This is a genomic window from Bradyrhizobium sp. BRP56 (assembly GCF_020194035.1).
Lineage (GTDB): Bacteria > Pseudomonadota > Alphaproteobacteria > Rhizobiales > Xanthobacteraceae > Bradyrhizobium > Bradyrhizobium australafricanum.
On record NZ_JADYVV010000013.1, the window covers coordinates 107501 to 150790 of the forward strand.

The 43290-nt window shown below is 63.9% G+C and carries 35 protein-coding genes, 2 tRNA genes, 2 rRNA genes and 1 riboswitch (1 of these 40 running past the window's edge); of the genes, 20 read left to right on the forward strand and 19 right to left on the reverse strand.

Translation table 11 applies throughout. The features are described 5' to 3' along the window. The 4 genes from I6F38_RS12170 to I6F38_RS12185 all read right to left on the reverse strand — a co-directional run. A 23S ribosomal RNA gene (locus I6F38_RS12170) occupies nt 1-898 on the reverse strand (it extends 1948 nt beyond the left edge of the window). Nucleotides 899-1290: 392 nt separating this feature from the next. Continuing rightward, a tRNA-Ala gene (locus I6F38_RS12175) sits at nt 1291-1366 on the reverse strand. A 111-nt stretch (nt 1367-1477) separates the two neighbouring features. Then, a tRNA-Ile gene (locus I6F38_RS12180) sits at nt 1478-1554 on the reverse strand. A 211-nt stretch (nt 1555-1765) separates the two neighbouring features. Continuing rightward, nucleotides 1766-3254 (reverse strand): 16S ribosomal RNA (locus I6F38_RS12185). Together the 16S and 23S rRNA genes with 2 tRNA genes alongside form the textbook arrangement of a ribosomal RNA operon. 1003 nt (nt 3255-4257) lie before the next feature. On the opposite strand from I6F38_RS12185, the gene I6F38_RS12190 reads away from it, so the two are divergent. From I6F38_RS12190 to I6F38_RS12200, 3 genes are all read left to right on the forward strand, one after another. Beyond that, on the forward strand, nt 4258-6321 hold the full coding sequence (locus I6F38_RS12190; protein ID WP_225160476.1) for a M23 family metallopeptidase: 2064 nt from the start codon (nt 4258-4260) through the stop codon (nt 6319-6321). 104 nt (nt 6322-6425) lie between these two features. Further along, nucleotides 6426-6788: an SPW repeat protein gene (locus tag I6F38_RS12195; protein WP_225160477.1), complete on the forward strand. Its 363-nt coding sequence runs from the start codon at nt 6426-6428 to the stop codon at nt 6786-6788. A gap of 94 nt (nt 6789-6882) precedes the next feature. Continuing rightward, nucleotides 6883-7149 carry a hypothetical protein gene (locus tag I6F38_RS12200; RefSeq protein ID WP_038385289.1) on the forward strand — a complete coding sequence of 89 codons (267 nt, stop codon included), beginning with the start codon at nt 6883-6885 and terminating at the stop codon, nt 7147-7149. Between the two features lie 53 nt (nt 7150-7202). Here I6F38_RS12200 and clpB read toward each other — a convergent pair whose 3' ends face one another. Beyond that, nucleotides 7203-9854, reverse strand: a complete 2652-nt coding sequence (gene clpB, locus I6F38_RS12205) for an ATP-dependent chaperone ClpB (protein ID WP_225160478.1) — start codon at nt 9852-9854, stop codon at nt 7203-7205. A 299-nt stretch (nt 9855-10153) separates the two neighbouring features. Next, nucleotides 10154-10717, reverse strand: a complete 564-nt coding sequence (locus I6F38_RS12210) for an XRE family transcriptional regulator (RefSeq protein ID WP_225160479.1) — start codon at nt 10715-10717, stop codon at nt 10154-10156. Between the two features lie 57 nt (nt 10718-10774). Here I6F38_RS12210 and I6F38_RS12215 point away from each other — a divergent pair, with 57 nt between their 5' ends. Continuing rightward, complete coding sequence (locus tag I6F38_RS12215; RefSeq protein WP_225160480.1) at nt 10775-11290, forward strand: GNAT family N-acetyltransferase; 516 nt, start codon at nt 10775-10777, stop codon at nt 11288-11290. A 55-nt stretch (nt 11291-11345) separates the two neighbouring features. Further along, a complete protein-coding gene (locus tag I6F38_RS12220) occupies nt 11346-12137 on the forward strand; it encodes an MOSC domain-containing protein (RefSeq protein WP_225160481.1) in 792 nt (263 codons plus the stop codon). A 42-nt stretch (nt 12138-12179) separates the two neighbouring features. On the opposite strand, the gene I6F38_RS12225 is transcribed toward I6F38_RS12220, so the two are convergent. Beyond that, nucleotides 12180-12845, reverse strand: a complete 666-nt coding sequence (locus I6F38_RS12225) for a TIGR02594 family protein (RefSeq protein ID WP_225160482.1) — start codon at nt 12843-12845, stop codon at nt 12180-12182. A 243-nt stretch (nt 12846-13088) separates the two neighbouring features. Between I6F38_RS12225 and I6F38_RS12230 the strand changes: the two genes are divergently transcribed. Beyond that, complete coding sequence (locus I6F38_RS12230) at nt 13089-13955, forward strand: alpha/beta hydrolase (RefSeq protein ID WP_225160483.1); 867 nt, start codon at nt 13089-13091, stop codon at nt 13953-13955. A 228-nt stretch (nt 13956-14183) separates the two neighbouring features. Next, nucleotides 14184-15572 (forward strand): hypothetical protein, encoded by a 1389-nt coding sequence (locus I6F38_RS12235; protein ID WP_225160484.1) that lies wholly within the window; start codon nt 14184-14186, stop codon nt 15570-15572. A 67-nt stretch (nt 15573-15639) separates the two neighbouring features. Here I6F38_RS12235 and I6F38_RS12240 read toward each other — a convergent pair whose 3' ends face one another. The 3 genes from I6F38_RS12240 to I6F38_RS12250 form a co-directional block, all read right to left on the reverse strand. Then, nucleotides 15640-18519 carry a G8 domain-containing protein gene (locus I6F38_RS12240; protein WP_225160485.1) on the reverse strand — a complete coding sequence of 960 codons (2880 nt, stop codon included), beginning with the start codon at nt 18517-18519 and terminating at the stop codon, nt 15640-15642. Between the two features lie 179 nt (nt 18520-18698). Next, nucleotides 18699-19388 (reverse strand): methionine biosynthesis protein MetW, encoded by a 690-nt coding sequence (gene metW, locus I6F38_RS12245; RefSeq protein WP_225160486.1) that lies wholly within the window; start codon nt 19386-19388, stop codon nt 18699-18701. Then, a complete protein-coding gene (locus I6F38_RS12250; protein ID WP_225160487.1) occupies nt 19385-20590 on the reverse strand; it encodes a homoserine O-acetyltransferase in 1206 nt (401 codons plus the stop codon). The genes metW and I6F38_RS12250 overlap by 4 nt, the downstream gene beginning before the upstream one ends. A gap of 84 nt (nt 20591-20674) precedes the next feature. Next, a riboswitch (SAM riboswitch) is annotated at nt 20675-20754 on the reverse strand. A gap of 174 nt (nt 20755-20928) precedes the next feature. On the opposite strand from I6F38_RS12250, the gene I6F38_RS12255 reads away from it, so the two are divergent. The 5 genes from I6F38_RS12255 (at nt 20929) to I6F38_RS12275 (ending at nt 25534) form a co-directional block, all read left to right on the forward strand. Next, the gene (locus I6F38_RS12255) at nt 20929-21777 is read left to right on the forward strand and encodes a chorismate mutase (protein ID WP_225160488.1); all 849 of its coding nucleotides are present in this window, start codon (nt 20929-20931) and stop codon (nt 21775-21777) included. A 99-nt stretch (nt 21778-21876) separates the two neighbouring features. Further along, entirely contained in the window at nt 21877-22974 is a 1098-nt protein-coding gene (gene hisC / locus I6F38_RS12260) for a histidinol-phosphate transaminase (RefSeq protein WP_028341890.1), read from the forward strand. 4 nt (nt 22975-22978) lie between these two features. Then, a complete protein-coding gene (locus I6F38_RS12265) occupies nt 22979-23911 on the forward strand; it encodes a prephenate/arogenate dehydrogenase family protein (RefSeq protein ID WP_225160489.1) in 933 nt (310 codons plus the stop codon). 90 nt (nt 23912-24001) lie between these two features. Then, complete coding sequence (locus I6F38_RS12270; RefSeq protein ID WP_225160490.1) at nt 24002-24436, forward strand: VOC family protein; 435 nt, start codon at nt 24002-24004, stop codon at nt 24434-24436. A 246-nt stretch (nt 24437-24682) separates the two neighbouring features. Continuing rightward, nucleotides 24683-25534: a hypothetical protein gene (locus I6F38_RS12275; protein ID WP_225160491.1), complete on the forward strand. Its 852-nt coding sequence runs from the start codon at nt 24683-24685 to the stop codon at nt 25532-25534. Nucleotides 25535-25569: 35 nt separating this feature from the next. On the opposite strand, the gene I6F38_RS12280 is transcribed toward I6F38_RS12275, so the two are convergent. From I6F38_RS12280 to I6F38_RS12290, 3 genes are all read right to left on the reverse strand, one after another. Beyond that, nucleotides 25570-26559: a tripartite tricarboxylate transporter substrate binding protein gene (locus I6F38_RS12280; protein ID WP_225160492.1), complete on the reverse strand. Its 990-nt coding sequence runs from the start codon at nt 26557-26559 to the stop codon at nt 25570-25572. A gap of 96 nt (nt 26560-26655) precedes the next feature. After that, a complete protein-coding gene (locus I6F38_RS12285) occupies nt 26656-26841 on the reverse strand; it encodes a hypothetical protein (RefSeq protein ID WP_225160493.1) in 186 nt (61 codons plus the stop codon). A 78-nt stretch (nt 26842-26919) separates the two neighbouring features. Beyond that, the gene (locus I6F38_RS12290) at nt 26920-28488 is read right to left on the reverse strand and encodes a hypothetical protein (protein ID WP_225160494.1); all 1569 of its coding nucleotides are present in this window, start codon (nt 28486-28488) and stop codon (nt 26920-26922) included. A gap of 254 nt (nt 28489-28742) precedes the next feature. Between I6F38_RS12290 and I6F38_RS12295 the strand changes: the two genes are divergently transcribed. Continuing rightward, nucleotides 28743-29060: an antibiotic biosynthesis monooxygenase gene (locus I6F38_RS12295; protein WP_225160495.1), complete on the forward strand. Its 318-nt coding sequence runs from the start codon at nt 28743-28745 to the stop codon at nt 29058-29060. 41 nt (nt 29061-29101) lie between these two features. Here the strand turns inward: I6F38_RS12295 and I6F38_RS12300 are convergent, their stop codons facing one another. After that, nucleotides 29102-30289, reverse strand: a complete 1188-nt coding sequence (locus I6F38_RS12300; protein ID WP_225160496.1) for a DUF2125 domain-containing protein — start codon at nt 30287-30289, stop codon at nt 29102-29104. A gap of 153 nt (nt 30290-30442) precedes the next feature. Here I6F38_RS12300 and I6F38_RS12305 point away from each other — a divergent pair, with 153 nt between their 5' ends. Next, complete coding sequence (locus I6F38_RS12305; RefSeq protein ID WP_225160497.1) at nt 30443-31039, forward strand: gamma-glutamylcyclotransferase; 597 nt, start codon at nt 30443-30445, stop codon at nt 31037-31039. Between the two features lie 17 nt (nt 31040-31056). Here the strand turns inward: I6F38_RS12305 and I6F38_RS12310 are convergent, their stop codons facing one another. Beyond that, nucleotides 31057-31350: a hypothetical protein gene (locus I6F38_RS12310; protein WP_225160498.1), complete on the reverse strand. Its 294-nt coding sequence runs from the start codon at nt 31348-31350 to the stop codon at nt 31057-31059. Between the two features lie 5 nt (nt 31351-31355). Here I6F38_RS12310 and I6F38_RS12315 point away from each other — a divergent pair, with 5 nt between their 5' ends. From I6F38_RS12315 to I6F38_RS12330, 4 genes are all read left to right on the forward strand, one after another. Continuing rightward, nucleotides 31356-34658, forward strand: a complete 3303-nt coding sequence (locus I6F38_RS12315) for an efflux RND transporter permease subunit (protein WP_225160499.1) — start codon at nt 31356-31358, stop codon at nt 34656-34658. Nucleotides 34659-34716: 58 nt separating this feature from the next. Next, nucleotides 34717-35187 carry a TlpA disulfide reductase family protein gene (locus I6F38_RS12320; RefSeq protein ID WP_225160500.1) on the forward strand — a complete coding sequence of 157 codons (471 nt, stop codon included), beginning with the start codon at nt 34717-34719 and terminating at the stop codon, nt 35185-35187. 107 nt (nt 35188-35294) lie between these two features. Continuing rightward, nucleotides 35295-36776, forward strand: coding sequence for an aldehyde dehydrogenase (locus tag I6F38_RS12325; protein ID WP_225160501.1), 1482 nt, complete (start codon nt 35295-35297; stop codon nt 36774-36776). 162 nt (nt 36777-36938) lie between these two features. Further along, entirely contained in the window at nt 36939-38162 is a 1224-nt protein-coding gene (locus I6F38_RS12330) for an ABC transporter substrate-binding protein (RefSeq protein WP_225160502.1), read from the forward strand. A 196-nt stretch (nt 38163-38358) separates the two neighbouring features. Here the strand turns inward: I6F38_RS12330 and I6F38_RS12335 are convergent, their stop codons facing one another. From I6F38_RS12335 to ftsE, 4 genes are all read right to left on the reverse strand, one after another. After that, on the reverse strand, nt 38359-39120 hold the full coding sequence (locus I6F38_RS12335; protein ID WP_225160503.1) for a lysophospholipid acyltransferase family protein: 762 nt from the start codon (nt 39118-39120) through the stop codon (nt 38359-38361). Nucleotides 39121-39133: 13 nt separating this feature from the next. Then, a complete protein-coding gene (locus I6F38_RS12340) occupies nt 39134-39844 on the reverse strand; it encodes a YdcF family protein (protein WP_092080555.1) in 711 nt (236 codons plus the stop codon). Between the two features lie 169 nt (nt 39845-40013). Then, the gene (locus I6F38_RS12345; protein WP_057017877.1) at nt 40014-40985 is read right to left on the reverse strand and encodes an ABC transporter permease; all 972 of its coding nucleotides are present in this window, start codon (nt 40983-40985) and stop codon (nt 40014-40016) included. Beyond that, nucleotides 40978-41637, reverse strand: a complete 660-nt coding sequence (gene ftsE / locus I6F38_RS12350) for a cell division ATP-binding protein FtsE (protein WP_076865300.1) — start codon at nt 41635-41637, stop codon at nt 40978-40980. The genes I6F38_RS12345 and ftsE overlap by 8 nt, the downstream gene beginning before the upstream one ends. A gap of 181 nt (nt 41638-41818) precedes the next feature. Between ftsE and I6F38_RS12355 the strand changes: the two genes are divergently transcribed. Further along, entirely contained in the window at nt 41819-42682 is an 864-nt protein-coding gene (locus tag I6F38_RS12355) for an MJ0042-type zinc finger domain-containing protein (RefSeq protein WP_225160504.1), read from the forward strand. Nucleotides 42683-42719: 37 nt separating this feature from the next. Next, on the forward strand, nt 42720-43097 hold the full coding sequence (locus I6F38_RS12360) for a response regulator (protein ID WP_225160505.1): 378 nt from the start codon (nt 42720-42722) through the stop codon (nt 43095-43097). The last annotated feature ends 193 nt before the right edge of the window (nt 43098-43290 follow it).

Genomic DNA, 43290 nt, shown 5'->3' on the forward strand with positions numbered 1-43290 from the left:
CGGAGAACCAGCTATTTCCCAGTTTGATTGGCCTTTCACCCCTAACCACAAGTCATCGGAGCCTTTTTCAACAGGCACCCGTTCGGTCCTCCAGTGAGTGTTACCTCACCTTCAACCTGCTCATGGCTAGATCACTAGGTTTCGGGTCTAATACAACGAACTTGACGCCCTATTCAGACTCGCTTTCGCTACGCCTTCGCCTATCGGCTTAAGCTTGCTCGTTAAATTAAGTCGCTGGCCCATAATACAAAAGGTACGACGTCACCCAGAACGTATCTTGGGCTCCGTCTGTTTGTAGGTGTCCGGTTTCAGGTCTATTTCACTCCCCTCGTCGGGGTGCTTTTCACCTTTCCCTCACGGTACTGGTTCACTATCGGTCGCTGAGGAGTACTTAGGCTTGGAGGGTGGTCCCCCCGTGTTCAGACAGGATTACACGTGTCCCGCCTTACTCGTGGATACATCATCGCATTACTCGTACGGGGCTATCACCCTCTGAGGCCCTGCTTTCCTGACAGGTTCCGATTGTCTTTGATGTATCACTGGCCTGGTCCGCGTTCGCTCGCCACTACTAACGGAGTCTCGATTGATGTCCTTTCCTCCAGGTACTTAGATGTTTCAGTTCCCTGGGTTTGCTTAAAACCTCCTATTTTATTCGGAAGTCTCATACCTTCTCTTGATAACCGGAAATCCAAAACCTCGCAGTCTGATTTCTCGCATTTCTGGTCGAACCCCAACACACAAGGTCTTGGAGTTCCGGCTATCGAAGGTGGGTTTCCCCATTCGGAAATCCGCGGATCAAAGCTTCTTCGCAGCTCCCCACGGCTTATCGCAGCGTAGCACGTCCTTCATCGCCTCTCAGCGCCAAGGCATCCACCGAACACCCTTAAGGCACTTGATTGCTCTCATTATCAATGTCCACACACTCGGCAGAATGTTATCTGCACAACTGCCATTGAAGGCACGCATCCTCGATGAATGCGATTGCGCAGCCGGACATTGACTAGAAAGACCAGCTTGCTTCGTAAGATCGGCCCGATAGCGAGGCGGTCAAGCTTCGCTAAAAGGGATCATTTACAACCCGCATCCAATCTTGCGATTGAAAGCGAGCGCCGAAATGATCCCGGAGATAATGAATGGCTCAGGCGAATTGCTTCGCTTGATCCAAACTCGGATCGATCTCCTCTTTACGATGTCAGAAAACACGCACGTCACCGTCCATCCGGACCAATGAGTGCGAAGTGATGTTTCGCGGACGATATTGACGAGGCTTACTCAAGCTTCAATTCCATCTGGTGGAGCCAGACGGGATCGAACCGACGACCTCATGCTTGCAAAGCACGCGCTCTCCCAGCTGAGCTATGGCCCCGTACCAGAAGACGAAGCGCATTGTTGATACCCGCTCGCCTTCGCCAAGGCTGCGGCGCAGCAGCCTTCATCTTGAAGGGCCCGCCTAGCCGAAGCAGCGAAGCGCGAAGGCTGGTGGGCCTGGGAAGACTTGAACTTCCGACCTCACGCTTATCAAGCGCGCGCTCTAACCAACTGAGCTACAAGCCCCTAACACGAGAGACAAGCCGGCGCGCACTCGACATCAAGCCGGTGCATCGCACAGCGCTCAGCCCCTGGCGCGTGTTCGTCCGCGAAGAAAGAGAAACGAAGACGGCGAAATCCCGCCAATGGAGCTCAACAATCCTGAAACTGTTGGCCCCTGAATGTTTCTAAAACGATCCGATAGATAGCGTGAGCTGATCTGAAGGATCATCCTTAGAAAGGAGGTGATCCAGCCGCAGGTTCCCCTACGGCTACCTTGTTACGACTTCACCCCAGTCGCTGACCCTACCGTGGCCGGCTGCCCCCTTTCGGTTAGCGCACCGTCTTCAGGTAAAACCAACTCCCATGGTGTGACGGGCGGTGTGTACAAGGCCCGGGAACGTATTCACCGTGGCGTGCTGATCCACGATTACTAGCGATTCCAACTTCATGGGCTCGAGTTGCAGAGCCCAATCCGAACTGAGACGGCTTTTTGAGATTTGCGAAGGGTCGCCCCTTAGCATCCCATTGTCACCGCCATTGTAGCACGTGTGTAGCCCAGCCCGTAAGGGCCATGAGGACTTGACGTCATCCCCACCTTCCTCGCGGCTTATCACCGGCAGTCTCCTTAGAGTGCTCAACTAAATGGTAGCAACTAAGGACGGGGGTTGCGCTCGTTGCGGGACTTAACCCAACATCTCACGACACGAGCTGACGACAGCCATGCAGCACCTGTCTCCGGTCCAGCCGAACTGAAGAACTCCGTCTCTGGAGTCCGCGACCGGGATGTCAAGGGCTGGTAAGGTTCTGCGCGTTGCGTCGAATTAAACCACATGCTCCACCGCTTGTGCGGGCCCCCGTCAATTCCTTTGAGTTTTAATCTTGCGACCGTACTCCCCAGGCGGAATGCTTAAAGCGTTAGCTGCGCCACTAGTGAGTAAACCCACTAACGGCTGGCATTCATCGTTTACGGCGTGGACTACCAGGGTATCTAATCCTGTTTGCTCCCCACGCTTTCGTGCCTCAGCGTCAGTATCGGGCCAGTGAGCCGCCTTCGCCACTGGTGTTCTTGCGAATATCTACGAATTTCACCTCTACACTCGCAGTTCCACTCACCTCTCCCGAACTCAAGATCTTCAGTATCAAAGGCAGTTCTGGAGTTGAGCTCCAGGATTTCACCCCTGACTTAAAGACCCGCCTACGCACCCTTTACGCCCAGTGATTCCGAGCAACGCTAGCCCCCTTCGTATTACCGCGGCTGCTGGCACGAAGTTAGCCGGGGCTTATTCTTGCGGTACCGTCATTATCTTCCCGCACAAAAGAGCTTTACAACCCTAGGGCCTTCATCACTCACGCGGCATGGCTGGATCAGGCTTGCGCCCATTGTCCAATATTCCCCACTGCTGCCTCCCGTAGGAGTTTGGGCCGTGTCTCAGTCCCAATGTGGCTGATCATCCTCTCAGACCAGCTACTGATCGTCGCCTTGGTGAGCCATTACCTCACCAACTAGCTAATCAGACGCGGGCCGATCTTTCGGCGATAAATCTTTCCCCGTAAGGGCTTATCCGGTATTAGCTGAAGTTTCCCTCAGTTGTTCCGAACCAAAAGGTACGTTCCCACGCGTTACTCACCCGTCTGCCGCTGACATATTGCTATGCCCGCTCGACTTGCATGTGTTAAGCCTGCCGCCAGCGTTCGCTCTGAGCCAGGATCAAACTCTCAAGTTGGACTTGAAACCTTGAACCGGCTGATCACAACGTTTGACGAGGTCCCACCATTCTTCGTCGACCGAAGTCAACGAGCCGCCCGCGATTCACATCGTTGGCAGCGATGGTGTAACCTTTAAAACGTGTACCGCCGAAGTCTTTCGTCCACTCTCAGAAGTCAAAAGCCGAAGCTTTCAAGTATCCGAGAGACGCAAGGACTCCGCCGTCCACGTTTCTCTTTCTTCATCTTCACTTGTCAAACAGCCCGGGATCCGATGACCCCACACCCTTAGAGGGTGGTTCTACCCTTCACCGGCCGACGGTGAACTTCAACCGATTTATGTCGGCTGTTGTGTCACTCATCGAAGTGAGGAGCATCAGTGGCGCGTTCGCTCGCCTTGGTCAGTGACCCGGCGGCGCCGCGCTCAGTGGTTGGTTTATAGTCCGCACCCCTCGGGATTGTCAACGGCCATTGTCAACAAATCGTCGCACGCCCAAATCGCTTGTGCAGTGCGAAGAAATTCTCGTGCTTTCCGTGGCTTAGGTCAGAGGTAAAAATTCGTCACCCAGCCCTCGTGGCAAAAAACTTTAAAAAAAGTTCGTCGCCGGGGGGCCCGTGAGGCCCTCCAAAACGGGTTCCAACCGCCCCGGGCCGGGCGGCGCGCATCGACCTGCTTTCAGGGAAGCTTTTCCACCTCAAATGCCGCACTTGAGCCACAATCCTGCGACGTTCTGGCTATAACGAATGCATTGAACCGCTCGTAACCTGTGGGGGCTGGGGCGGTTTTTCTGGGGGACCAGGCGATTTTCTCCAAAAATCCGTCGCCTCTTCCCTTCGCGGCCGAGCAACATCGAGAGATCTGCACATTGACGTTCGAGATCGCGGCTAGCTAATGGCCATCGGCTCCTCGAATTCGATGCGTGTGGCTCGCCACACTGCCGAGATTCCTCTTCCGGGGATCAAGGTGGGGACGAGGACGAGCTGAGGTCGATCGCAGTTGCTGGAATTTGGGGGGATATCGGGTTGAGCCAACGGGCGTCACGCGGAAGCGGCATTGGGCGCGAGACCGGGATGATCGATCTCGGTCACGAACCGCCGCTTTCAGTCGACGGCACCGAGGCCGCGGTGATCGACCGCCGCCGTGTCTCCGTTCAATGGTTCAGCGGCACCATTCTGACTGGACTATGTGGCGCGGCCCTGATCGGCGGCGCCGTTTTTGCGTCGCTCGACGGCGAGATGACCTTCGCCAAGGTGCCGGAGCGCGTTGAAGGCGCGCTCCGCGGCGCGTTCACCGGCAACGATCGCGTCGTCAGCCTGCACAAGGGCGACCGCCTGCCGCCGCCCAGCGAATCCTCCGCCTCCCGCAGCCTGGTGCGCGTGTCGACCGTGACCCGCGTCGGCAATCGCGACGTGATGCGGGTGCGGCCCTTCATCCGAATTTCCGGCAATCTCTCGATGACCACGAGCGACCTGTCGGCAAAAATCCCTGCGTTCAACGCGCAGCGTCTGCTGACCGATGTCGGCTCCGACACGCCGGCGGCGGCCGAGGATCCGAATGCCGCGGCCGAGCCCGACGCCGAGGTCTCGTTCGTCACCAAGGATCTCGGCTCGGTGCTGCCGAAGGCCAAGCTCGCCGCCGTCGTCGCGCTCGACGACGTGCTGATGCGGGTCCGCGACGCCGCCAATTGGCGCGGCTCCGGCGGCTCGGTGCGCTACGCTTCACTCGCCAATGCCGCGGCTGACGCGAGCGGCGCCGGCCCCGACATGAGGATGGCCTACGCCACCGAGGGCAACACCTCCGATCCCTATGCCGGCTTCGAGACCCGCGTGGTGCCGGAAAACGTCACCCTGCTGCCGAAGACCAAAGAGCAGGTCACCGGCGGCAATCCGGTCGGCGAACGGGTTCACGTCGTCAGGAAGGGCGACAGCATCACCTCGATCCTGCGCGATCAGGGCGCGACGCCCGACGAGGCGAAGGCGATCGCCGCAACGCTCGGTCCGCGCGGCCGCGAGGGCGGCCTGAAGGAAGGCCAGAAGGTACGAATCCTGATGGCGCCGGCGGCGCCCGGACCGAATGTCAGGCTGCAGCCCTATCGCGTGATCGTCGCCAACGAATCCGTCATCGAAGCCGTCGCTGCGCTGTCCGATCTCGGCAAATACGTCGCCGTCGACGTGCAGAGCATGAACACTGTCACCGAGACCGCCGACAATTCCAGCGACGATGACGAGGATGATGGCAGCGGCGTACGGCTCTACCAGAGCATTTACGAGACCGCGCTGCGCAACAAGGTGCCGCCGACCGTCATCGAAGACATGGTCAAGATCTACTCCTATGACGTCGATTTCCAGCGCAAGGTCCAGCCCGGCGACTCGTTCGACGTGTTCTTTGCCGGCGAGGACGAGGGCGTCACCAGCACCGAAAAGACCGAAGTGCTCTACGCCGCGCTGACCGTGGGCGGCGAGACCAAGAAATACTACCGATTCCAGAGCTCGGACGACGGCCTCGTCGACTACTATGACGAGACCGGCAAGAGCGCAAAGAAGTTCCTGGTACGCAAGCCGGTCAACAACGCGATCATGCGTTCGGGCTTCGGCGGCCGCCGCCACCCGATCCTCGGCTATGTGAAGATGCACACCGGCGTCGACTGGGCTACCGCCTACGGCACGCCGATCTTCGCTTCCGGCAACGGCGTGCTCGAGAAGGTCGGATACGAGGGCGGTTACGGCAAATATATCCGCATGAAGCATGCCAATGGCTACGAGACGGCCTACGGCCACATGTCGGCCTTCGCCAAGGGCATGGAGATCGGCAAGAAGGTGCGGCAGGGCCAGGTGATCGGCTTCGTCGGCTCGACCGGCCAGTCGACCGGCCCGCACGTCCACTACGAAATCCTGGTCAACGGCCGATTCGTCGACCCGATGCGCGTGAAGCTGCCGCGCGGCCGTTCGCTGGAAGGCCCGATGCTGGCGAACTTCGAGAAGGAGCGCGACCGGATCGAGGCCCAGATGTCCAGCCGCGGCAGTTCGCGAATCGTCTCGGACGCCACCAGTTCCACGTCGCAGACGCGCTCCACCACCAACCGCTGATGATGCGATAGGGCGCCAGTTCCATCAGATTTCGCCTGTGAGATGGGAACCCGAACGGCGACCATCCAGTTGATTCGTCAGTGAAACCTCCAACGGAGGGTGTCATGGAGAACTGGACGAACGCAAAACTGTGCGATGTCGCTAACCTGATCCTCGGCGCGCTTCTCTTCCTATCGCCGTGGCTGTTCAAGTTCGACGCCGGAACGGTTTCCACCAACGCCTACATCGTCGGCCTCGCGATGGCGGTCCTTGCGATCGCCGCGCTCGCGGCATTCGCGGTCTGGGAGGAGTGGCTGAACCTCATCGTCGGGCTTTGGGCGCTGGTCTCGCCCTGGGTCCTGGGTTTCCAGGGAATGACCACCGCGACGACCGTGCACGTGGTGATCGGCATCGCTGTCGCGGTCCTTGCGGCGATCGAGCTCTGGGCGATGTCCCAGCATCCGCCTCGGCTCACGACGCACAGCTGAGGCCTTGAACTGATCCATCCCTACCCGCTGGCGCGGATCGCCGGCGGGGGGGGTCTGGTTGCGCTCAACGAAGATATGCACAAGGATTTGCACCATGACCCAGCTCACCCGCGACGATGTGCTGAAGGCCGTCGGCCACACCGACGACGTCACGATTGCCAGGATCATTGCGTCGGGAGCAACCATCACCGAGCTTGCCGAGGCGCAGGCCTGGCTCGCCAATGACGAACCGCTGATCAATGCCGGCAGGCCGCTGGCCACTGGCCGTGCCCGCGAACTGGTCGATATCCTTTCCGAGCTCGAGTCCGCCGAGGACGACGAGCCCGCCAGCCCTTCGCCGCCGATCGTCCCGCAGGAGTGATTCGCAAATGAATCCTCCCCGCGACCTGCGGGGAGGATTCTGGTGTTGCGCCGTCAGTTCAGCTTGCGCTTCGAGACCGGGGCCTCGAACTGCACGATCTCGGCGGTTTTGGGCACCTGACCGTTGAAGGTCAGCACGTTGCCCTTCTCCGAGATCGCGACATGATCGCCGTCCTTGACCTCGCCGGCGAGGATCATCTCGGCCAGCGGATCCTGCACGCTGCGCTGGATCACCCGCTTCAGCGGGCGGGCGCCGTAAGCCGGATCCCAGCCCTTCTCGGCAAGCCAGTCCCGCGCCTTGGCGTCCAGCGTGAGCTCGATCTTGCGATCCTCGAGCAGCTTGGTCAGCCGCGCGAACTGGATCTCGACGATACGGCCCATCTCGCTCTTCTGCAGGCGGTGGAACAGGATGATCTCGTCGATGCGGTTCAGGAATTCCGGCCTGAAATGCGCCCGCACGACGCCCATCACCTGATCGCGGACCGCCGCGGTGTCCTCGCCTTCCGGCTGATTCACCAGGAACTCCGAACCGAGATTCGAGGTCATGATGATCAGCGTGTTGCGGAAGTCGACGGTGCGGCCCTGACCATCGGTCAGGCGGCCGTCGTCGAGCACCTGCAACAGCACGTTGAAGACGTCGGGATGCGCCTTCTCGATCTCGTCGAACAGCACCACCTGATAAGGCCGCCGCCGCACCGCTTCGGTCAGGGCACCGCCCTCATCATAGCCGACATAGCCGGGAGGCGCGCCGATCAGCCGCGAGACCGAGTGCTTCTCCATGTACTCGGACATGTCGAGGCGGACCATCGCGGTCTCGTCGTTGAACAGGTCAGCGGCGAGCGCCTTGGTCAGCTCGGTCTTGCCGACGCCGGTGGGGCCCAAGAACATGAACGAGCCGGTCGGCCGGTTCGGATCCTGCAGGCCCGCGCGGGAACGGCGCACGGCGGTTGCCACCGCACGCACGGCTTCAGCCTGGCCGACGACGCGCTTGGCGAGACTGTCCTCCATTTTCAGGAGCTTGTCCTTTTCGCCCTCGAGCATCTTGTCGACCGGCACGCCGGTCCAGCGCGAGACGACCTGCGCGATGTGGTTGGCGGTGACCGCCTCCTCCATCATCTCGCCGCCGTTCGGCCTGCTGTTCGCTTGCGCCTCGATGTCGGCGAGCTTCTTTTCCAGCTCGGGAATCCGGCCATAGGCCAGTTCGCCCGCCTTCTGGAATTCGCCGCGACGCTGCGCATTGGCCAACTCGACGCGGAGCGCATCGAGCTCGCTCTTCAGCTTCTGGGCATTGGAGAGCTTGTTCTTCTCCGCGCTCCAGCGCGCCGTCAGCGCCGTCGATCGCTCCTCGAGCCCTGCGAGCTCCTTCTCCAGGGTCTGCAAGCGGCTCTTGGAGCCGGCATCGTTCTCCTTCTTCAGCGCCTCCTGCTCGATCTTCAGCCGGATGATGTCGCGATCGAGCGAATCGAGCTCTTCCGGCTTCGAATCGACCTGCATTTTCAGCCGCGCCGCCGCCTCGTCCATCAGGTCGATGGCCTTGTCGGGCAGGAAGCGGTCGGTGATGTAGCGGTTCGACAGCGTGGTCGCGGCCACCAGCGCGGAATCGGTGATGCGCACGCCGTGATGCTGCTCGTACTTGTCCTTCAGGCCGCGCAGGATCGAGATGGTGTCCTCGACCGTCGGCTCGCTGACATAGATCGGCTGGAACCGGCGGGCCAGCGCCGCATCCTTCTCGACATGCTTGCGGTACTCGTCGAGCGTGGTCGCGCCGATACAGTGCAGCTCACCGCGCGCGAGCGCAGGCTTCAACAGGTTGGACGCGTCCATCGCGCCGTCGGTCTTGCCGGCGCCGATCAGCGTATGCATCTCGTCGATGAACAGGATGATGCCGCCCTCGGCGGTCGAGACCTCCTGCAGCACCGACTTCAGCCGCTCCTCGAACTCGCCGCGATATTTCGCGCCGGCGATCAGGGCACCCATGTCGAGCGACAGCAGCTTCTTGTCCTTCAGGCTCTCCGGCACGTCGCCGTTGAGGATGCGCAGCGCCAGGCCCTCGACGATCGCGGTCTTGCCGACGCCGGGCTCACCGATCAGGACGGGATTGTTCTTGGTCCGTCGCGACAGCACCTGGATGGTGCGGCGGATCTCCTCGTCGCGGCCGATCACCGGGTCGAGCTTGCCGTCGCGTGCCGCCTGGGTCAGGTCGCGGGCATATTTCTTCAGCGCGTCGTAAGCGTTCTCGGCGGTCGCACTGTCGGCGGTGCGGCCCTTGCGCAGCGCTTCGATCGCCGCATTCAGGTTCTGCGCCGTCACGCCGCCCTTGTTCAGGATCGAGGCCGCCTCGCTGCCCTTCTCGAGCGTGAGCCCGAGCAGCAGCCGCTCGACGGTGACAAAACTGTCGCCGGCCTTGTCGGCGGCCTTTTCCGCCGCATCGAAGGCACGCGCCAGTTCCGGCGACAGGTAGACCTGCCCGGCACCATTGCCCGAGACCTTCGGCAGCTTGTTCAGCGCCTCTTCGGTCGCTTTCAGGATTGCTCTGGAATTGCCGCCCGCACGGTCGATCAGACCGCCGGCGAGTCCCTCATTGTCGTCCAGCAGCACCTTCAACAGATGCAGCGGCGAGAACTGCTGGTGACCGTCGCGCATTGCGAGCGACTGGGCAGACTGGATGAATCCGCGCGCGCGCTCGGTGTACTTCTCAATGTTCATTCGTTTTCCCTCGGCCTGCCATCGTCACCCGGGGCGCGATCAGCAAAAGTGGGTACCGGTTTTGCGTCCGATCGCGCCCAAACTTTAAGTTTGCGCGTGGTCTTGTCGCGAAACCGCACACACTTTCGCGGACCACGCGCGAAGGCATGACAACGGCATCTTCATTGGGTTTCCGCGGGCCGCGTTGACGTTCCTCAACCAGCCTCTGGTCGTCGCCATCATTTTTCAGGCTTGCCGCAGATGTGGGCACTTGGTTCCAAAACGGAAGAGCCACAGTCTGCGATTTCGCCCGATGAAGCTCAGCGCCGCACGATGGCGACAAGGTACCGGCAAGGCTGAGCGGTTTCGTTACGAAAGACGATGTCCGACGGCGGACCGAGCTCGACGCGGTCGCCCGCAGCGAGCTCGTGGCGCTCCGCTCCTTCCATCAAGGTGAGGCGGCCGCTGATTACCCAGACCACCTGGCGGACCAGGTGATAGGCGCTGGCGGGGAAGCCGGCCTCCTGCCTCGCAGGCAGATCGATCTCCACCAGCTCCAGCGGATTGGCCGGATGCAGGAACACCTGCCGTCGCAGATAGGCCGCCTTCGGATCGCGCCACACCGGCTGATCCTTGGCCCGCTGCAGGCGGGAATTGTGTGAGGCAACCTCGAATAGCGCGGCCATGGTCAGACCGTAGGCCGTGGCGATCCGCGAGAGCGTCGCCGCCGTCGGGCTTGCCTCCGCCCGCTCGATCTTGCTGAGCATGGCCTTGGACACGCCGGCCCGCCCGGAGAGGTCCGCCAGCGACCAGCCGCGGCCCTCCCGTTCGGCGCGAACCCGCCGCCCGAGAGCCTCATCGGCCTTGTCCTCTATAATTGACATATTGTCTTATATAGTAGACGATGGGGTCCATTCAAGAGGCCCGTCAAGGAACCACCGATGATTATCCGCCCCGCCACCGAGCAGGACATCCCGGCCATTACCGCGATCTTCAACGAGGCGGTCGCCAACTCGAACGCGATCTGGACGGAGAAGCAGGATTCCGAGGCCGAGAGGCTGGCCTGGATGACGGCGCGGCAGGCTCTGGGCTATCCCGTGCTGGTGGCCGTCGAGGGGACGACGGTGCTCGGCTACGGCACATTCGGCGACTTCCGGGCCTTCCCGGGTTACCGCTACAGCGTCGAGCACAGCGTCTATATCCATGCCGATCATCGCGGCCGCGGCCTCGGCCGGATCATCGTCGACGAGCTGATCGCCGCGGCCACCGCGCTCGGCAAGCACGTCATGATCGCCGGCATCGACGGCGGCAATCCCGCCTCGCGGCGGCTGCACGCGCAGGCCGGCTTCGTCGAGGTCGCCCGGATGCCGGAGGTCGGACGCAAGTTCGGCCGCTGGCTCGATCTCGTGTTCATGCAGCGCCTGCTGGACGCTCCTGGAGCGGCGCGCGCCGACTAGTACCTTCCCGCGGCCGGCAGTTCTCCTCGCACGCCAAACAGGCTAGAGCGGGCGAATGGACAATGCGCACGCTTCCTCCGCCCAGATCACCGGCATCTATCGCTACCCCGTCAAGGGCCTCACGCCCGAGTCGCTGCCGCACGCAGAGCTCAAGATCGGTGAGACGCTCCGCTCCGATCGCCGCTATGCGATCGAGAACGGCCCGAGCGGCTTCGATCCCTCGGCGCCGAAATGGCTGCCGAAGCCGCATTTCCTGATGCTGCAGCGGGACGAGTGGCTGGCGCCGCTGCGCGCCCATTTCGACGATGACAGCCACGTGCTGACGCTGCGTCGGGATGGCGCGATGGTGGCCCAGGGCGACCTCGAGACCGCGGAAGGCCGCGCGGCGATCGAACGCTATTTCGCTGACCGTCATACCGGCCAGATCAAGGGCCCGCCCAAGGTGCTGGTCAGCCCCGGGCACAGCTTCTCCGACGTGCCGCGCAAGGTGGTCTCGATCATCAATCTGGCCAGCCTGCGGGCGATCGAGCAGATGGTGCAGGCGCCGGTGCATCCGCTGCGCTTCCGCGCCAACCTCTATGTCGAGGGCTGGCCGGCCTGGCATGAAGCCAGCCTGCTCGACCAGACCATTGCGATCGGCAGCGCCCGGGCCAGGGTGGTGAAGCGCATCACCCGCTGCGCCGCGGTCAATGTCGATCCCGATACCGGCGCGCGCGACCTCTCGGTGCCGAACACGCTGATGCAGCGCTTCGGCAATAATGAATGCGGCATCTACGCCGAGATCATCAGCGATGGCGGCGCCGCCGTCGGCGACACGATTGCCGCTGAGGGACCTGTAGCGTCGTAGGCCGGGCAAGGCGCGTGCGCGCCCTGCCCCGCTTTCGAGCGATCAGTTGGTCGGCATCACATAGGCGTAGATCCGGCCGCGCGAGACCCGCGTCTCGCGGACGCGGTGGCCGCTGTTGCCCGAGATCATGGTCGGATTGCCCTTGGCATCGACGCCGGTAATGATGCCGACATGACCGCCGCCACGGCGGCTCATCACGGCGATGGCGCCGACCTGCGGTCCCGAAACGCGCGTGCCGTATTTGGCGAACGAGCTCGCCATGTCGGAGCCGGTGCCGCGATGGCCGGTGTGCTGCAGCACCATGTTCATGAAGCGTGCGCACCACAGGCTGGAGCGGTCGGTCGGATTGCCGCCGAGATAGCGGCGCGCCTCGGCCACGATGCCGGACGAGCCGAAGCCGCCTGCCGCGCTGACGCCGCCGGTGTTGGGCACGGGGTCAGCGCTGCCGGGCAACGGCGCTGCGTTGGTTTCGACGATCCCGCCCGGTTGCGCGAGTGCGCGGCGCTCGGCGCGCGACAGCCGCGCTGTGTGCCGATAGTGATGACGGGCGTAGTGACGCGCGTGATGACCGGCATGGGCCGAATGCGCGTGACGTGAATGATGCGGACGGGCGGATGCCGGAGCGGCGGAGATCACGGCGAGAGTGAGCAAACACAGAGCCAGCGCCAAAACACGAAGCGACCGGCGACACGCAAGCAACTGAACCATACTTCACTAGATCCTCTGTAACGCCCCCCAATTCCCCGTCGCGTTCCCAAGGAAACACTCAAGGGAACACGGCGGTGGTTTTGAAAATCGGGATGGCGCGAGGAAGATTTCATGCGGCGTTGCGGGAACAATTTCTGGGTCATTCCGCGATGATTCGATGACGAGAAAGGAACCGGAACTGCCGCATTGCAGCCTTGAAAATTAACTGCAAATCTGGTGGCGGCCAACGAGAGGAGAATTTCAATGCCCTACGCCACGACGAAAGATCATGTCCGCCTCCATTTCGAAGAGGCCGGCAGTGGCAGCCCGATCATCTTCCTGCACGAGTTCGCCGCCGATCACACCAATTGGGAGCCGCAGATGCGCTACTTCGCGCGCGGCCACCGCTGCATCGCCTATTCGGCGCGCGGTTACACGCCCTCCGACGTGCCGCCGAGCGCCAACGTCTACACCTACCAGCACTTCTATACCGACGCGCTCGCGGTGCTCGACCATCTCGACATCGCCAAAGCGCATTTCGTCGGGCTCTCGATGGGCTCCTATTCGTCGTTGCAGGTCGCCCTCAACGCGCCGGAGCGCGCGCTGTCAATGACGCTGGCCGCGGTCGGCTCCGGCTCCAGCCTCGAGCATCTCGATGCCTTCCGCGCGCAGTGCCGTGCCAATGCCGAGCAATATGAGAGCATCGGCGCGGTCGAGGTCGCCAAGGTGACGCGCGAGGCGCCGAGCCGGATCCCGTTCCTGGTCAAGGACCCGCGCGGCCACGCCGATTTCTATGCCGCGCTCGCCCGCCACGACGCCAGAGGCTCCGCCAACACGATGCGCAGCTTCCAGGGCGGCAGGCCCTCGATCTACACCATGACCGACGCCATCAAGCGCGCCGCGACGCCGGCGCTGATCCTGTGCGGCGACGAGGACGACAATTGCATCGCGCCCAGCATGTTCCTGAAGCAGCATCTGCCGGCCGCCGGGCTTTCCTTCTTCCCGAAGTCGGGTCACGTGCTCAACCTCGAAGAGCCGGCGCTGTTCAACGAGATGGTCGAGCGCTTCATCGCGCTGGTCGAGGCCGGCCGTTGGCCGGTACGCGATCCGCGGTCGCTGGTGGCAGGGTGATTGTCCCGTGTCGTCGCGGTCGCGGGGTGCAGGACGCAGCAGAGCCTGCGCGGTAAAGGCAGACAGCGCGCGCAGTCTGCGTCCGGAATATGGGCAAAGGAAATCCATCAACGTTCCGATGCCACCGGGCGAACTATGAGAGCAGGTTACCTTCTTCTGCTCTGCGTTATTTCTATCGGGCTTGCGGTCGTCTCCAGGACGGTTTGCGCGGAAGGCTTCGTTGAGGAAATGAAACTGGAAGCCGCGGGCGCCGCAGCGAACACGTCCTATCTCCTGGATGGGAAGCCACAGCCTTCGATCCCGATCGGCTGGGCCGTAATGAGCCCAATGATCGTCGTCATCGGCGACGATCAGTACGCGCCCATTTTCGCGCCTTGCGATCCTGCCAATCCAGGCCTGTACTGCGTCGAAATCGTGAGAAACGGCGCGAGGTTCGCGCAACCGCTCGATATGGGGCACGCCTTCGCGCCGGACGGCTTTCAGGCCGAGCTCGCCTATCATCCTCCGCTGTTGTTTACCGACGGAACCAGGCTGCTGGTCGCTTACTGGGTCCGCGCCAAGGATCACCGTTCCATCATCCAACTGCTTTCGCTCGATCCAAAAGCCTCCGCTCCCGCCCCATGGACCCTATTATCGAGGCTCGAGAACCCCGGTGACGAGCTTCTGAGCTATCTCGGAGGAGCGATGGGGCCCGCCGGCGAAATCGTGATCGCTGGATACGGGACCGGTGGACCTGCGCGGAGCCACCGGCTCGAACTCACCAGGATAGTTCCGCCCTACACTGGCCCGTGGATGCCGAAACAGCTCATCGCCGAATATCCCTCTCCAGCCTACGCGCCGGAATATCCTCATGTCGCCATCCGTGACGATGGCAGCATCAGCATTTTGACCGTGCTCGCCAACTACACGCCATGTCCGGAGAATCAGGTCACGTATTCGGTCTACAAGAACGTCATCGCCTTCGAGGGCCGTTATGGCGAGCCTTTCGTCGCGCGGTGGAGCGACGCTACGGCCGACACCGTGGCCGATCCGGCGAATCACGGCGACAGCTGCCTCTATGGAGCGAACCGTTATCCGTTGGCGCATTTTTGGGACAAGCAATCGCACGCTATCTATTCGATCGTCCGCAGCGCCAATCTCGATGGAGTCGACGCCACGAACAGGGTGGGATCGAACGCCCGCTTTTCACGGACATTCAAGCTCTATCGCGACGGCACCCTGGTCGTGCCCGACCTTGCGCCCTACTTCGCGCAATATTTTGTCGACCCGGAGCATCCCTGCTACCGGCCAGAAAGCGCCTGTCATATCCATGCCATGACGATGACCCGTCTCGATAATGGAGAATTCGTCATCTTCGCCAACGCCCGCGACGATGACGCCGCGTTGACCTACTCAAAGATCGGCGTGATCTGGTCGAAGGATCTCCAGACCTTCTGCGAGCCGGTCTATCTGTCGACCTCCTACGGTCCCGGATACAGCATATTCGTCGCGCAACCCGACAAGAATGGCATGCATTCGGTGCGCAAGCTTGAGTTTCTCAACGCCGGCAACACGTATAATCCGGTGCACCTCAACTACAATCAGCGTATGACCTTCTGGCGCTATTCCCTCGAATAGCACCGGCGCGATTTTGCAGACACGCAGCAATCAACAAGGGCGCGAGCAATTCGCGCACGCGCCGCTATCATTCGCCGCTTGTCGCCTGAGCGAACGTCGCGCGGATGTCTCTTTCCATCTCCTGTTCGAAATTGCACTTCCCGCAGTACTGCGCCTGCTTGTAGAACTCGTAGTTCCTTCCGCGCCTGACCGCCTGTTTTGTCACGGTGAGCGACAACGGCAGCGATGTCATGTCCCCCGCCGGATCGGGAAACTTCACATCGAGCGCGATATGGCCTTGCCCGTCGGGCCGCAATACCGGGAAATCTTGGATGAACGCCATCGTGGTGATGCGGTTGCCGACCATATCGGCGACGATTCCCTCCAGCCGATAGCCATAGCGCACGTCGTCAGGGTGAATTTCCAGCTTGCGAAGCAAAGGATGCACGATCAGCTTTGGGCTGGTCTTCTTGACGAAGACAAAGTTGGGCTGCTCGGAACCGGGGGCGAACATCCAGCGGCTTTTTGCGACCTGGTCCTCCGTGTTGACGATATGCTGTCCGGCCAAAGGATAGAGCTCGTTCGAGGGATTTTGCGCAAACTCCATTTCCTTCGACGTCGGCGTCAGATTGTCCGCATCGACCAAGGCCATTGTCGCATTGCTGCGCGGAAGTGGCTTCGCATCGGCCGGCGCCAGCTGGCCGCCGAACGCGACGCCAAACCGCGCCTTGATTTCCCCGCTGGTCAGCCCCTTGAGATCGGTTGGCCCGCTATTCGCAAAGGGGACAAAGTTTTCGTTCTGCGACCCGAAATACAGCCGGAAAGTCTTGCCGGCGGAATCGTTCCAGAAAATCCGGTCGTTCTCGAAGAGCATGGCGACGTCGCCATTCGCCGGCACGGCCATATCCTTCAGATCGAAATTCGTCGTCGCTCCCTCGGACGGAACGTGAATATTCCTGAGCGTAACCACGCGGAACGGCCGATTCGCCGATTCGATCATGATGTTCGTTCGGTTGCGAAGGAACGCGCCATCGACGGCATTGATGCCGCGCCGCGGCAGCACCAATCCAGTGGGGAACCGCTCCGCCGTAACATTCTGGAAGGTAATGTTCTCGGTCTGGGAATTTCCCCCGATCGCAAAATCAGTATCCATGTGGCGTTCGCCGCCATAGGCGTAGACGTTGCGGATCAGCGTGTCCCGGACGTAGGGGATGAACAGCGCGTGCCGGCTGACATTCCAGACCGTGATATCCTCGATGAGGCTCTGGGAAGGATGCGGCGCAAGTAGCTTGTGATTCCAGATCTCGACCCCGTCGGTCGAGCCGGCGGCGTGGTTGCGTGCGAAATACAAATCGACGTCCGACGTCGAAATGCGGCCGTCCACATCGGCGTTGACTCGATTATCGGTGTTGCGTGCGTTGAAATAGGTACGGTTGCCGCCTTCCGCGAACGAATAACCGAACACGACGTAGGCTCCCGCGGCGTGTCCAAAAGCCCAATTATCCGTTACCCGGACGCCGGCGCTTTGCATCCAAAAGCCATGCCCCTGATGGCCATTGTCGAAGATCCCCATTCGGCTGACGATATCCTCGCCTGATCCGGTCGATCGGATGGCGAGATTGCCCCGAAACGATCCAATCTCCGTGCCGTTCTCCGCCAGGAAATGCGAGCCGGCGATCGCGAACGTCACATTGTTTTCTGCCAGGAGATGACCGCCATGGTTGACGATGCCATGCTTCGGACTTCCCCTCGCGACACTGTTGCGCACCACGTGAGGCGGAATATCGATTCGCGCGCCTGAGACGACGTGGAAATGAAGCGCGTATCGACCAATAGTGTTGTCGTCGGATCCAGGGACCAGCTTTCCGGTCTCGTCGAGATCAGGTGCGGTCTGGGCCCGTTTCGTGTCGGTACGGCCGAGATCCCTGAACTCGGCGCCGTCGATGTTCACACCGGTCTGCTGATGCAGGAACATGATATGGCCGCGCGCCGAAAAGGACGCCGCAGCCTCGGAGCTAACCCTGACATTTCTCGTCAGGTTGCCGATCGGGACGGAGGTGCCGTCCGGCGTCAGATGCGAATATTTGAGCGGCCTATCGAGGACGATACGCTCACCCTCGACGCTGACGATAATTGGCGTTTCGTCCTCGCTATTTAGATCGCTGGTCCCAGGTACGATCAGCTCATCTCCGGCCGACCAGTTCGACGCAGGCCGATCGAACTGGAACACTGCCACCCCGGCCACGAGTTGGCTCTGCGGTATCTTCCAGGCCGTCTTTTCGGCGCCATGAATCCGGATGGCGCCCATCGAAATGAGGCCACCGGCCATGTCGAATGGGTCGTGCTCCCGGTCTCGGAACGTCCGCGCGGCAAAGGTGAGCTTTGCGACGACAGTCTTCGAGACGGGATGATCTACGGTCCCCATTTCGAGGGCGCCGTCGGGCGTCACCACAATCGTTCCGACCTTGACGGAAGTGGCCTGATCGGTACTCCAGACGAGAGCCCCATCGACGCGAATCCAGTCGATTTTGGCCGTGAACTCCTTGTCGATCTTGACGGTCAGCCCGGATGGAATGCGGACTTTCGCGCCGTCGGCAGGCGGCTTCCCTTGTACCCAGGTGGACGGCGCACTCCAATCGCCCGACGATGCGGCGATATCGGTCTCGGAGCACAGGGCTACCAGATCGAGCGCGGCGGAATGCTCTCGATGGCGAGCAAGGTCGGGGACGTGATCTGCCGCATGTCCGGACGCACGCGTGTCGCAGCCTCCATTCAGCAGCGCCAGATGTCCGAGTTGATGCCCATCGGGGATGGACATATTGGCGGCCCACAAGACCCCGGACAGTGCAACGACGAGCAATAGCGCAATCGAGAAACCTGTTCGCATTGTCTTCCCCAGCAAGTGACCATTGCGCGTCAGCCCGATGACCACCAGTTCACGACTGATTCCATCATCTCTGATCCGCATGAGCCACTTTTACACGGCGAGCGCGAACAGGAAAGCTGTACATCGACAACCCAATCCTGTCATCGCCGACGATCTGCATCGGCGGAGATTCCACGTGTTCCTTTGAAGGGTCGAGCACCGGCCTCTGGCCGGTGCTGTGTGCGATCCGATGTCGCAGGTGGCGGCGACGGGTTGACGCTTCACACGGCTTTCACTTGGCCTTGTCGCTCGCCCCCTCCACCCCTGCTGAGCAGGAACACACCCTGCTCGCCGAACATGTTCCACACCCACCACGGCAGGTTGAGCGGCACCGGACGGCCGTAGAGATCGAGCGCCACCGCGCGCTCCATCTTGACGTTGATCTCCTCGCAGAGCTGCACGAAATCCTTGATGGTGCAGAAGTGGATGTTCGAGGTGTCGTACCAGCTCGCCGGCAAATTCTCGGTGCGCGGCATGTGGCCGCCGATCAGGAGCTGCAGCCGCATCTTCCAGAACCCGAAATTCGGGAACGAGACGATGGCGCGCTGGCCAATCCGCAGCAGGTTCTCCAGCACCACCTTGGGCTGCCGCGTCGCCTGCAAGGTCTGCGACAGGATCACGTAGTCGAACGCATCATCCGGATAATTGACGAGGTCGGTGTCGGCATCGCCCTGCACCACCGCGAGCCCCTTGGCGACGCAGCCATTGACGCCCTCGCGCGACAGCTCGATGCCGCGGCCGTCGATGCCACGGCTCTCCAGCAGTTGCAGCAATTCGCCGTCGCCGCAGCCGACGTCGAGCACGCGCGAGCCCGGCCGCACCATGTCGGCGACCAGCAGATGATCGGTGCGATAGCCGCCGGTCCGCTCCGGCGCGATGCCCGGCAAGGGCAATGTCTGCTGCATGCTCATGACTGACCGCCGTCCTTCAGTCCGCGCGCCTTGGCTGCGGCCAGCAGGAAGGCGCGGGAGATGTCGAGGAATTCGGGCACGTCGAGCAGGAAGGCGTCGTGCCCCTTGTCGGTCTCGATCTCGGCGAACGACACCCGCGCGCTCGACGCGTTCAGCGCATGCACCAGCGCGCGCGATTCCGAGGTCGGAAACAGCCAGTCGCTGGTGAACGACACCACGCAGAACCGCGTCTGGATGCCGGTGAACGCCTTCGCCAGCACGCCGTTGTGGTCGGCGGCGATGTCGAAATAGTCCATCGCGCGGGTCAGATAGAGATAGGAGTTGGCATCGAAGCGCTCGACAAAGGACGAGCCCTGGTAGCGCAGATAGCTCTCGACCTGGAAATCCGCATCGAACGAGAAGGTCGGCAGCTCGCGGTCCTGCATCCGCCGTCCGAACTTGCGATGCAGCGCGGCGTCCGAGAGATAGGTGATGTGCGCGGCCATCCGCGCCACCGCCAATCCGCGGTGCGGATGGGTGTCCTCGTCGACATAGCGGCCGCCGCGCCAGTCCGGATCGGCCATCACGGCCTGGCGGCCGAGCTCGTGGAACGCGATGTTCTGCGCCGAGTGGCGCGTCGAGCAGGCGATCGCGAGCGTCGAGAACACGCGCTCCGGATAGGCCGCGGTCCATTGCAGGACCTGCATGCCGCCCATCGAGCCGCCGACCACGCAGAACAGCGTCGTGATGCCGAGACGATCGATCAGCATCGCCTGCGCACGCACCATGTCGGGGATGGTGATGATCGGGAAATCGAGTCCCCACACCTTGCCGGTCGCGAGGTTCAACGACGCAGGGCCGGTCGAGCCCATGCAGCCGCCGATCACATTGGAGCAGATGATGAAGTACTTGTCGGGATCGATCGGCCGGCCGATGCCGACCATGGTCTCCCACCAGCCGGGCTTGCCGGTGACGGGATGGATGTTGTTGACATGCTGATCGCCGGTCAGCGCGTGGCAGACCAGGATCGCGTTGGAGCGGTCGGCATTGAGCTCGCCATAGGTCTGGTAGGCGATCTGGAACGGTGCGAGATCGATGCCGCAATCGAGCTTGAGCGGCTGGTCCATCCCGAACTTCGCCACCAGTGACGACGGGTGGTCGGCCTCATGGGCGCGATCATCGCTCGGGGTTTGTGGGCTCGGTATCGGACGCACGTTGCTCATCTAGGCGACCCTGCCTCCGCGCGGGAGGGCTCGACGGACCTCAGGCCAATAAAAACCCGGCCTGAACAAAGGTTCGGCCGGGAGCTGATAAGGTCCCCGGCCTGTTTAGCGAGTTGTTTAACGTGGCTGCAAGCCGGCCGGCTCAAATGACCACGGGACACAGGGAACGTAGTCCCCACGCCCCCCGCCGTCAAGACAGCCCTGCCCACGGCCAATTGGTTAACCGAACGCGCAAGGCACGCCTGCGACGTTTCTCTTTGCTTTCGCTCCCCGTCTTTCCTAATCAGGGACCCTGTCCGACGCGGCAACAGGCCGCCCCGACGACAAGGTTTGAGAGCATGTCCAACCCACCCCCGTCGCCGCCCTCGCTGCAGGAGCTGCGCAAGGAAATCGATGCGATCGACGAGCAGGTTCACCGCCTGTTGATGGCGCGCGGCGACATCATCGACCGTCTGATCCAGGTCAAGAAGACCCAGGAGGTCGGCTCCGCATTCCGCCCGGCGCGCGAGGCCAGCATGATGCGCGAACTGGTGCGGCGTCATCGCGGCATCCTGCCGCTCGACACCATCGAGAGCATCTGGCGCGTCATCATCTCGACCTTCACCTATGTGCAGGCGCCGTTCGCGGTGCATGCCGATGTTTCCGTCGGCGAGTCGGCCATGCGCGACTCGGCGCGGTTTCACTTCGGCTTCGTGGTGCCTTACGTGTCGCATTTCAGCGCACAGGCCGCGGTCGAGGCGGTGGCGAAGTCGAAGGGCGACCTCGCGCTGGTCTCCGCGATCGCAAGCCGTACGCCGTGGTGGAATGCGCTCGAGGCCGATGGCGCGCCGAAGATCATCGCGCGGCTGCCGTTCCTCGAACGCGCCGACCATCCGGCCGCGCTGCCGGTGTTCGTGATCTCGCGGGTCGCCGACGACGCCATGGTCACCGAGGTGCAGACCTGGAGCGTGCGCGTCTCCGGCTGGAACGCCGATGTCGCCCGCGCGCTTGCCCCGCTCGCCGAGATCGTCGCGGTCCCCGACACCGCCTTCGACGGCGCGGCGCTCCTGGTCTCGGTCACCGGCCACGATTTCGAGGCCATCAAGCTCGCCCTGATCCAGGCCGGCGCCTCGGTGCGCTCGTCGGCCCTCGTCGGCAGCCACGCAACGCGCTATACGGTGCCCTCTAACGGATCGGCCAGGACCTGAAGCAAGAGCCAGCCGCCCGTCCAGACTTTTGTTTTGACGCGTTTTCTTCACGCGAACCGGTATCCACTTCGCTCGAAAACGCTCTGTTCGGAGTTGATGATGTCCCGCCCCGTGCCGAACCCCGGCATCCTCGATATTGCGCCCTACACGCCCGGCAAGAGCCCGGTGCCGGAACCGGGCCGCAAGGTGTTCAAGCTGTCCGCCAACGAGACGCCGTTCGGTCCGTCTCCGAAGGCGATCGCGGCCTACAAGGCCGCGGCTGACCATCTCGAGGACTATCCGGAGGGCACCTCGCGCGTGCTGCGCGAGGCGATCGGCCGCGCCTACGGGCTCGATCCCGACCGCATCATCTGCGGCGCCGGCTCCGACGAAATCCTCAACCTGCTGGCGCACACCTATCTCGCGCCCGGCGACGAGGCGATCTCGACCACCCACGGCTTCCTGGTCTACCCGATCGCCACCATGGCGAACGGCGCCAGGAACGTGATCGCGGCCGAGACCAATTTCACCGCCGACGTCGACGCCATTCTCAAGGTGGTGACGCCGCGCACGAAACTGGTCTGGCTCGCCAACCCGAACAATCCGACCGGCACCTACATCCCGTTCGACGAGGTCAAGCGGCTACGCGCCGCGCTGCCGTCGCACGTGCTGCTGGTGCTCGACGCCGCCTATGCCGACTACGTCTCGCGCAACGACTACGAGCTCGGCATCGAGCTGGTCGCGACCACGGACAACACGGTGGTGACGCACACCTTTTCGAAGATCCACGGCCTTGCGGCGCTGCGGATCGGCTGGATGTTCGGGCCGGCGCATATCGTCGATGCCTGCAACCGTATCCGCGGTCCGTTCAACGTCACGACGCCGGCGATGCTGGCGGCGGTGGCGGCGATCGAGGACACGGCGCATGTGCAGATGTCGCGGACCCACACCGAGCAATGGCGCAACTGGCTGACCGAGGAGATCGGCAAGCTCGGGCTGAAGGTGACGCCGAGCGTCGCCAATTTCGTGCTGATCCATTTCCCGACCGACAAGGGCAAGACCGCGGCGGAAGCCGACGCCTATCTCACACGGCGCGGCCTCGTGCTGCGCGCACTCAACAATTACAAGCTGCCGCATGCGCTGCGCATGACCATTGGCACCGAGGAGGCCAACCGCCTCGTGGTCGAGGGGCTGCGCGACTTCCTAGCCGGAAAGTGACATCGTGACCACCGCTCCGCTCTTCAAACGCATCGCGCTGATCGGCTTCGGCCTGATCGGCGGCTCGATCGCGCGCGGCGCGCGCGCGCAGGGGCTGGTCGACGAGATCGTGACCACCGCGCGCTCGGAGAAGACGCGTGCGCGCGTCGCCGAGCTCGGCATCGTCGATCGCGTCGTCGAGACCAACATCGAGGCGGTGAAGGACGCCGACCTCGTCATCCTCTGCATCCCGGTCGGCGCCTGCGGTCCGGTCGCCGCCGAGATCGCCGGACATCTCAAGCCCGGCGCCATCATCTCCGACGTCGGCTCGGTGAAGGGCGCCGTCGTCAAGGACATGGCGCCGCATCTGCCTGACGGCGTCCACTTCGTCCCGGCGCATCCGGTGGCCGGCACCGAGCATTCGGGGCCGGATTCCGGCTTCGCCGAGCTGTTCATCAACCGCTGGTGCATCCTCACCCCGCCCGAAGGCACCGATCCCACGGCGACCGACCGATTGCGCACGTTCTGGGCCGCGCTCGGCGCCAAGGTCGAGATCATGACGCCCGACCATCATGACCTCGTGCTCGCGATCACCAGCCATCTGCCGCATCTGATCGCCTACACGATCGTCGGCACCGCCGACGAGCTGGCGCAGGTGACGGAATCCGAGGTCATCAAATTCTCCGCCGGCGGCTTCCGCGACTTCACCCGCATCGCTGCCTCGGACCCGACGATGTGGCGCGACGTATTCCTCGCCAACAAGGACGCCGTGCTCGAGATGCTCGGCACCTTCAACGAGGATCTGTCGAAGCTGACCCGCGCGATCCGGCGCGGCGACGGCGAAGCGCTGTTCGACCACTTCACCCGCACCCGCGCCATCCGCCGCGGCATCGTCGAGACCGGCCAGGACTCCGCCGCACCCGACTTCGGCCGGCCGCATGCGAATTTGGAGAAGTAGGCGGGGCCGACCCGCCTACCGGTCGACGGAGCGAGCTGGTAGCCTCGCAGCAGGAAAGCCGGCGCGTCGCTGATGACAGGGAGCGATCAGATGATACTCAGTCCGAATCATGTGACGATCGCAGTGGCAGATGCCGGCCCGGCGATCGAATTCTTCGCACTGCTCGGCTTCAAGAAGACTCACGTCGCGACCATCGACGGCGGCGTTCCCGCCCGGTACATGGGCATGCCGGCCATGAGAGCGCAGCACATCACCCTCGCACTCGAAGGAGCGGATTTCGAAATCCAGCTGCTTCAGTTCGACCCGCCCCCGGGGACCGATCCGGGGGTGCACCCGACCAATCTGCGAAAGCTGGGCTTCAATCACCTCGCCTTCCGCGTCGACGACATCGAGGCGGCCACCGCGCACCTGGTGGCCAACGGTGTCACCATGCTGAGCGAGGAGATGGACTACATCAGCCGGAAGCTCCGGCTGTTCGAGGGACCGGAGGGCATCACCTTCGAGTTGGTCCAGCGGGACGCCTGAGACTACGCTGGCCAGGGCCGTTTGCATTGCCCCAAGCGGCGCGGAATGATGTCGGCTTTTGACCCGAGCGGACCCGATCTCCGGCTAGCCCGGGCCGGTATCCCGCCCCATTATCACGAGACCTCGGGCGCGCTATCATCCGGCCATTCTTTGGACAAGACTGAAGGGAGTGCTGGAGGCTGATCGCCCTTGACGGATAGCCGAGTCGGCACTCTTGGGTGACATTGGACGGAAAGGGAAACGTCAATGAACTCCACACCCACTCCGGACCCAGTTGGATCGAACGATAGCCCGAGCGCGCGCGCCGACGAAAGACTCGCGGAAGCCCAAAAGGAGATTGCGCGCGCCGATGAAGAACTCACGCGCTTGAGTGAACAGCTCGCAAGAATGGAGCGCGATGCCGCGTCCCCGCCTTCGGCGCAGCCAAACCCGCCCTCGGTCGGACCCAACCCCGCTTCTTCCGGGCCCGGCCCTGCTTCTTCCGGACCTGCCGCGCAATCGCCGCCCGGAAGACCGGTATTCCGGGCCCTCACCGCCTTGTCGGTGGCAGCATGTATCGTTGTCGCTGCCCTGGCTTTGCAGTCGTCATATGGCGGGGAAGCCAAGCTGCTTGTCGCCCGTTGGGCGCCGCAGCTCGTTTCAACTCCAGCATTGCCGCCGGATGATCCGCAGCCTCCGGCGCAGCCCGCTCCACCTGCCGTTCAGGTCGCCGCGGCAGACGCCGCTCCGCCCCAAGCGACGCCGTTGCCTCAGACCGCACCACCGCAGGACGCCGCGCCGACAGCCAACACAGCCCTGCCCGATCAGACGCAGCTGTTGCAAACGATTGCGCGCGACCTCGCAAATGTTGAGCGAAATATCGAACAACTAAAGGCGAATCAGCAACAGATGGCCCGCGAGAGCTCCAAGGCCATTGAGGAACTCAAGGCGAGCCAGGAAGAAATGAAACGAGCGCTCGCGAAGGCTTCCGAGCCGAAGGCGTTACCGGCTCCGACGCAGCCGGCGCCGGCCGCGCGCAAACCCGAGCGGACGTCTATCCCGCCCTACGCAAGAGCGCGGCCTCGAATTCCGAGGGAGTGGTTCTACGACGAATGGTGACCGCCGATCCAGCCATCCTTCAGTTCCGGATCGCTTCAAGCCGGCGGCAGGCCGAGTGACTGCGCGGCCTCCATCCAGACCGGCAATTCGCGCTGATACAGCGCATTGCTGTCCTTGAAGCCGATCGCGGGCTCCAGCACGAAGGTCGCGAGCACCTCCTTCACCTTCGGATCGCTATTGGCGGCGACGCAAATCTCCGACAGCCGATCGACGATCGGCTGCGGCGTCGCCCTCGGCAGCGCCCAGCCCGAGAAGCCGCTCACGGTGAAGAACTTCGACGTCGCGCCCTGCTCGGGCAGCGTCGTGATCTCGGGAATCGCGTCGACCTTCTTCGAATGCACGGCGAACGCGACACCCCGGTTGCTCTGCAGGACGGTTTGCGCGGCGGTGTAGCTGCCCATCGCGACATCGAGCGTGCCTTCCGCGAGCCCGGTCCACATCGGTGCCTCGCCGCGATAGTGGATCGGCTCGATGGTGAGGCCATACTGCTTGTTGAGCTCGTTGATCGTCATGTGCGGCGCGGAGCCCGCGCTGTAGGTGCCGAAATTCACCTTGCCGCTGCTGCGCGCATAGGCGACGAATTCCGCCAGTGTCTTGACGCCCAATTTCGGGCTCGCGACCAGCAGCAGCCCGGCGCCCGGGATCACGCTGACCAGCGTCAGATCCTTGTCCATGTCGTAGCCGGGGTTCTTCATCATCGCGCGGTTCATCACGTAAGTGGTCGAGATCGAGCACAGGATGGTGTGACCGTCAGGCGCGGCGCGCGCCACCTCGGCGGCGCCGATCGAGCCCGAGGCACCCGCCTTGTTCTCGATGACGACGGTTTGCCCGACTTGCCTTGCGATGAATTCGCCGAAGGCCCGCGCCAAAAGATCGGTCTGCCCGCCGGCGGGATAGCTGCAGATCATGCGGATTTGCCGCGAGGGCCAGGCGGCTTGCGCCGAGGCGCCGCGCGGCAGGAAGGGCATCGCGGCGGCCGCCGCTCCGGCAGCGATGACGTGACGGCGACTGAATTTCGCTGGCATTGAAGTCCCTCCCGATTTTTTGGTGAGGGTATCGCATCGGCCAGTCGCAGCTACGGGACAGATTGGCGCAGCGGGGCCGCAGGTCTGCGACCGTGCTCACCGCCGCAGCCGTTGATCCTGGATCGGCTCCGTCGATAGCGCGGCGGCCTTCTGCGCCGGCCGCTGACGGCCGACGAGGCCGGCGGTCGCCAGCATGACGCCGCCGCCGAACCACCACGAGCCGATCACGAACTCCCAGGCGCGCGGCGGAATCTCGTCGAACACGATGCCGTAGACCGACACCAGCGCAGCCAGCGCGGCGAGGAAGATGGAGAGGTGAACTGCCGTTGCCGCTCCAGCTCAACCTGATCTCGTCACCCCCTAGAACGGGTAGTAGCGGATCTGCGTCATGACGATGTGGTCGTCGGTCTTGGGCGCGCCGCCGACACCCTGGAAGGCGAAGCGCTGGGTGTAGGAATATTGCGCGCCGGCCTTGATGGTGCCGTAGGAGCCCTTGAAGATCGTGTCGTAGAAGCCCGCGGTGTACTGCCTCACCTCCGAAGTGTTGCCGTTACAGGTCGCGGCCGGCGAGTTCTCGATGTTGCAGCCGAGATTGTTGTAGAGCGGATTGCCGTAGCCGAACGGCACCGTGCCGACATTGGAGAAGGTCGCCTTGGTCTTTTCGAGCCCGGCATAGGCGTAGAGATCGAGCGACGGCGTCGTGTGCCAGACCGAGCCGACCAGGAAGGCCGTGATCGGCAGCGGCTGGATCGATCCGTCCTGGCGCACGGTTGCATCCGGGAATGGCGTTGCGGTGAAGCGGCCGAGCGCACCGTAGGAGGCCGAGGCCTGCACCTCGAGCAGCTTCGGCACGATCTCGGCCGAGAGGTGGCCGCCGAAGCTGACCGTGTTGACGTCGTGATTGGCGAAGTTGAAGCGATCATAGAAGTCGCGGTAGAGCGCCCACGCCTCGACATGCAGCTTGTAGGGCCCGAGCCGCGGATCCCACGCGCCCTTCACGGTGAAATCCGGAACATGGTTGAGGCTGACATTGTTCAGGCTGTTGAAGAAGCTGCCGCCCGGACCGGTGAGATTGACCAGCAGGTTCGGATTGAGCACGCCCTGCGGGCCAACCGCCGGCGTGCCGACCAGCGGGTTGTTGCCGCCGAAAAAGGATGTCTGCGGATTCTCCGCCGAGACCGCGAGCTTGAACTCCGGCCCGATATCCTGCCAGACCCGGACGCCGGGTTGGCGCGCGCCGAGAAAGCCCGGCACCAGCTCGAAATCGATCACGCCCGGCGTATCGGCGCCTCGCGGATCGATGCCCGCCTTGCTTGGCGTGTTCAGCGACCATGATTGGCCGGCGAGGACATGCAAGCCGAGATCGCTGCGGTCGATCTCGATGCTGGCCTGCCGCAGCCGCGGATTGAACGAATTGGTCGCGACCGAATTGGCGGTCTGCGCCGCGCCCTCGAAATCGAGCTCGCCATAGCCGGCGACGTGGATGTTCTCCGTGGCGTTGGCTTCGGCGAGCACCGAGAAGCGGGTCTGGCGTGCGGTGAAGCGCGACTCGCCGGTGTTGTAGTTCTTGCTCTGCGGGAACGGGATGAAGTTGTAGACCGAGCCCGAATCGGAGGCGAGGTTGCGGCTGCGATAGATGCCGGTGAGATCGACCCAGCCGCCGAAGGTGAAGGTGACGCCCTTGTAGCAGAGCTTGCCCGATGCGCAGGGATCGAACGGCACCGGCGCCTTCGCCGTCATCTGCGCGTTCTGAATTGCGTTCTGTCTTGCGGCCAGCGCCTCCTCCTTGCGCGCCTGCGTCTCCATTTTCTGCTCGAGCTGCTTGAGCCGTGCCTTCAGCGCACGCAGCTCGGACGCATCGTCCTCCGCCAACGCCGAACCTGCCGACAGCAGCATGCTGCCGAGCAGAATTCCCCCGAGAATTCGCATCGCTTCTCCTCCACACGAGGTTGCTTCCTCAGGCGAGAGAGAGCGGTACTCGGGGAGTGATATTCGCGCCGGGGCGCATTATTCCGGTCACGTTTTTCTCATCGCGGCGGCGGGAATAGATTGCCGCGACGGACGATATCGCGCGCGAGGAACGCCCTGGGTGGAGGCGTAACAACACCGGCCGCGATTTCGAATTGTGTTCGGGCGATGGTTTTCAACCTGCCACGGACATTGGATCGACGGAGGACTGCAACATGATCGGTGAAGTCATTGTCGTTGGTGACTTGAAGCTACGGGAGAACGCCCCGCTCGACGAATACAACCGGCTCGGCGAACGCATGTACGACATTGTCAGCCGCCTTCCGGGATTCCTGTCGGTGAAATCATTCAGGGCGGCGGATGGCGAGGAGCTCACCCTGTTTCGCTTTGCCTCGGAGCAAGCACTCGAAGCCTGGCGCAATCATCCCGACCATGTCGAAACCATGAAGCGGGGACATGCCGAGTTCTACGCCAGCGGCTTCCTGCAGATCTGCAAGGTGATCCGCGAGGTCGGCCCGTTTGAGCACACCTGACGGTGCGTGGGCGAGTTCGCGTCAGCGCAATCCGCCGCGGCTCAGAACAGCGGCGGGATCTGCGCGACTTTCAGCGGGCCCAGGAACACCGCGCCGTCGGCGAAGCGCAGCGGGAAGCTGCGCGCCTTCTTGCCTTCGAGGGTAGCCTCGGTGCCGAGCGAATTGATGCCGGCGGAAATGCCGGCATTGGCGTTCTGCTTGATCACCTTGCCGAGGCCGGGGATGGCGCGATCCAGCGCGCCGAAGAGATTGCTGAGGTCCAGGCTCTTCACGCCCGGTGCGACGCGATCGAGCGTCGACTGCGGCACGCCTTCCTCCAGCATCTTGTCGATGCCGAGCGCGGGGATGACGCGCTCAAGGCCGGCGACCGTCATCTGCAATTCGCCCTCGATGCGCCCCTGCGCGTTGAGGCGCAGCGTGCCGGCTGCGACCGACAGCACATCGCCCTGCTCGATCCGTGACTGCTGGATCTCGACGCTGCCGCCGGCGGCCTGGATCTCGCGGAAGCGATCCGGCCACGGCTTCGGCGAGAAATCCTTGAGGCCGTTGAGCCGCGCATGGATGTCGGCGTTGAACGGCTGGGCGAGCAGCGGATGCACCTCCTGCAAGGTGCCGCCGGCAATCTGCAGCACGGTCTCGATCGCGGGACTGTCCGGCGCCGAGCCGTCGACCTGCCTGCCGTGCAACTCGATGTGATTGACCCGCGCCAGCGGCGCCGGCGCCGCGCCGCCAGTGCGGTCGATGGCGAGATCGTCGAACACCAGCGAGGCGCGCTGCGGCGGCGCCGGCAGGCCGACCACGCTGCTGCGTGCCTTGCTCCAGTTCACCGACAGCGTCGGCTGCGCGCCGCGCTCGGCGATCGTGGCCGGTCCCTTGAACTCCGCGATCACGAGCTTGGGATCGTAGACCTGCGCCACGACCAGGATCTCGGCGAGCCGCGCCACGAACGCCATCTGCGGCGAGGCGGTCTGCGAGACCAGCATCACGCTCGGATCGGTGCAGCGGACCTCGAACCGGAACGGGTAGCCCGCCACCGAACGGTCGCCGCAATCATAGACCCGGCCGGCCTTCGCCTCCTGCGCGCGCCAGGCATCGGCCTGCACGCCGACCTGCGAGGCGGCGAAGAACCAGAAGCCGCTCCACGCAACCGCGGCGATCAGGACCGCGACGGGGACGGCATAAAGGCCGAAGCGCGAGCGGCGGGGGGGGGCGGAGGTCTGATCCGACATGCAGGTCCTTTGGCGGGCGAATTTGTCAAAATCTAAGCGGCCGCGGGCCTTGAACAAGCCCCGAGCAACCCTTGAGCGAGCCTTCAGCAAGCCTTGGAAACATCACGGAATCCGCTTCGCTTCGACGGCCCGTTCTGCTAGCCCATCAGCGCGATGTCAGCAAATCCTCCCCATTCCGAAACCGACGGCGAGCTCTGGGTGTTCGGCTATGGCTCACTGATGTGGAAGCCGGGCTTCGAGTTCCTGGAACAGGTGCCGGCGAGGCTGATCGGCGAGCACCGCGCGCTCTGCGTCTATTCGTTCGACCACCGCGGCACGCCGGAGAAACCGGGCCTGGTGCTCGGGCTCGACCGCGGCGGCGCCTGCCGCGGCATCGCATTCCGCGTCGCCGCCCGCCTGCGCCACGACACCATCGCCTATTTGCGCGGACGCGAACAGACCACCAACGTCTATCGCGAGGTGATGCGCTCGGTGTGGCTGGAGAATGCGGCGCGCGAGCGCGTCAGCGCGCTGGCCTATGTGGTCGATCGCGGCCATGTGCAATATGCCGGGCGGCTGTCGCTCGCCGAGCAGCAGCGCCTGGTGCTACAAGGCCATGGCCGCTCCGGCAACAACCGCGACTATGTGCTCTCGACAGTGGCCTCGATCGAGAAGCAGGGCTTTCGCGACACGCAGCTGCACCAGCTAGCGACGATGCTGCATGATGCCCACGCGGCGCGTCACCCGCTGCAGGATGCCCGGGATGCGTAAGGCTGCGTCGCGAGGCTCTACTTAGTTCGCTTGGCCAGCCGTCGTTTAACGACCTCGCCGAGCGGACTATCCGGCGACTTGCGGAATGCCTTGAGCTTCTTCATTTGGCCTTTGCGCAGTGCTTGCGACTGCGCTTCGCCACCATCATCGATCAGCCTTTGTAAACGGGTTGTTGCCAGATCCTCGTTTTTCGGCGTGCGGCGCGGTGCATCCGGCAAATCGCGGCGGCGGTATGGCGGCGCCCTGTGACATTTAGGCTTTTGCATCCCGGCGCGGACGGATAGAAGCTGATCCGCAAACAGCGCTCGCAAATTCGATGAACCTCTCCGCCCCCTTTGTCCGACGGCCGGTCGGCACCACGCTGCTGTCGCTTGGCCTCGTGGTGGCGGGCATCATTGCGTTCTTCAAGCTGCCGGTGTCGCCGCTGCCCGACGTCGACATCCCGACCATCATGGTGCAGGCGACGCTGCCCGGCGCGAGCCCGGCCGACGTCGCCTCCACGGTGGCAAGCCCGCTCGAGCGCCATCTCGGCCAGATCGCCAGCGTCACCGAAATGACGTCGGTGTCCTCGCTGGGCTCCGCCCGCATCACGCTGCAGTTCGACATCGACCGCGACATCAACGGCGCCGCGCGCGACGTGCAAGCGGCGATCAACGCGGCGCGCGCCGACCTGCCGACCAACCTGCGCGCCAACCCCACCTACCGCAAGTTCAACCCGGCCTCGGCGCCGATCCTGATCTACACCTTGACCTCGGACACGCTGACGCCCGCCGAGCTCTATGACGCCGCCTCCACCGTGCTGGCGCAGAAGCTGTCGCAGGTCGAGGGCGTCGGCGAAGTCTCGGTCGGCGGCGGCTCGCTGCCGGCCGTGCGCGTCGAGCTGATCCCGCCGGCGCTTTACAAATACGGCATCGGGCTCGAGGACGTCCGCGCCGCGCTCAGTAGCGCCAATGCGCACAGCCCGAAGGGCGGCATCGACGTCGGCAACCAGCGCTACCAGATCTACGCCAACGACCAGGCCCGCAAGGCGGCCGACTACAGGCCGCTGGTCGTCGCCTACCGCAACGGCGCGGCGGTGCGCCTGACCGATGTCGGCGACGTGATCGATTCCGTCGAGAATGTGCGCACGCTCGGCCTTTCCAACGGCAAGCCGGCCGTCGTGATGATCGTATACCGGCAGCCGGGCGCCAACATCATCAAGATGGTCGACACCGTGAAAGGGCTGATGCCGCAGCTGAAGGCCTCCGTCTCGCCCGCGGTCGACATCACCCTCGCGATGGACCGCTCGAAGACGATTCGGGCCTCGCTGCACGACGTCGAGATCACGCTGTTGATCGCGGTGGCCCTGGTGATCCTGGTGGTGTTCGCCTTCCTGCGCAATGCGCGGGCGACGCTGGTCCCGGTGGTGGCGGTCGGCGTGTCGCTGATCGCGACCTTCGCCGTGATGTATTTGCTCGGCTACACGCTCGACATCTTCTCGCTGATGGCGCTGACGGTGGCGACCGGCTTCGTGGTCGACGACGCCATCGTGGTGCTGGAGAACATCACTCGCCACATGGACGCCGGGCTGTCGCGGCTCGAGGCCACGCTGGTCGGCACCCGCGAGGTCGGCTTCACGGTGCTGTCGATGAGCGTGTCGCTGATCGCGGTGTTCGTGCCGATCCTGCTGATGGGCGGCCTGGTCGGCCGCCTGTTCCGCGAGTTCGCCATGACCATCACGATCGCGATCGTGATCTCGCTGGTGGTCTCGCTGACCACGACGCCGATGATGTGCGCGGTGCTGCTGCGCAAGGAGGAGGGCCGGCCGCACGGCCGGATCTACCGGATCAGCGAACGCATCTTCGAGCTGATGCTGAACGGCTACCGCGCGACGCTCGGACTCGCGCTGCGCCATCCGCTCCTGGTGATGCTGATCCTCGGCTCGACGCTCTATTTGAACTTCCATCTCTACAAGGTGGTGCCCAAGGGCTTCGTGCCGCAGCAGGACACCGGATTGCTGGTTGGCTCGATCCAGGCCGACCAGAGCACCTCGTTCCAGCTGATGCAGCAGAAGCTGACCCAGTTCATCGACATCGTGAAGTCGGATGCGGCGGTCGACACCGCGGTCGGCTTCACGGGCGGCGGCGGCGTGGGTCCCGGCGGCACCAACACCGGCACCGTGTTCGCCTCGCTGAAGCCGATGGACGAGCGCCGGCTGCGCGCCGACAAGGTGATCGAGCGGCTGCGCGAGCCGCTGGCAAGCGTCGCGGGCGCCACCCTGTTCCTGCAATCGATCGGCGACCTCGGCGCTGGCGGGCGCTCGGGCAACGCGGCGTATCAGTACACGCTGAAAGGCTCGACCTTCGAGGAGCTGAACGAGTGGACGCCGAAGCTCGTCGCGGCATTGCAGAAGGAGCCGACGCTGGCCGACGTCAACAGCGACCAGCAGAACAAGGCGCTGCAGGCCAATCTGATCATCGATCGCGACGCCGCCTCGCGGCTCGGGATCACCGTCAGCCAGCTCGACAACACGCTCTATGACGCGTTCGGGCAGCGCCAGGTCTCGACCATCTTCGTCGCGCGCAACCAGTATCATGTGATCATGGAGGTCGCGCCGCGCTTTTCGCAGGACCCGCAGACCCTGAAGGAGGTCTATATCTCGACCTCGGGCGGCTCGGCGAGCGGCACGCAGAGCACCAACGCGGTGGCCGGCACGGTGGCCTCGTCCTCGCAAAAAAGCTCGGTCAGCGCGGTCGCCGCCAATGTGGTGCGCAACCAGGCCACCAATTCGATCGGCGCCACCGGCAAGGGCGTCGCCTCGACCGGTACCGCGGTCTCCACCAGCGCGGAGACGATGATCCCGCTGTCGAGCGTTGCGCGCTTCGAGCACGGCGAGACGCCGCTTTCCGTCAACCACCAGGATCTCCTGGTCTCGAGTACCATCTCGTTCAACCTGCCGCCGGGCGTCTCGCTGAGCACGGCGACCACCACGATCGAGAACGCGATGCACGCGCTCGGCATGCCCGCGGGCATTTCCGGCGGGTTTGCGGGCTCCGCGAAAATCTTCCAGCAGGCGCTGGCGAACGAGCTGTTCCTGATCCTCGCCGCGCTGGCCACGATCTACATCTCGCTCGGCATGCTCTACGAGAGCTACATCCACCCGCTGACCATCCTCTCCACTTTGCCCTCGGCCGGCGTCGGCGCGGTGGCGGCCTTGATGCTGTCGCACACCGATTTCGACATCATCGGCATGATCGGGGTGATCCTCCTGGTCGGCATCGTGAAGAAGAACGCCATCATGATGATCGACTTCGCGCTCGATGCCGAGCGCCAGCGCGGGCTGTCGTCGCGCGATGCGATCTACGAGGCCTGCCTGATGCGCTTCCGGCCGATCATGATGACGACGCTGGCTGCCCTGTTCGGCGCGGTGCCGCTGATGATCGGCCTCGGCGAAGGCAGCGAACTGCGCCAGCCGCTCGGCATCGCGATCTTCGGCGGACTGATCCTGAGCCAGATCCTGACGCTCTACACGACGCCGGTGGTCTATCTCTATCTCGACCGTGCCAGGCTCTGGACCCAGCGCCGCCGCGCCGCGCGCCGCGCACGCCGGGCGGCAGCATCAAGCGCCGCGGGTCGTTGACAGACCCGCGCCGATCTTGCCACCCTGCCGCGAGGTGGCAGACGCAAGGAACCCAGCCGTGACTCTCGCACCTGAAATCGCCGCGTCGCGCTGGTTCAACACCAGCGAGCCGCTGACCCTGGCTGGGCTGCGCGGCCGGCCGGTGCTGCTGCACGCGTTCCAGATGCTGTGCCCCGGCTGCGTCGCGCACGGAACGCCGCAGACCCAGCGCGCGTTCGATCTGTTCAAGCATTCGGACCTGCAGGTGATCGGGCTGCACACCGTATTCGAGCACCACGCGGCGATGACGGAGGTGTCGCTGGAAGCCTTCATCCACGAGTACCGGCTGACATTCCCGATCGGCGTCGACGAGGCCGGCGAAGGCACGCCGATCCCGGTCACCATGCAGCGCTACGGCATGCAGGGAACGCCGACCAGCATCCTGATCGGCCGCGACGGCAACATCGTGCATCATGGTTTCGGACAGCAGAGCGACATGGCGCTCGGCGCGATCATCGCGGCCGAGCTTGCCGCGCCGCATGACCGATAGCGGCCCGCCCCGGCTGCAACCCGGCTCACGCGACTGCGTTATGACGGCGTCGCGCAATGCGTGATAGCGTTCCGCCAATCAGAACCATCGCCTTGCGGGAGGATGTCATGAAAACCTATCAGCTCTACATCAACGGCCAGTATGTCGACCCCGCCAATGGCGAATGGTTCGACAGCATCGATCCCTATCGCGGCGAGGCCTGGGCGAAGATTCCGCGCGGCACGGCCGCCGACGCCGACAAGGCGGTGAAATCAGCCAATGAGGCGATGTGGCGCGGCCCCTGGGCGAAGATGACGGCCTCCGCGCGCGGCAAGGTGATGCGCAAGCTCGGCGACCTCGTCGCGGCCAATGCCGAGCGCCTTGCCGAGATCGAGGTGCGCGACAACGGCAAGCTGATGGCCGAGATGCTCGGCCAGCTGCGTTACCATCCGGAGTGGTGGTGGTATTTCGGCGGGCTCGTCGACAAGCTCGAGGGCGGCCTGGTGCCGATCGACAAGGCGGAGACCTTCGCCTACACGACCCATGAACCGGTCGGCGTGGTCGCGGCGCTGACCGCCTGGAATTCGCCGCTGCTGTTCGTCGCCTGGAAATGCGCCGCCGCGCTCGCCGCCGGTTGCGCTGTGGTCGTCAAGCCATCGGAATTCACCTCGGCCAGCACGCTGGAATTCGCCGCGCTGACCAAGGAGGCCGGAATTCCCGACGGCATCTTCAACGTGGTGACCGGCTTCGGTCCCGAGGCGGGCTCCGCGCTGATCGCCCATCCCGGCGTCGCCAAGATCACCTTCACGGGATCCGACACGACCGGCGCAAAGGTCTACGAGACCGCGGCCAAGAGCCTGAAGCGCGTCTCGCTCGAGCTCGGCGGCAAGTCGCCCAACATCGTGTTCGAGGACGCCGACCTCACCGCCGCCGCGGCCGGCGCGATCTCCGGCATCTTCGCCGCCACGGGGCAGACCTGCATCGCCGGATCGCGCCTTCTGGTGCAGAGCTCAATCAAGGAGAAGTTCGTTGCACGGGTGCTGGAGCTGGCAAAGTCCGCCAAGATCGGCGATCCGATGCAGTCCGACACCAATGTCGGCCCGATCACGACGCCGGCGCAGTACAAGAAGGTGCTCGACTATATCGACATCGCGAAAGCCGAGGGCGCGCGCTGCCTGCTCGGCGGCAAGCCGGCCTCCGGCGACGGCATCAAGGGCGGCCAGTTCGTCGAGCCGACCATCTTCACCGACGTCGACAACACCATGCGGATCGCGCGCGAGGAGGTGTTCGGACCGGTGCTGTCGATCATCTCCTTCGACACCGAGGAGGATGCCATCCGGATCGCCAACGACACGATCTACGGCCTTGCCGCCGGTATCTGGACCAAGGATCTCGCACGCGCCATCCGCGTGCCGAAGCAGCTGCGCGCCGGCACCGTGTGGGTGAACACCTACCGGGCCATCAGCTACATGATGCCGTTCGGCGGCATGAAGCACTCGGGCGTCGGCCGTGAAAGCGGCATCGACGCGGTTCGCGAATATCAGGAGACCAAGAGCGTCTGGATCTCGACCGCGACGGACGTGCCGGCCAATCCGTTCGTGATGCGGTGAGTTTTCCGCACTGACATCGCTTGCTTCACCGCTCCCGGACGGACAGAGGTACGACGGCACCCGCGCGCCGAGCTGTCGCACTTGACGTGCAGGGTGGAGCAGCGATCATGAGCGTCTACGGCACACGCCGAAGAGCGTGGCCGATACTTGGGGAGATTCGCCATGACGTTTCGTTACTCGCGCGCAGTGTTCTGCGCGCTCATGCTCGCCGCCGCCCAACCTGCCCTCGCCGACAAGAAATACGGCCCCGGTGTCACTGATACCGAGGTGAAGATCGGCCAGACCATGCCCTATAGCGGCCCGGCGTCCGCCTACGGCACCCAGGGGCGCATGGAAGAAGCCTACTACGCGATGATTAACGCGAAGGGCGGCGTGAACGGCCGAAAGATCAAGCTGATTTCATTGGACGACGCCTATTCGCCGCCGAAGACCGTGGAGCAGACGCGGCGCCTCGTCGAACAGGACGAGGTGCTGGCGATCATCGGCACCATCGGCACGCCGACCAATTCAGCGATCCAGAAATATCTGAACCAGAAGAAGGTCCCGCAGATCTTCATTTCGACGGGCGCGGCAAAATGGGACGACCCGAAGAACTTCCCGTGGACCACCCAGCTTTATCCGCCCTACCAGATGGAGGGCATGATCTTCGCCAAATATCTGTTGAAGAACAAGCCCGACGCGAAGCTCGGCGTGTTCTCGCAGAACGATGATGCCGGAAAGGATTACGTCAAGGGGCTGAAGGATGGCCTCGGCGACAAGGCGAAGACGATGATCGTGAAGGAAGTGACCTACGAGGTTTCCGATCCCACGGTCGATTCGCAGATCGTCTCCCTGAAAGCCTCCGGCGCCGACACGCTGTTCACGATGGCGACGCCCAAGTTCGGCGCGCAGGCGATACGCAAGGTCTACGAGCTCGGATGGAAACCGCTGAACTACGTGGTCAGCGTCTCCTCATCGATCAAGGGCGTCATGGAGCCGGCCGGCATCGAAGCTTCGAAGGGATTATTGACCGCGCTGGCGTTCAAGACGCCGACCGATCCCACCTGGGAGAACGCCGCCGACGTGAAGGAGTTCAAGGAATTCCTGGCGAAGTGGTATCCGCAAGGCGACATCGCCGACGGCAGCAATGTCACCGGCTACATCTCGGCCTATATGACGGTGAAGGTCATCGAGATGTGCGGCGATGATCTGACGCGCGAGAATTTGCTGAAGCAGGCAACCAACCTCAACAAGGTGGTCGCGCCGCTGCTGCTGCCCGGCATCGCTATCTCGACGCGGCCGGACCGCTATGCGCCGTTCACGCAGATGCAGATCGCGACATTCGACGGCAAGAGTTGGGTGCCGCAAGGCGAGACCTTCAACACCGACGCGGCGGCCGGTCAGTGATGGCGACGCCTTTCGCGATACGGTAACTCTCCGCATCGTCATGAGCCGGGCAGCCGCCCGAAGGACGGCATCGCTTCGGCTTGCCTGTGCCCGGCCATCCACCGTCTTGCTTCAGGCCGAACCAAAAACGTGGATGCCCGGGACAAGCCCGGGCATGACGATTTCCGAAGGGACCGACGAAACCGCGGGCTGCGCCCTACCCTTTCGCCGCGTACGGCACATCGCCGAACAATTTCGCCTGCTCGGCGCGGCCGGCCTCGACGATGCGGGTGGTGGCGGTTTCGATCTGGTCGCGCAGGCGAGCCATGAACTCGTCGCGCGGCAATCCCGGAGGCAGCGGATCGAGGAATTCGACCACCAGCGTGCCCGGATAGCGCATGAAGGTGCGGCGCGGCCAGAACAGCCCGGAATTGAGCGCGATCGGCAAGCACGGCACGCCGCTCTCGGCATAGATCTGCGCGACGCCGGCCTTGTAGTTCGGCGCGGCACCGGGCGCGGTGCGGGTGCCCTCGGGGAAGATCACAAGCTGCCGGCCGAGCTTCACCTCGACCGCGGCGCGCTTCAGCGTCTTGATCAGCGAGCGCGGACCGCCGCCGCGCTCGACCGAGATCATGCCGACTTTCTTGAGGTACCAGCCGAACACCGGGATCATCATCAGCTCGCGCTTCAGGATGAACAACGGATGCTCGAAGAAGCGCACAAGCGCGAACGTCTCCCAGAACGACTGGTGCTTCGAGGCGACCACCAGCGGCCCGCTCGGAATCTTCTCGATGCCGCGAAACTCGATCCTGATGTTGCAGATCACGCGCATCAGAAACAGGCTGATGTTGGCCCACGCGGCTTCGAGCGCCATCAACGCCCCCCGCGGCAACAGCAGCGCCGGCAGCGCGATGATGCAGAGCACCACCAGCACGAGATAGAACAGCACGTTGAAGATCAGCGAGCGCAGGAAAATCATTTCACCCTTGGTCCTAATTCGCCTGCGCCGTCGCCGGGCGGCGTGGCGCGGCAGCCGGCTCGGCGAGATCAGAGGTCAGGTCGAGGCCGAGATCGGCCAGCCGTACCCGCATCTCCGCGGCGACATATTTGGCGTATTCCGATAGCAAGAGACGGAACGTCGCGCCACTCGTCCACCAGGGCTCGTCGCGCCATTTGTCGCCGACCACCGCGAACGGGATCAGCGTGACGTCGGGCATCGCATGTGACAGTTCCACGATCGCCCGCGGCATGTGGTAGTTCGAGGTCACCACGATCAGCGACTTGAAGCCGCGCTCGCGCGCCCAGCGCCGCGTCTCCGCCGCGTTGCTGCGGGTGTTGAGCGCCGAGCGGTCGAGATCGACGCAGCAGCTCATCAGCCCCTTGCTGTCCGGCACCGAGCGGGAAATGTCGCTGGCGTCGTTGGTCGGATGTACGCCCGAGATCAGCAAACGCTTGCCGTAGCCGGCAGCCAACAGTTCCATGGCGTCGGACACCCGCGACGAGCCGCCGGTCAGCACCACGATGCCGTCGGCATTTTGCGGCGGGTCGGTCTCGACGCCGCGCAATTGCGAGAGGAAGCCGACAAAGCCGACCGCCGCGGCGACGAAGGCAAGCGCCAGCGGCGCGACGATGACGGCGCGCAGCCAGCCGCGCGGGCGCGCGGCAAAGCCATTCGGCGACGTATCGTCGGACTGCAAACTCATGTGATGCGGTTATCCTTCCCCCCGGGGGATTTTAAAGCATGATCCGGAAAAGTGAAAACCGGTTTTCCCCGGGACCAGGGCCGCGTGCATGCGCGCGAAATCACACTTGGGCGACGAAATGCGATGCGATCACGAGGCGGCGCCATGATTTCGAGTTTTCGCGGCGCCGTCAGTCGATGTCGTCGAGCGTGGCAAACAGGGTGCGCCGCGATGCCCACGCGGTGATCGCCGCGATCAGCACCGCCTGCATCGCCAGCACCAGATAGCCCGACGGACGCAGCGAGAACGTGCCGAGCAGGGCCGCGAACTGGTCGCCCACCGGCGTGCCGGAGAACCAGTTGGCGATCGACTCGGAGAAGCCGAACGCCAACATCGCCGCACCGCCACCGATCAGCCCGCCTTCGAGGCCGAGCCGAAGGAAATGCCGCAGGAAGCGGTTGGCGATGAAGCTGTCGCCGGCGCCGACGAAATGCAGCACCTCGACGATCGGGCGGTTGGCGGCCATCGCGCCGCGGGTCGCGAACGACACCGAGATGATGGTTGCGATGATCACGAGGATGAGGATGCCGACGCCGGCGAACGTCGTGGCGCCGGTCATCGAGCGCATGCGCTCGATCCAGGCGCGGTGATCGTCGACGCTTGCGGTCGGCGCCGCCTGCGTCACCCGCGCGCGTAAGCCGGCGAGATCGAGCGTGGTGCCGGGCTGCACCCGCGCCACGATGACGCGCGGCACCGGCAGTTCGTCGATCGAGAGCCCGCTGCCGAGCCACGGCTCCAGCAGCTTGGCGGATTCCTCCCTGCTGAACGGACGGACCTCGAGAATGCCGGGCTGCGCCCGCATCGCGTCCACCGCGGCCTGCGCGTCGCGATCGAGGTCGCGGCCCGGCGAGGGGCGCACCTGGATAGTGATCTCGCTCGACACTTCCGACTGCCATTCGGCGGCCGACGCGCTGACCAGCAGCACGGTGCCTGTCGTCAGCGAGGCGAGGAAGGTCATGATCGCGACGACCGCGACCAGCGCACGGCCCGAGATCGAGGCGCGCGGCACGATCGGCGACATGTTGCGCGCGGTGGCCGGGACCTGCGGGCGTTCGCGCCCGAGATCGACCAACGACACTTTCTCGTCGCCGCTCCTATTCATAGATGTGCAGCCGTCCCTGATGCAGCACCAGCCGCCTCGCCTCGTATTGATCCATCAGCGTGATGTCGTGGGTCGCGATGATGACCGCGGTGCCGGATTTGTTGAGCTCGATGAACAGCCGCAGCAGGCGGCGCCCGAGCGTCGGATCGACGCTGCCGGTCGGCTCGTCCGCCAACAGCAGTTGCGGCCGCGAGATCACCGCGCGCGCGATCGCGGCGCGCTGCTTCTCGCCGCCCGACAGGATCGGCGGCAGCGCGTCCATGCGCTCGCCGAGGCCGACCCATTTCAAGAGATCGATCACCTCGCGGCGATAGCTCGATTCCTCGCGGCCCATCACGCGGAACGGCAGCGCGACGTTCTCATAGGTGGTCATGTGATCGAGCAGGCGAAAATCCTGCAGCACGATGCCGATCCGCTTGCGCAGGTCGGCGATCTGATCCTTGCTCAGCAGCGAGACGTCCTTGCCGAACAGATTGACCAGCCCGCGGGTCGGCCGCAACGACAGGAACAACAGCCGCAGCAGCGAGGTCTTGCCCGCGCCCGACGGCCCGGTGAGGAACTGGAACGAGTGCGCCGGGATCATGAACGAGAGGTCGCGCAAAATCTCCGGGCCGAGCCCGTAGCGCAGACCGACATTTTCGAACCGAACCAATGCGCTAGCTCCGTTCGAGAGGGCCGATGGCCCAATACCCCACACCGACGGCGAAGACGGCCCGAACCCCGGCCGAGCGCCCGCGAACCGCACAGAAAGCTTGTGCTTCGGTTATGGTTTCCGATTCGTTAACGGTCGCTAAGTAGCATCCGGGCATCCACACGGTGGAGATTCGGCCTCCATGCATATTGTTTGCCCGCATTGTACAACATCCTACGCAATCAATCCGGCCACCCTTGGCGAGACCGGACGCACCGTCCGTTGTTCCCGCTGCCGGGAGGTCTGGCTGGCCCGGCCGGAGGACGCCATCGGGGCGACCGCGCCCACTCTGGCCTATCAGTCCGCCGGATCCGACCTCGCCGCCGAATGGGAGGCCATGGGCCGGGAGGAGGCTGACGCGACCCCGATGGTCGAGAGCCCCTCGATTTCGGCCGATTTGCCCGCCGAGGGCAGCGACGCCGCCACGGAATGGCCGGCGCTGGCCGAGGCGGACGCCGCGGCCCATGCCGCCGGGGACGCGGGAACCAGGGGCCGCTTCCGCCTGCCCCGGTTTCACCGCCTGTTCCGCCTGCCCGCCCTGCCCCGAATTCCGTTCATGCCGGTGATCGGTGCCCTGCCGACCACCTGCGGCGCCATGGCCGCGCTGATCATCGCGCTGTTCGTCTGGCGCAACGACGTGGTGCGGCTGCTGCCGCAGACCGCGCTGTTCTACAAGATGGCCGGGCTCGACGTGAATTTGCGCGGGCTCGCCTTCAAGGATCTCAAGATCACCAACGAGACCGTGGACGGCAAGCCGGTGCTGGTGATCGAGGGCATGATCGTCGGCCAGACCAGGAAGCCGGTCGAATTGCCGCGGCTGCGCTTCTCGGTCCGCGACGCCCAGGGCGCCGAAATCTATGCCTGGAACGCCGTGCTGGAGCAGCCGGTGCTCAATCCCGGCGAGCGGGCCTTCTTCAAGTCGCGCCTCGCCTCGCCGCCGCCCGAAGGCCGCAATATCGACGTACGCTTCTTCAACAAGCGTGATCTCACCGGCGGCCGCGCGTGAGCCGCCGGCCAACTCTATCGGGAACCGACCAATCACCATGACGCGTGTTCTGATCGCCGACGACGAAGACTCGATGCGCTCGCTGGTGGCGCGCGCCATCGCCATGGACGGCCACGAAACCGTGACCGCGCAGGACGGCGCCGAGGCGCTGGAGGTGCTGACGCGCGACGAAGGCGCGTTCGACCTTCTGCTCACCGACATCCAGATGCCCGTGATGGACGGCATCGCGCTGGCGCTGACTGCGGCGCGCGACTTCCCTGCGCTGAAGATCCTGCTGATGACCGGCTTCGCCCATCAGCGCGAACGCGCCTCCGGCCTCGAGGCGATCGTGCATGACGTGGTGACGAAACCGTTCTCGGTGGCCGATATCCGCACCGCGGTCGCGGACGCGCTGGCGGCGCGGAAGGCCCGCTAGTGTGCTGAATGCGAAGTTCGTGCGATTTCGCGGCAGCCACTTTCACGAACTTCGCATTCATAAAGCGTCCGCCGTGAAGAACGCGGACGAGCGCTGATTTAAGCGATCTTTTGAGCCGGGACAGTTTCGGCGATGGCCCGGATGATGGCACACAGGAGTTGTGCGAGCCATCGCAGGAGCAGGCCGAAGTTGT

Excerpts from the sequence above, each read along its gene's own strand:
- I6F38_RS12195 (WP_225160477.1), top strand. The coding sequence starts at position 6,426 with ATGGAGAACTGGACGAACGCAAAACTGTGCGATGTCGCTAACCTGATC.
- I6F38_RS12200 (WP_038385289.1), top strand. The coding sequence starts at position 6,883 with ATGACCCAGCTCACCCGCGACGATGTGCTGAAGGCCGTCGGCCACACC.
- clpB (WP_225160478.1), bottom strand. The coding sequence starts at position 9,854 with ATGAACATTGAGAAGTACACCGAGCGCGCGCGCGGATTCATCCAGTCT.
- I6F38_RS12210 (WP_225160479.1), bottom strand. The coding sequence starts at position 10,717 with ATGTCAATTATAGAGGACAAGGCCGATGAGGCTCTCGGGCGGCGGGTT.
- I6F38_RS12215 (WP_225160480.1), top strand. The coding sequence starts at position 10,775 with ATGATTATCCGCCCCGCCACCGAGCAGGACATCCCGGCCATTACCGCG.
- I6F38_RS12220 (WP_225160481.1), top strand. The coding sequence starts at position 11,346 with ATGGACAATGCGCACGCTTCCTCCGCCCAGATCACCGGCATCTATCGC.
- I6F38_RS12225 (WP_225160482.1), bottom strand. The coding sequence starts at position 12,845 with ATGGTTCAGTTGCTTGCGTGTCGCCGGTCGCTTCGTGTTTTGGCGCTG.
- I6F38_RS12230 (WP_225160483.1), top strand. The coding sequence starts at position 13,089 with ATGCCCTACGCCACGACGAAAGATCATGTCCGCCTCCATTTCGAAGAG.
- I6F38_RS12235 (WP_225160484.1), top strand. The coding sequence starts at position 14,184 with ATGAAACTGGAAGCCGCGGGCGCCGCAGCGAACACGTCCTATCTCCTG.
- I6F38_RS12240 (WP_225160485.1), bottom strand. The coding sequence starts at position 18,519 with ATGCGGATCAGAGATGATGGAATCAGTCGTGAACTGGTGGTCATCGGG.
- metW (WP_225160486.1), bottom strand. The coding sequence starts at position 19,388 with ATGAGCATGCAGCAGACATTGCCCTTGCCGGGCATCGCGCCGGAGCGG.
- I6F38_RS12250 (WP_225160487.1), bottom strand. The coding sequence starts at position 20,590 with ATGAGCAACGTGCGTCCGATACCGAGCCCACAAACCCCGAGCGATGAT.
- I6F38_RS12255 (WP_225160488.1), top strand. The coding sequence starts at position 20,929 with ATGTCCAACCCACCCCCGTCGCCGCCCTCGCTGCAGGAGCTGCGCAAG.
- hisC (WP_028341890.1), top strand. The coding sequence starts at position 21,877 with ATGTCCCGCCCCGTGCCGAACCCCGGCATCCTCGATATTGCGCCCTAC.
- I6F38_RS12270 (WP_225160490.1), top strand. The coding sequence starts at position 24,002 with ATGATACTCAGTCCGAATCATGTGACGATCGCAGTGGCAGATGCCGGC.
- I6F38_RS12275 (WP_225160491.1), top strand. The coding sequence starts at position 24,683 with ATGAACTCCACACCCACTCCGGACCCAGTTGGATCGAACGATAGCCCG.
- I6F38_RS12280 (WP_225160492.1), bottom strand. The coding sequence starts at position 26,559 with ATGCCAGCGAAATTCAGTCGCCGTCACGTCATCGCTGCCGGAGCGGCG.
- I6F38_RS12290 (WP_225160494.1), bottom strand. The coding sequence starts at position 28,488 with ATGCGAATTCTCGGGGGAATTCTGCTCGGCAGCATGCTGCTGTCGGCA.
- I6F38_RS12295 (WP_225160495.1), top strand. The coding sequence starts at position 28,743 with ATGATCGGTGAAGTCATTGTCGTTGGTGACTTGAAGCTACGGGAGAAC.
- I6F38_RS12300 (WP_225160496.1), bottom strand. The coding sequence starts at position 30,289 with ATGTCGGATCAGACCTCCGCCCCCCCCCGCCGCTCGCGCTTCGGCCTT.
- I6F38_RS12305 (WP_225160497.1), top strand. The coding sequence starts at position 30,443 with ATGTCAGCAAATCCTCCCCATTCCGAAACCGACGGCGAGCTCTGGGTG.
- I6F38_RS12315 (WP_225160499.1), top strand. The coding sequence starts at position 31,356 with ATGAACCTCTCCGCCCCCTTTGTCCGACGGCCGGTCGGCACCACGCTG.
- I6F38_RS12325 (WP_225160501.1), top strand. The coding sequence starts at position 35,295 with ATGAAAACCTATCAGCTCTACATCAACGGCCAGTATGTCGACCCCGCC.
- I6F38_RS12330 (WP_225160502.1), top strand. The coding sequence starts at position 36,939 with ATGACGTTTCGTTACTCGCGCGCAGTGTTCTGCGCGCTCATGCTCGCC.
- I6F38_RS12335 (WP_225160503.1), bottom strand. The coding sequence starts at position 39,120 with ATGATTTTCCTGCGCTCGCTGATCTTCAACGTGCTGTTCTATCTCGTG.
- I6F38_RS12340 (WP_092080555.1), bottom strand. The coding sequence starts at position 39,844 with ATGAGTTTGCAGTCCGACGATACGTCGCCGAATGGCTTTGCCGCGCGC.
- I6F38_RS12345 (WP_057017877.1), bottom strand. The coding sequence starts at position 40,985 with ATGAATAGGAGCGGCGACGAGAAAGTGTCGTTGGTCGATCTCGGGCGC.
- I6F38_RS12355 (WP_225160504.1), top strand. The coding sequence starts at position 41,819 with ATGCATATTGTTTGCCCGCATTGTACAACATCCTACGCAATCAATCCG.
- I6F38_RS12360 (WP_225160505.1), top strand. The coding sequence starts at position 42,720 with ATGACGCGTGTTCTGATCGCCGACGACGAAGACTCGATGCGCTCGCTG.